Below are 43901 nucleotides of genomic sequence, written 5' to 3' on the forward strand. Positions count from 1 at the left end.
CTCCGTAAATGCCCCGCCGCCCCGGACATAGCCGCCGGGGGCGAAGTGGCCGTTCTCGTTGATGCGGACATCCCGCCCGTATGCCTCGTAGTCGATATAGTCAATCAGTTCCTCCGGCACCGGGATGGCCCCGAACTCCTGGAGATACAGCCGCCCCAGAGCCTCCTCGTCCTCTATGTCGGGGTAGAAGTCGTAGTTGTCCAAGTTGTATGTCAGGTTGATCAGATCTTTCACATCAGCGGTATGTTCGCCGCTGTCAATGACGGCTTCGAACTTCTCCCGTTCCGCTTCGCTCATTTCCGAGAGCAGGCAGGCCAGATGGTTGAGTTCATCCAGGTTCTCATACTCGGTGAGGTACTCATAGAGCCCCAGCACATCGCCGTCAAAACTGGTGATGAAGAACTCCTGATACCGAATCCCGTCCACGCCGATGTGCTTTAGGAGGGCCTGGACTTCCTCGGCGGTGGTGGGGAATTTCAATGTTTCGCCCACCAGTTCACCCTCGGCATACTTGCCGAGATTGGTAATGTACGCCTCAAAGAGCGAGGGCATCAGCGTTTCCCCTGGCCCTTGACGGTCAGGATGCCCTCCAGGGTGGTGGCGGTGATCCCCAGGCGCTGGGCCACGGCAATGTCGTTTTTCATCTCCTCGGTGACGATATGGCCGCAGACCACCAGCACCCGGGAGCGCCGGAGCAGGTCACGGCTCATGCCGATCCCGTCTTTATGTTCCTGGGGCACCGGATCATGGAGATACAGCGGCAGAAACAGCATGGGACAAATGGGAGCGTAGCCCGCCTCATAGACGGCTCGGCAATACCGGGCCGCCTGTTCCGTGTTTTCTGCCGCAGCCCCATGCCACGGGGCAGTAATATACGCAAGGGGTCGTTTCATCTTCAAAACCTCCATATTTATGTCGTTTGATGTTTGTGGGAGCGTTCAACCCACCCCCATCCCCGCCCATTCATGGGCGGGGTGTGGCTCTGGAGGATATACCCCCGCCGCGCCGGTGGAGATAGCACAGCCGGGGCGGGCCGTCAAGGGCAAGCCGCCGCGAGGCGGCGGGCGTTCCGCCCCTTGACTGCCCGGCCCCGCCCGTGCAAAGTGGACGGCGGCGACGGGGGATATATACCGCCAGAGCTCCGGGAGAGGTACGAAAAAAGCCCTGGGACAAAGTGTCCCGGAGCGATGTTACTTGTCCTGCCAGACCTCGGGATCGGCGGACACATCCGCCTCATGGCTGTTTGCCGCCTCCAGAATGTCATAGTAGGCCCAATAGCCCTTGGACACATCCGGGAACAGCACCAGCCCACGGGGATGGTCAGCAATATACTCCTGGTCAGCCTCACGCCCCAGCAGGCGGTTGACGATGGTAACGACCTCAGCACGGGTGATTGCATCGTCGGCGTGGAAGGTGCCGTCGCCATAGCCTACCACCCAGCCATACCGGGCGGCGTCCTCAATGTAGCCCGCAGCCCAATGGCCGGAAGATACATCCCAAAAGCCGCCGTACTCCTCCATGATAGCGGGATCGCCGTCGCCGTAGGCGTCAAAGAACCGCACCGCCATCGCCGTGAACTCGGCGCGGGTGATGGGCTCGTCTCCGTGGAACAGACCGTCAATGTAGCCCACGGCGATGCCGTAGCGGGCCAGATAGGACACATATCCGGCGTACCATGCGTCGGTGGATACATCCGGGAAGGTGTTTTTTGTGGGGGCGGTGATACGCTCCCCGTTGCGCTGGGCCAGCAGACGGGCAAAGATGGTGGCCGCCTCGCTCCGGGTCATATCCCGGTCCGGCCCAAAGGTGCCGTCGGTGTAGCCCACCACATAGGCCCTGTGGGTTTCCAGCTCCACTACCTCGGGAACCGTTAGCTTGCCGTCCTCGTCGGTTTCTCCGGTTGCCTTCTGGTTCAGGTCGCCTTTAACGGTGACGGTCAAACCCTCCTGGGGCTCACGCTTCTGGTCGGTGGCAGTGACGGTGATCCGGTTGTCCTCGTCCATGTCGGTGCCGTCCGGCAGGGTGACGGTGATGGTGCCGGTTTTTCCGATGGATACTCCGGCATCCTCGATGGGACGCCCTGTTTCGTGATCCTCCACCTTAACGGTCAGGGTCCAGCGGTCTCCGTCGGCGTCCTCCCAGCCCACGGTGCCCTTGCCGTCCTCATTGGTGGTATTAGAACCATCAGGGACAGTGAGCTGCCCGGCGGTGTCGGTCTTGCCGCTGCTGAAATTGTCGTTGTGGTCAGTGACGGAAATACTCATGTCCACCACGGGGGACTTGTCCTTGACAAGCTGAACCTGGATGGTGGTCTGGTCGGCATAGTCCAGCAGGCGGCCAGAGGGCAGCCGGATGGACAGGGACTCGTCCTCGTGGAGCGTAACCGTGGCCCCGGCAACGGGGTTTTTGGTGTCCGTGTCGCTGACCGTCACCAGATAGCCGCCCACAATGGCCTCGCCGTGGGTGTCCGTGGTGGCCTGGTTGTAGATTTTCTCGATGGGCTCCTCCTCCAGCTTTTCACCGCAGACCTCGCACTCTTTATGGCGGGAACCCTCGCTGTCGGTGGTGGGCTCCTGGTCGATGATCCAGTCGCCGGGCTTGTGTCCAGCGGCGTCGGTGTAGTCGCCCTTATAGGTGTCGCCGCAGCGGGGGCAGGTATAGGTAGTGTAGCCCATTTCCGTACAGGTCGGCTCAGTCACAACGGTTTCATAATCGTGGCCCAGCGCATTTTCGATCACAGCGCCGCACTTGGTACAGAGCTGGGGCGTGATGCAGGTGGCCGCCTCACCGGGCACATGGCCCGCCGCCGCGTCGCCCTCAAGCCGGTGATAGCCGCAGCGGACGCAGCGATACTCAATCACGCCCTCGCCGGTGCAAGTGGAGCCGGTGACTTCGGTGCCCTCGTCCCAGGAATGGCCCAGGGGGTCGGTGTAGTCAGTGACAAAGGAGCTGCCGCAGCCCTCGCAGATATGGACGGTCTTGCCGCCGCCCTCGCAGGTGGCTGGGGTGGTTTTGGCAACATAGTTGTGGGGTAGGGCCGCCGTGATGTCCTCAATGTGCCGCTCTCCGCAGACCGCACACTCCCGCAGGGTGTAGCCGGGGCTGGTGCAGGTGGCAGGGACAACGGTGGTGGAGAACTCATGCTCTCCCTTGGGGGTGGTGCTTTCTTTGACCTCCCCGCACCGCTCACAGATTTCCAGCACCTTGCCGGGGGTCTCACAGGTGGCATCCCGGATGACGATGCTTTGATAAGCATGGCCCAGGGCGGCCTCATAGTCCCGCTTTTCGATCTTGCCGCAGTCTACGCACAGATAACGGTCATAACCCAGGGTCAGGCAGGTGGGGTCTACTCTGTCCAGCAGGGTCCAGTTGTGATCCTCGCCGCAGGTGCCGTCACCTTCTGTCTCCTCGGTGCTTTCGTCCCGCAGATGGACATAGGCCACGCCGTCCTCTACCATGTCGGTGTTCTGGAATGTGTAGGTGATTTCATAGTACACCGCATAGTCTCCGGCCTCGGTGTAGTTGGGGGCGCTGGTCAGGGTGCAGCCGTCTGCCGCGTGGCCGTATCGGATGGCGGTGGTGACGCCAGCCTCGGAGAGATCGGACACGGTGACGGTGTGGGGCTGGCCGTCCACCACGCCGAAGTAGTCCGCAATCACGGCTTTTGCGGCGGTGTAGGCGGTTTCCGCATAGCCGCAGTCGGTGCAGGTGTCCATTTCCACAAAGCGGTCATGGGCCAACTCCGGGCGGATAGCCGTTTCCATGTGATGACGCTCCAGGGAGGAAGAATTCTCCTTGTAGGTGCCGTAACAGAACGCGCAGTATTCGCCGCTGGTGGTGATGATGCGATGGTAGGTGCTGTCCACCTGCTCAATGTTCTGCGTTTCCGGCAATTCCTCAAAGAAATCCGCCGCACAGTCATAGAGCCAATACACATTTTTGTTGCAGGCGTAACTGGTAGCGCCCATGTTGCTGTTGATGGTGCCGCAGACCTCGCAGACGGCCTTTGTCCAGTGGTAGCCGGTATAGGTGGCGTCCTGGCCGGGGGTACCGTCCAGAAGATCGCCCTTGCTCTCGCCGTCCAGACAGGTACCGTCCGAATACTTAACATTTCGGGTCAGCGCGGTTTCACCGTTACGGGTGTACTCAGGAACACGGAACACCTCAAAGGCGGTGGCCTTGTCGCAGACGCAGCAATTAAATGTTTCCCTCGTCACCACCGAGTTTGCGTCAAGTTCGTTGGTGCGGTTCAGAGCCTCCTGCCAATGCTCCGCCGGGTTATGGTAACTGTTCTGCTGGGCGGCAAAGGCCGAGGGGATCAGGGAGAGCATGACGGCTACGACCAGAAGGAGGGCCGTCAGCCTCCGGGGGAAATGATGATTGTTTTTCAAATTACACCTCCTAAATTTGTCGCAGAAATCAGAAAAGCCCCTGGGACACTTTGTCCCAAGGGCTTACTTCTCCAGTTCCGCCTTTTTCTCCGGCGGCTGCTTTTCCTTCCACTCGTCCAGCAGGGCCATGATCTGGTCCTTCATCTGACGGGGCGTGACCTCCTTGCCAAAATACTTGCTCAATTCTGCGGTGGAAAGAATCACTTTATCTACCTCCTTTTTCTCCTGGCATAAAATGCCGTCGATGGAGTCCGGGTTCAGTTTGCCCTCCTTGTCCAACTCCCGCAGTTTCTGTGCTTGGGAAAGGGACGGGGCGGATTGTTCCCCTTCGATGGAAACCGCGATGAACTGCTGGTTTTTGGGACGGATGAAGGAAATCTCCACGGCGGGTGTAAAAGACAGCCGCTTTTCATTCACCATCTTTTGCAGTTCCGGCACCAGCTCATTGAGCCGGATATACCGCTGCACCTGCTTGTAGTTGATACCGTTGCGGGCTCCCACCACCTCAGTGGACCGTTTTCCGGCGTCCTTATCATCCTCACCCAACTTGACGCCCTGGTGCTTGATGGCCTCAACCTGCTGTTTCAGGGCCCTGGCTTTTTCCATCGGGAGAATATGCTCCCTATGGCGCAGATTATCGTCTGTCATGGTGAGGATGGCCTCGTCATCCGTCATGTTGCGGACGATGCAGGGCATATTCCGATACCCGGCCAATTCGCTGGCCTTCTGGCGGCGGTGGCCCGCCACGATCTCATAACCGCCGCCCTCACGGGGACGGACCAGGGCGGGCTGGTTTACGCCGCCGGTCTTGACGCTCTCCACCAGGGCCTGCATCTCCGCGTCATCCCGCACCTCGAAGGGGTGGTCCTTAAAGGCGTGGAGTTCGGACAGGTCAAGATAGACGATCTCCTCCTTGACCGGGCGGGTGGCGTCCCTGGGCTCGGTGGGCTGTTCCAGCGTCGGTGGTTTGGGCTCCACGGTAGAGGTGGCCTTACTGCTACCCAGAGTGCTGGAATCCTTCTTTTTAGCCGGAGCCGAGAGCTCGGCCCCTTTGCCTTGGGACTTCTTGTCCCGAGGGGCCGTCTTGCCGGGAGCGGATTTGCTCTCCTTGGGCGGGCGGCCCCGGCGGGGCGTGGGTGCGTCCGGCTGCTTACCTCTGTCCGAGGCTGGGGCCTTTTCCGGTGGTTTGCCTTTTACTGTCCCGTCACGGGCGGCGGTGAAATTCACCACCTTTCCAGCGGGGGCGGGATCTCCCATGCCGGGGATCGTGACCTGTTGATCCGTTTTTCCCGGCTGGGGCTTGTCCTCTTTGGGCGGAGTGGGCTTGTCTTTGCCCTTGGGATTGTCTTGCTTGGACGGAGCAGGTTGCTCTGCCCCAGGAGTGGGAGCCTTTTCTGCCACAGGGGGCACCGCTGCCTTGGGCGCATCCTCTACCGCAGGAGTCTCCGGTTTGGATGGGGCGGGCTGTTCCGGCACAGCGGGATCAGCCTTCATGGGCTCCGTGTTCTCCGCCTTTGCGGGCTCGTTTACCTTCCCAGCATCCGGGATGTTCTTTTTGTCGTCAGCCAATGAAAAACCTCCTTTGTCGTGAAATGGAAAAAGCCAGCCTCGCGGCTGGCCGGTGGTGTTATCTCCTCCCTTCGGATTTTTCTATATGAAAACGCCGCCCATAGTCTTGTTAGGCGGAATTTACAATCTATTATTTTACATTCTGCGGGAGATATGGTATAATATCAATCGTCAGTACGAGCGGTCAGATCAGACTTCGTTTGGCTCGCGATCAAAAAAGCGGGCGGCGTCGTACCTACGGGTACAGATGCATTTTTTCCGGCAGAAGTGCCATCAGCACCCGTCCACCCCGACACGGTGACACAGTGACACACGGGCGCGGCGACACAGTAGTTGTCCGTGTAGCCAGTGTGTATGCGTGTCTCGTTGTGGCGGTGTATGGTGATGGGGTGTTGAGCTGAACAGTATAAAGCTGTTTGGGAAGTCGGATTTGTGCTGGTGTGAATAAGGATACAAGGCTGCAATATCTCCTTGTTATTGGCGGATGGGAAGTCCCCTCAGCATCTGGGGGCCAATAATAACAAGGAGGTGAATTCCGTGAAAAAGGCGGACAAGCCGTGTGTTGTTATCCATGTCCATGTCCATGGTGACAACAACAAGGTTTCCCTGAATGAGAATCGCTCTCATGTCCCTGCTGTCGCAATCAAAGTGATCATCGCTGCGTTGGTTGCGGTAGCCGTACTGGCTGTATTCTTCTGCTGCCCTGATCAACTTCCCGATTTTGTCCGTTCTATCGGCGAAGTGATCAACAGCTAGCACCAGCACATTTTAAGAATTGAGGTGTAATGCCTTTTGAAATATACCGATTGTCCGCTGTATGGAATTCAATCCAAAAAAATGTTGAAATATGTTCTACATATTAAAAATGGTGATTTATTGAGACAGGACTGCGTTGTTTCAATGATTAGTCCCTATATTGATAAAACTAAAAAACCTCGACTCATTGAGCCACCGCAGGCTGAATTGAAAACTGTGCAAAAACGAATGAAAACATTATTGGGAAAAATCCAAGTGCCCGATAATGTTTTTTCTGGTATTAAGGGGAGATCATATTCTGATAATGCGCGTCTCCATTTGGGCAGGAGTAAGCGAAACTTATACAAAATTGATTTGACCGCTTTTTTCCCCTCGATTAGTAGAGAAACAGTCTACCGTTTTTTCTTTGAAGATTTGTGCTGTTCTCCTGATGTTGCTGAGATATTGACGAATTTAACTACCATTGACCTTAAAAAGCTCAACCAAAGCAACCTGTTGGAAGTTTATGATTTCTTGGCTAACAAAGGGGTTAAATGCTATAACCATTTGATTTCCGGGGCACCAACAAGCCAAATCCTTTCATACTTGGTTAATCACAAAATGTTCGATGAATTGCAGTCTTTATCAGATAAAAACAATGTGACGATGACGATTTATGTAGATGATGTGGTATTTTCAAGCGAACATAAGATTTCATCAGAATTTAGACAATCTGTACTGTCCCTTATCAAAAAATATAATTACCAAGTATCTCGGAAAAAAGTTAAAGGATATTCCAAAACATATCCCAAATTAGTAACGGGGGTTATAATCAATAGCGAAGGTAAGGCTACAATCAAAAATGCACTTAGAAAAAAGATTGTGGTTGAATATGAGCACCTTCGCAATAATCCAACTGACACTAAGAGTCGCCAGCGGTTGCGAGGTTTGGTAACTGCTGCACGGCAAGTTGATAAATCAGCTTATCCTAATATCCGAAAATTTGCATTTGATAGCCCTACAAAAGAATAAAGCCACCTCTTGAAAATTTGGTGGCCTTATAATGTCGCTTTATAGGATAAAAACCTCTTGCTGACGGCTTGCAACCATTGATATGACTGGATTTTTCCAAGTCCTATAATTACACTCGGACCAAACAATGATAATCCGAACTACATTATTCAAGTGGGTAATGTGTTCGGATTTATCATTTCTATTGAGAATATTTTTTTAGGAAAAGCGACAGGAAATACTCCCTGTCGCTTTTAATTTACAATGTTTTTACAGTGTGTTGCTTTCGATTCCTCTCCCTCCTGCTTTTTATATGTCGAAAGCCGTCTCTATTTGACCTGCCCGGAGCGCCGTGGAAAGCGCCAGCTTTTTGACCTCTCCGCTGTCAAAAGCAACGATGGCAATATCTCCGCTGCGGCTTACCAGGGTCCCGGCGCCAAAGCTTCTGTGGCGCACCCTTGCGCCCGGGGTATACTCCGCCGAAAGCTGAGACGCCTGCTCCCTGGTCAGTTTGTTTCTTACTGCAATTTTTTTCGCCGGCATTTTCTCCTTTTCCTTGGGCGGGAAGATTTCAAGCGCAAATGTCGACTCCAAGCCCACTTTTCGGAAGGTAAAGATGTCCAGTTCCCGCCTGGCCCGGGTCATTCCCACATAGAACAGCCGCCGCTCCTCCTCGTAGGCCTCCAGCTCCTGGGGGGGTGCCCCCCGTTCCGGCAGAAATTTGGGCAGCATTCCATCCGCCACGTCCATCAGGATCACGCGATCATACTCCAGCCCCTTGCTGGAGTGGATGGTGGAGAGCACAAAGGGGCAGTCCTCTGTCCTGCCCGTCCCCGCCTGCACCAACTCCCGCAGTTCCTCCAGCCGGTCCAGAAGCCGTCCCGGCGTGGGTTCCTCTGCCCCGAGGGCTTCCAGAATTTCCGCTTTGTTCAGATCCCCGCCCCGCTCTTCCAGATAGCTGCCATAGCCCATGAAATGTACGATGCGGTAAACCGCCTTGTCTCCCGGCTCCTCCAGCATGTTGTTCATATGGGTCTGAAGCGAACGGCACTGCTTCCTGGTCCATGGCGAGGCTGCCGCCGAAGATGAAATGTAGTCCAGAATGGTCTCCCCTGCCCTGCCCGCTTGAACAGCCGCCTCCTGAGCCAGAGACCTGCTGATACCCGCTCCCAGCTTGTAGTAGATGTTCAGGAAGTACTCGGCGTTATCCGGCTCCTGCGCAAAGCGGATAATGTCCGTAATATCCCGCACCACACGATTGCTGAAAAACAGGCTCTCTACCTGGCGGCAGCGATATGGAATACCCGATCGCTCCAGAAGATCCATCAGCGGCAGAGCGCTGTCGTTATCCCGGTAGAGCACAGCCGTCTCCGTGCTGCAGTCCTCCGCCATTTTGCAGAGATAGCGGTATTGCTTCTGCCGGTCGTAGACGGAAATCTCCCGAAGCTCCGGCCCGTTCCCCTGAGTGGCCCGCATGTGCTTAGGATGCCGGTTTCGGTTCTTTTGGATGAACCGGTCCGCCGCCGCCACAATCTGCCCTGTGGAGCGGTAGTTCTGTTCCATATACAGCACTTTGGCATTGGGATAGGCCCGGTCAAACTCGGTAAGCGCCTGGGGGTAGGCCGCCCGGAAGCCGTAGATGCTCTGGTCCTCATCTCCCACCATGAACAGATTTCCGTTCTGTCCCGCCAACAGCCGGATGATGGTGTGCTGAATTTTAGAGGTATCCTGCGCTTCATCCACGCAGAAATACTGATACCGGTCCCGGACCGCGCCCAAAATACGGGGATACTGCCGCAGGATCTGGAGCGCATAGACCATTTGGTCGTCAAAGTCCATCAGCCGTCTCTCCCGCAGTGCCTTACAGTACGACTGATAAAACGCCGGGAAGTTCAGCCCTTCCGCCTCGATTTCGGACAGTTCTTCCCCCTTGAGCATTTGGTTCTTGACATAGGTAATGGCGGTCTGAAGGCCCTTTATAGTGCTCTCCGTGGCGAAGTCGTTGGTCTGGTTTCGGTAGAGCTCTCCCAGCAGGGCGCTCTTCTGTCCGCCGTCCTCCAGCAGGCGGAAGGCGGATCGGCCCATGACGCGCTCATAGTAGCGGATAATTCGGCTGCATATGCCGTTGATGGTGCGGAAGCTCAGCCGCTTTGCCGCCTCCTCTCCAAAATAGGAGGCAAAGCGCCGCTCCATATCCTTAGCGGCCGCCACAGTGTAGGTCATGGTAAGGATACTCTCAGGCCGGATGCCCTGCACGCAGCACATATAGCCCAGCCGCGTCACCAGAACAGTGGTCTTTCCGCTGCCGGGTACCGCCAGCAGCAGCACTGGCCCCTCCACCGCCTGCACCGCCGCCGCCTGCTGAGGGTCCAGGTGAATGGAAAATTTCTTTTTAAATTGGGAAAAATCCATTACATACTCCAATATCCAGCGCATCCCGCCCTGGCATGCGGCTGGTTTCTCTTTTCTTTCGGTACGCACCATTATAGCCTCAGGGAGAAAAACCGTCAACGGAAAGGACCCTTTGCCCGCCGCCCTTCAGCCCCGGCTGTAGCGTTGACATGCACTGAGGCATATGTTAGAATGCTACCATTCACTCTGCACTGCGCTCTGTCCCCAACCGGGACAACTACAAGTACAAACTGATCAGGCCGCGGATTTGAGCGAAAATCCATGGAGCCGGGCCGCATTTGCGGCAGCAGATGATCTTTTATGCATCTGTGGGACAGTTGTATGTTCCACGGGTGCATTTTTTATATTTCTGAGGCATGCACAGCTGATGGTTGCGATCAGATTCCAAATCGTCATTTTTCATTTGGAGGATTTTATGGTCAAACAAGCAAATGAAAGCCTGGCTGTGCACGTCTCTTTCGTAACAATACTGTGGAATTGCCTGCTTACAGCGTTCAAGCTGATAGCAGGCATTGCGGCCCATTCCGGCGCTATGATATCGGATGCCATCCACTCTGCCTCCGACGTTCTCAGTACCTTTGTGGTTATTGTGGGGGTAAAACTCTCAGGCAGGGAGTCAGACAGGGAGCACCCCTTTGGACATGAACGGTTTGAGTGTGTGGCCGCCTTGATTCTCGCGCTGCTGCTGGCTGTTACTGGTCTGGGAATCGGCTGGGCGGGTATTCAGAACATCATAGGCGGCAGCGCCGCACTGGCGGTCCCCGGCCAGTTGGCCCTGGCGGCGGCCGTCATCTCCATTGTAGTTAAAGAGGCTATGTACTGGTATACACGCGCTGCCGCCAGGAAGATTGATTCTTCCGCCCTGATGGCCGACGCCTGGCATCACCGCTCTGATGCTCTGTCCTCTGTGGGCAGCTTTTTGGGCATTCTGGGCGCCCGGCTGGGCCTTCTGGTGCTGGACCCCATTGCCAGCGTTGTCATCTGCCTGTTCATTCTCAAGGCCGCCTATGATATTTTCCGGGATGCCATCTCCAAAATGCTGGATACTGCTTGCTCCAATGAGGTGGAGGAGCAGATGCGGAATGTGGCGATGTCCCAGGATGGCGTACTGGGTGTGGACCGGCTTCAGACCCGCCTTTTTGGCGATCGCATCTATGTGGAGATTGATATTGCCGCTGACGGCAGTACTTCTCTGACCCAAGCCCACGAGGCGGCAACCAGAGTCCATGATGCTATTGAGCAACAGTTTCCCAAGGTCAAACACTGCATGGTTCACGTCAATCCCATGGAGGTCCGCTCTTTGGGATAAGACAGTTATAAACACCCGCCCAGGAGGACGCTATGTTCCACACACTTCTTGTAGGCCCCAGCGGCAGGGGCAGAGCAATTTGGATAAAGCGGCTTTTAGCAGAGTTGGACCCCACCCCCCTCTGGGGCTACCACACCCCAAAGGAGCAGCCGGACGCATCCGGCCGCTCCCAAATTCGACTCTGCCCTGTGGGCTGTTCCGCGGAACAGAACAGTCCGGTCCTGTTGGGCTGGTGCAAGGACAGACAGGCCACCGCCATCCCATACGCCTTTGAGGATTGCGCTGGTATTATTGAGCAGGCGGGTCTCCATGGGCTGCTCCTGTTAGATGAACTGGGAGCCATGGAGAGCCATTCCCCTCGTTTCTGCCGGGCGGTATTGGATGCCTTGGACCGGAACCTGCCAATTCTGGCCTGGGTTCGGGATTTGGATACGCCTTTTCTCTCTGCCGTACGCACCCACCCAAAGGCCAGATGCTTTTATCCGCCCCCTGTCTATGATCCGGCTCTGTTTGAGACGCTGTCTGCCTTTCTTACTGCACAGCTGAATGCAGGCCGCTGATCCCTTGGTTTTGAGAAAACAGATAAAAATCCGCCGGCAACAATGCGACGTCCGCAGAGACGCAGCCAGCATAACCGGATTCGAACCAGCAGGTGACGGCGGCGATTTTCACGCGTCTCTATCCTAAAAGGCCGCTGAGCATATGGGAAATAAAAAAGTCCGTATTCCTTACAGAATACGGACTTGGTCCGAGTGACTGGATTCGAACCAGCGGCCTCTTGAACCCCATTCAAGCGCGATACCAAACTTCGCCACACCCGGATATTCACTTTTTTCATATACAGAACGTCTCCGTTCACAAAAGAAGTTGACAGCAATTTATCTGTCAACTTCTTTTGTGAGTTTGGTCCGAGTGACTGGATTCGAACCAGCGGCCTCTTGAACCCCATTCAAGCGCGATACCAAACTTCGCCACACCCGGATATCTCATTCTGCTGTCGCTTCAGGCGACTTTGATATGATAGCACAGCTCCTCAGATTATGCAAGTGTTTTTTCGAAGTTTTTCAAAATTTTCTTTCTCCCCATCCCTCTTCTCTCTTCCCGGAGTCCATGCCCTTGCAGCTATCCTATACATTCCTTATTTCTTAACGAGTTCATATTAAAATACTTTTTACTGCCTGGTTCCAGGGCGTCTGTTTTCAGACCCCCTGGATTTTTGAAAATTCCGGATTTTCCTCTTGACATTTTCTTACCTCCGAATATAATAACATATGAACAATAGCTCATTTGTTTTTAGGAGGGATTCCATGGACGAGCAAAACACCATTGAGCGCTGCGACTATATCCATGCCCACGAGGACATTATTGCTAAGGTCAACGAGAATATGCCGGACGAAGAGATTCTCTACGATCTGGCTGAGCTTTTCAAGATCTTTGGCGACTCCACCCGCATCAAAATCCTCTATGTGCTCTTTGAGTCAGAGATGTGCGTATGCGACATCGCCCAGCTGCTCAACATGACCCAATCGGCTATCTCCCACCAGCTGCGGGCCCTGAAGCAGAGCAAGCTGGTCAAGTACCGCCGTGAGGGTAAAACCGTGTTCTACTCTCTGGCTGATGACCACGTCCGCTCTATTCTGGACCAGGGCATGGAACACGTGGCAGAGTAAATCCTCTTCCCCCACTGACTGCAGAATGCAAAATTCGGAAAGGAGTTTTTCTTATGAAGAAGCGCTATAAAATGGTAGATCTGGACTGTGCCAACTGTGCTGCCAAGATGGAGGACGCCATCCGTAAAATCGACGGCGTCAACGATGTTTCGGTCAGCTTTCTCGCCCAAAAGCTGACCATCGATGCCGACGAGAGCCGCCTGGACGACATTATGGCTCAGGTAGTCAAGACCTGCAAGCGGGTGGAGCCCGACTGCACCATTGTCCTCTGATTGATTATGGGTGGCGCCCGAATCCGCCCGGGGCCGGAGGCTCCGTCTCTTAGGAGGCATTATGAACAAGAAACAGAAACGAATGCTCCTGCGTATCCTGCTCAGTGCGGCTTTACTTCTGGCCGCGGTTCTCCTTCCTCTCAGCAATTTTCCCTTCCTGCGCCTGGCCGTATTCCTGATCCCCTACGGAGTGATCGGCTGGGACGTGCTGTGGCGGGCGATCCGCAACATTGCCCACGGACAAGTTTTTGATGAGAATTTTCTCATGGCCCTAGCCACAGTGGGCGCTTTCTTCACCGGCGAATTCCCAGAAGCCGTGTTCGTTATGCTCTTCTACCAGGTAGGCGAGCTGTTCCAGAGCTGCGCCGTGGATAAATCCCGCAAATCCATCTCTCAGCTGATGGATATCCGGCCCGACTACGCCAACGTGGAGCGGGACGGACAGCTGGTCCAGGCAGATCCGGAGGACGTAGCAGTTGGTGATGTCATCGTCATCAAGCCCGGCGAGCGAATTCCTCTGGACGGCGTGGTACTGGAGGGCTCCTCCACCATCAACACCTCCGCCCTCACCGGCGAGTCCCTCCCTCGGGACGCGGCGGCGGGCAGCGATGTCATCAGCGGCTGCGTCAATCTGACCGGCCTGCTGCGGGTGCAGGTCACCAAGGCCTTCGAGGAATCCACTGTTGCCAGAATCCTGGACCTGGTGGAGAACTCCAGCAGCAAGAAGGCCAAGGCAGAGCACTTCATCACCAAGTTTGCCCGCATCTATACCCCCGTGGTGGTGGTGGCTGCTGTGCTGCTTGCCCTCCTTCTCCCCTTCTTCATCCATGTCCCCTGGACAGAGAGCGTGCACCGGGCGCTCATCTTTCTGGTTATCTCCTGCCCCTGCGCACTGGTTATCTCGGTGCCCCTCTCCTTCTTTGGCGGCATCGGCGGCGCATCCCGGCAGGGTATTCTGGTCAAGGGCGGCAACTATCTGGAAGCCCTGGCCAACACAGAGACCGTGGTTTTTGATAAGACCGGCACCCTTACCCAGGGTGTGTTCAATGTCACCGCCATCCACCCTGACCAGTGCTCCGAGCGGCAGCTGCTGGAGTTAGCCGCCCTGGCTGAGTCCTACTCCGATCACCCCATCTCCCGTTCTCTCCGTGAGGCCTGGGGTATGGAGCTGGACCGGAATCGGGTATCCGACGTGGAGGAGCGTTCCGGCAAGGGCGTATGCGCCCAGGTAGACGGCGTTCCTGTGTGGGTGGGCAACGGCAAGCTGATGGACGAGATTGGCGTAACCTGGCACCCCTGTCACAAGGTGGGGACTACGGTCCATGTGGCTTCCCAAGGCACTTATCTGGGCCACATCGTCATTTCCGACCAGGTAAAGCCGGATGCCGCTCAGGCCATTAAGGACCTGAAGGCCGCCGGGGTAAGCCGAACCGTTATGCTCACCGGCGATACTGCCGCAGTGGGTGAGGCCGTGGCAGCTGAGCTGGGACTGGATGAGGTACATGCACAGCTGCTCCCAGCGGACAAGGTGGACCAGGTAGAGGCTCTGCTGAAGGAAAAGAGTTCCAAAGGCACTTTGGCCTTTGTGGGTGACGGCATCAACGACGCTCCTGTCCTCTCTCGGGCGGACGTGGGGATTGCCATGGGCGCTCTCGGCTCTGACGCCGCCATTGAGGCCGCCGACGTGGTGCTTATGGACGACAAGCCCTCCAAAATTGCGGTGGCCATCCGTATCGCCCGCAGAACCCGTCGCATTGTGCTCCAGAACATTGTCTTTGCCCTGGCTGTCAAGCTGCTGGTGCTCTTCCTGGGCGCTGCCGGAGATGCCACCATGTGGGCGGCAGTCTTTGCCGACGTGGGTGTATCGGTTATCGCCATCCTCAACGCCACGAGAGCCCTAAAAATAAAGTAACCTATAAAAAATTCCCCTTGATGCAGGAACATCAGGGGGAATTTTTTATGCCGAGAAAATGCCAAAAATCGGGAAACGGGCCCGCGGGAAGTGCGGTAGTGTAAGCACGGTGAATTGCACCGAGAAGGCTCCTTCACCGGCTGAAGGGAGCCTTTTATGCCGTCCTCATAACCAGGCTCTCCAGCTGTATCGGCGCATCGGTTATTCTCATTTTGTTCTGAATTTTTGTAATGCAAATCTATTGACAGAATTGACTATTTTTTGTATATTAAGTTCGATACTTTTGACATTCTGACAATCACATTCACGCTTTATCTACTCTTTTCTCATTTAGCCTGTCCGCAGAGGTTTATCAAGGGGAGCGCGCTCCCCTTGATCTGCACATGTGCAGATCGCATTTCCTTTTATTTCCACATTTCTGTGTGTTGTCCGTTTCTGCATTCCCCGGAAATCTGTTTTGTCCGTTATTTCACTAAGGAGGAGATCTAGTATGGCAAAAAATGAGCAAACAAGCGGCGCCTCAACAGAATACGCATTCAATAAGGTTCCTGAGTCGGCAAAGGTAACGGCTGGCAGTCTGTTCATGATTTGGGCTGGTTACGCCATCTCTCTGGCCGACTTTGTCTCGGGTACCACTATCGGCTACCAGATGAATTTCCGCGACGCGATTCTCTCTTGTCTCATTGCAAACCTGATTCTTGTATTTGTCGGTGTGTTTATGGGCCGCCTGGCCTATCGAACCGGCCTGACCACCTCCCTCATCTCCAGAAAGGCCTTCGGGAAAAAGGGTTCCATTTTCTTCTCTGCCATTCTCTGCTTTTCCGCGGTCAACTGGGTTGCCGTTAATGGCGATACTTTCGGCCAGTTGGTCAGTCAAGTTTTCACCTGGTGGCCCCTGCCTGTGGCAATTACTGCCGCGCTCTGCATCGTTCTGTGGGCTACCTCTGCTATCAAAGGCATCTCCGGTCTGAAAATTCTTGGCTGGGTGGGTGTCCCCTGCGCCTTGATCCTTGCCGCCTTCTTTGTGCTCTTTGTTCAATTGAAGGTAGGCCTCGGTTCTGTTATTACTTACCAGCCGCCTGAGGGGATGCGCCTTTCCTTTATGAGCGCTACCGCCTCCTTTATTGGCACCTGGATCTTCGGCTGCACCATTTCGCCGGATATCTGCCGTTTTGCCAAAAAGGAATCCACAATCCTGCCTGTTGGTTTCATCTCGCTAATGTTGGGGCAGTTTGGTCTGGAAGTCATCGGCATCATTACCGCACAGGCTACCAAGCAGGACAGCTTCACAAATGTCAGCGTTCAGCTTGGTCTGGGCGTGCTGGTTTTCTTCTGCTCTCTGTTTGCTCTTTGGACCACTCAGGCCAATAATATGTACAGCGCCGGCCTGGCCTTCCAAAACATCCTTGCGGACACGCCCGCTGAGGGAAAGGTAAAGAACAGCGTGATGGTCTCTATCATCGCTGTGGCCGCCGCCATCTTTGCCGCCTGCGGCGCTACCAATTTCCTTCTTCCCATTACCAACTTCCTCTCTGTGCTGGTGCCCCCCATTACCGGGTTGATGATGGGCGAATATTTGGTTGTCAAGCGCTCCAAGGAAAACAAAACCATTAACTGGATCGCCATTGTCTCCTGGATTGCCGGCGCCGTAGCAGCCAGGTTGCTTGGAGAGATCTTTATTACTGCCATTGTTGGTATTGTGGTCACCTTTGTGTGCTATGTGGTCCTCAGCAAGTTGTTGGACAACAAGGTAAACGCCGACGTAATGTGATGATCCAGACAGATTTCCGACGGAAAAAAGGTGGAAATGGGCAGTGCCCATTTCCACCTTTTTAAATTATTCCAGCCAGCGGATGGGACCCCAGCGCTTTTCGGCAGCTTGATAAAGGCGCCAGGCCAGCCAGGCGCAGAACAGGCCCACCAGGCACCCGGCGAGCACATCGGAAGGGAAATGGACCCCCACATACAGCCGTGAGAGCCCCATAAGCACAGCCAGCACTACAGCAGTCCGCCGCATCCAGCGTCTGGGCAGCGTCCTGAACCATACGCCGGCAGAGGCAAACGCCGCGCAGGTATGTCCCGACGGGAAGGAGTTCGGGTCATTCTCTATCACCAGGAAGTAAAGTCCCTTTACGGTCAGCCAAGGACGGGGCCGGGCTACCAGGTGCTTAATTGCAACATTGGTAAACAGCAGGCCCAGCAGCATGGCAATCAGGGACAGCAACCCTGCCCGGCGGGTCTTGCGGAAAAAGAGCATTGCCACAGAGAGCACGATCCAGATTATTCCCGCATTGCCCAGCTGGGTATAAAATGTCACCAGCGGGTTGAGCACCTCGCAGCGTACAAATTCCTGAATCCAGAGCAGAACGGCCCCGTCCAGGCTGAGCAGTATATCCAGCAACGATTTTCCTCCTTTTACATATGGGTGATAAAAAGGGCGGGGTCTCCCCCGCCCTGTCTTGTTTTATGTCAGGCCGCCGGCTCCACGGTCTCGCAGGTCTGAATAATGCCGTTGACCAGTTCAAAGGTCTTGGTCTTGACAATGTGAGTCTTGCCGATGCGGACCTCCTGAGTGCCAACCGCCTGGGTAATGGGGTTGGTGATGGTGGCCCGGATGGTGAAGTTGACGCTGACATAACCGGGCTGCGCGCTGGCCACCACAGTGCCGTCCTCCTTCTCCACCGGGATGAGATAGGGCTCAGAGGAGACATCCAGCACATATGCATCCAGCATAGAGCCGTCCGCCATCAGCTGAGCGCCCTCGCCGCCGGCCTCTACCTGGGCTTTCACCGCCTCATAGACCGACTCCTGGACCAGAGGAACCTTGACTGTGTACTCAATCTGGGTGGTGCTGTTATCGCCGGGAATTCCCGCGTCCTTGCCCAGGAACTTCAGGGCCACCACAGCGGCCACAGCCACAATCAGAACCAGCACAATCAGATCGATAACATTGATCTTACCAAACAGCCGGCCCTTTTCATCCACGATTTTTCCTTTTTTTTCATTCATTCTGAGAAACCTCCGTGTGCGCTGTCAATGGAACTTGTAAATTGACATCATTATGGTACAATACAAGAGATACCGCGGATATTATCCTCTCATCCGCAGAGCAAATGTTCCCGTGCATAGCCGGCAGCAGGGGCCATACACAGGCTCAATGACGCTTCGCGGCTATTGTATCATATCCCAGCCTAAGATAACAAGTCTTTTTTGGAGGCTCCAACCATATGAAAGTTATCACGCTCATTTCCGGCGGCGACAGCGGCGGCGCTAAAACCCATGTCCATATGCTTCTTCAAAACTTGTCCCGCACTCCCGGCGTAACCGTTACCATGGTCTGCTTCATGGAGGGTCCCTTCTCACAAGAGGCCCGGGAGCTGGGCATTCCCACCGTAGTGCTGCCCGGCAAGAATATCTTCCGCACCTTCCACACCTTAAAAAAGATGATTCTGGACGGCGGCTACGATATCATCCACTGCCACGGCGCCCGGGGCAACATGATGGGCGCGCTGCTCCGCAGATCCACCGGCCTGCCGGTGGTCACCACCGTCCACTCCGACTGGCGTCTGGACTATATGGGCCGGCCCATCTCCCGCATCACCTACGGCACCATCAACGCCATCGCCCTGCGGCTTCTGGACTACCGCATCGGCGTGTCTGACGCCATGACCAACCTGCTTATCTCCCGGGGCTTCGACCCGGACAAGCTCTTCACCATCTACAACGGCATTGACTTCACCCCCCGCATCCCCTCCATGACCCGCAGCGAGTATCTGAAGAGTGTAGGCGCAAACTGGCCGGAGGACTGCGTCATTGCCGGTATCGCCGCCCGGCTTAACCCGGTCAAGGATATCCCCACTCTAATCCGCGGCTTTGCCCGGGCCAGGCAGTCTTGCCCCAAGCTGCGGCTGCTCATCGCCGGCGACGGCGAGCAGATGGGCGAACTCAAGGCCCTGGCCGCCGACCTGGGAGTAGCAGAGGATGTGTGCTTTGCCGGATGGGTGTCCGATGTGGACAGCTTCTACGGCGCTCTGGATATCAACACCCTCACCTCCCTGTCCGAGACCTTCCCCTACTCCCTCACTGAGGGAGCCCGGGCCGGTCTGCCCACTGTGGCCAGCCGAGTGGGCGGCGTGCCCTACCTTATTGATCACGGCGTCAACGGCCTGCTCTTTGAGGCGGGAGACTATGAAACCCTGGCCAGGCACCTCTCTACCCTGGCTTCCGACGAGACCCTGCGCACCCATATGGGCCAGCGGCTCTATCAGAAGGGAAAGCGCGACTACTCCCTGGAGAGCACCCTTCAGCGTCAGCTGGAGATCTACTCCGTCATTCTCCGGCGGAAGGCCCGGAACCACGGCAAGCGGGACGGCGCGCTGGTGTGCGGCGCCTACGGCCGGGGCAACGCAGGCGATGACGCCATCCTGGAGGCTATTGTCACCGAGCTGCGGCAGATTGACCCCGACCTGCCGGTGTGGGTTCTGTCCCGCAAACCATCGGAGACCCGGCTGACCTATCGGGTCAACTCTATCTACACCTTCGCCTTCCCCAAGTTTCTCTGGCGGATGCATAAGACCAGGCTCTACATCAACGGCGGCGGCTCTCTCATGCAGGACGTGACCAGCCACCGCTCTCTGTGGTTCTATCTTTTCACCATCTCCGCCGGCAAAATTCTGGGCAACAAGGTGATGATGTATGGCTGCGGCATCGGCCCTATCCACTCACCCTCCAACCGGAAACGGGCCGCCAAAGTGCTCCAGAAGCGGGTGGATGCCATCACCCTGCGGGACACGCACTCTAAAACCGAGCTGGAGGCTATGGGAGTCACCAACCCCAAGGTTATCCTTTCGGCCGACCCCACGGTCATCCTTCCTGCCGCAAGCCCTGAGGTCATCGACGGCGTGCTTGAGAACGAAGGGCTGGACCCTTCCGGCAAGTATTTTGGCTTTACCCTTCGTCCCTGGCCTGGCTTTGACGCAAAGGCGGCTATTTTCGGCCGGGCGGCTGACTACGTGTGGGAGAAGTACGGCATGACGCCTGTATTTCTGCCCATTGAGCGGCGGCTGGACGTAGGCGCCGCCCAGAAGGCCGCTGCGTATATCAAAAAAGCTCCCTACCACATTCTCCACACCACCGGCAGCAGCGACCACACCATCGGTCTCTTTGCCCGGATGCAGGCGGTTGTATCCATGCGGCTCCATGCGCTGGTGTTCTCCGCAGGACAGGGCGTGCCGCTGGTGGGCGTAGTGTACGACCCCAAGATCAGCTCCTTCCTCTCCTACATCGGGCAAGACCTGTACACAGATCTGTCCGACTTGACCTATGAGGGCCTGTGCGCCCACATTGACGCCGCCTGCGCCCGGATCGGGGACACAGCGTTCTTAGCCGGCGGCGTGGACCGGCTGCGGAAAGTAGAGCGCCGCAACAGCGAGACTGCAGCGGAGCTTCTTGGCAAATAGTCCTTTTCTCTCGCCTTTCCCGATATACTTCTTATATTACTCCTCGGGAGGTTTCTCGGTTGAAGCAATATATCTGTCTCTCCCCCTCTCCTTGGCAAACGGTTCCTACCCGGACCCAGCAGCTGATGACCCGGCTGCGGGACGCGGAAATTCTGTTCTTTGAGCCCCCCTCTCCCAAAGGCAGAGGGGGACGGGATGGCGGCCGTAAGGTGCGGCCCGGTTTGACAGTGTACTCTCTGCCCCCTGTTTTCCAGGTCGATGAGCGCCACGGCTTTCTCTTCTCCCGGGGCGTAAACAAGGTCACCCGTTTTATCACCGCCAAAATGGACCGCCACCGGTTCCGGGAGCCCATTTTATGGGCCACCTGCCCGGACCAGGTCCACCTGTTGGACACGCTGCCCTTCCGTGGGCTCGTGTACGACTGCGACCGGTACTGGTCCGGCTTCCCGCTGGAGTGGGAGAGTGACCTGGCGCTGGCTGCCGACGTTATCTTCGCCGCCTCACGGGGGCTCATCGACCACCTGTCTCCCTGCAATGACAATATTGCCCTAATTCCCAACGGGGTCAACTTTCCTATGTTCGCCCGCCAGGAAGCCGAGTTTCCCAGCGACTTGGTCCAAATCCCCCGGCCTATTCTGGGCTGGTCAGGCACTATTCGGCGCGGCCTGGACCTCGCTCCCCTGCTGCGCGCTGCATCTGAACTCCCTCAGTGCTCCTTTGTGCTGGTAGGCCGGGCAGAGGGCAGCCCTCAGCTGAGAAGGCTGTCCGCCCTGCCCAACGTGCACCTGCTGGGCCCCAAAGCGCCGGTGGATTTGCCCGACTACCTGTGCCGGTTCGACGTATGCCTAAACCTGCTGTCCGCCCGGGAGCAGCCCACCGACATCATCCCAAGCCGAATCTACGAGTACCTGTCCACCGGAAACCCCATTGTCTCCATGGTGGGCAGCGGGCAGATTGAGCATTTCCCCGACGTAATTTACGGCGCTCACACTGCCCGGGAGTTTGTGCAGCTCTGCGCCAGCGCCCTGACCGAAGTGGGCTCCTGGACCAGAATCCGGCGCCGGGATTACGGCGCCGCAGCAGCCTGGAGCGTCCGAGCCAATGAGGTGTGCCGCATTTTGGACGCCATTGGCCTGTGCTGAGCGAACCATTTCTTTGTTCTCTGTCAAAATTGGTCAATTGTCCATTGTATCCATTTGTCCTTTCTTGTCTAAGCCTACGAAATTAGTTTTTATCCCTTGTAAAGCAGGACACAATACGATATATTGTATGTATTCTTGGTACTATGAGGGGTGCTTGCGTTGCTGAACGGAGGACATATTGCCTGCCTGACCGCCATTCTCAACGGCCCCAATGCACCCAGACCAGACTGCTGAATTCTATCAGGTCATCCAGAACAAAGGATGACCTGATTTATTTTTCGCAGTGCTGAAATTTTTTGTATCATGGAGGTCGTTATGAGCAAGAAAGTTGCAGTTATTATGGGTTCTGACTCCGACCTGGAGACCATGCGTCCCTGCGTGAAGCGGCTCAAGAGCTTCGGCATTCCCTGCGAGGTGCGGGTTATCTCCGCCCATCGCACCCCCGCTGCCGCCGAGGACTTTGCCTCCCACGCCGCAGAGAATGGGTTCGGCGTCATCATTGCCGCCGCAGGCAAGGCCGCCCACCTGGCCGGCGTCCTGGCCGCCTACACCACCCTGCCCGTCATCGGCGTGCCCATCAAGACCTCCATGATGGGCGGTCTGGACAGTCTGCTGTCCATGGTCCAGATGCCCAAGGGTATCCCTGTCGCCTGTGTAGCCGTAGACGGCGCCGACAATGCCGCTATTCTGGCCGCCCAGATGCTGGCCCTCTCCGATGTCACCCTGGCTTCCGCTTTGAAGGACTTTAAGGCCGCCATGGCTGATGAAGTGGCCGAAAAGGACCGCAAGCTCCAGGCCGAGACCTTTTGAATTCTCCTTCCCCATCATATAAAATAAATCAATTCAGATAGACAGGAGCGGTTTTACATGAGTTACGAAAAGCGTGAGCAGCTGTACGAAGGCAAGGCCAAGAAGGTCTATGCTACCGACGATCCCCAGGTGGTCATCGTGTCCTACAAGGACGACGCCACCGCCTTCAACGGCTTGAAAAAGGGCACCATTACCGGAAAGGGCGCCATTAACAACCGCATGACCAACAACCTGATGCGCCGCCTGGAGGCCAAGGGTGTGCCCACCCACTATGTGGAGGAGCTGAGCGACCGGGAGACCGCCGTGAAGAAAGTGTCCATCGTCCCCCTGGAGGTCATTATCCGCAACATCTCTGCCGGCTCCTTCGCCAAGCGCTACGGCGTGGAGGAAGGTATTGTGTTCGACCAGCCCACTATTGAGTTCTCCTACAAGAATGACGATCTGGGCGACCCCCTGCTCAACAGCTACCACGCTCTGGCCCTCAAGCTGGCCACTCAGGACGAGATCGACCTTATCAAGAAGTATGCCTTTGCCGTCAATGATCTGCTGAAGGGCTTCATGAAGGAGATCGGCATCGACCTGGTGGACTTTAAGCTGGAATTCGGCAAGACAGCCGACGGCACCATCGTGCTGGCCGACGAAATCTCTCCGGATACCTGCCGCCTCTGGGATGAAAAGACCCACGAGAAGCTGGACAAGGACCGTTTCCGCCGGGATATGGGCGGCGCTGAAGAGGCCTACGAAGAGGTCATGCGCCGGCTGATGGGGGAGCAGTAATCCATGGGCGGTTTTTTTGGTACCATCTCAAAGCATGACTGCGTGATGGATCTGTTCTTCGGCACTGACTACCACTCCCACCTGGGCACCAAGCGGGGCGGCATGGCAGTCTATGACGCCAAGGACGGCTTCCAGCGCCAGATCCACAATATTGAAAACACTCCTTTCCGCACCAAGTTCGACAAGGATATTGCCGACTTCCACGGCTGCTCCGGCATTGGCTGCATCAGCGACACCGACCCCCAGCCCCTGCTGGTGCGCTCCCACCTGGGCCTGTACGCCATTACCACCGTGGGCATCATCAACAATGCCGACAAGCTGATCGAGCGCTACTTCTCCGACCACGGCCACCAGTTCATGGCCATGAGCTCAGGCAAGGTCAACTCCACCGAGCTGGTGGCCGCCCTCATCAACCAGAAGGACGACCTGGTCTCCGGCATCCGTCACGCCCAGGAGGAGATCGACGGCTCCTGCACCATGCTGCTCCTCACCCCCGACGCCATCATCGCCGCCCGGGACGCCATGGGCCGCCTGCCTGTGCTCATCGGCCAGAGCGACAGCGGCTGCTGTGTGTCCTTTGAGTCCTTTGCCTACCACAAGCTGGGCTATCACGACGCCTATGAGCTGGGCCCCGGGGAGATCGTGCAGGTCACAGCCGACGGCTGGACCACCCTGGCTCCCGCCGGAGACAAGATGAAGATCTGCGCCTTCCTCTGGACCTACTATGGCTACCCCAACTCCAACTATGAGGGCGTCAACGTGGAGGTCATGCGCTACCGCAACGGAGAGATCATGGCCCGGGACGAAATCCAGAAGGGCAAGCTGCCCAAGGTGGACTATGTGGCCGGCGTGCCCGACTCCGGCGTGCCCCACGCCATCGGCTTCGCCAACCGCAGCGGCAAGCCTTTTGCCCGCCCCTTTGTCAAGTACACCCCCACCTGGCCCCGGTCCTTCATGCCTGCTAACCAGGAGGCCCGCAATCAGGTGGCCAAGATGAAGCAGATTCCTGTCCCCGAGCTTATTGAGGGCAAGAAGCTTCTCTTTGTGGACGACTCCATTGTCCGGGGCACCCAGCTGCGGGAGACCGTGGAATTCCTGTATGAGTCGGGCGCTGAAGAGGTCCACATGCGCTCGGCCTGTCCCCCCATTATGTACGGCTGTAAATATCTTAACTTCTCCCGCAGCAACTCCGACATGGAGCTCATTGCCCGCCGCACCATCCAGGAGCTGGAGGGAGATGAGGGCCAGCAGCATCTGGAGGAGTACGCCGATTCCTCTACCGAGCGGGGCCAGTGCATGCTTAAGTCCATCTGCGAGAAGCTGGGCTTTGATTCTCTGGGTTATCAGTCCCTGGATGGCCTGCTGGAAGCCATCGGCATCGACCGGGACAAGATCTGCACCTACTGCTGGAACGGCAAGGAGTAAGCCACGCCCCTTCTACTACAAATTTTGATTGGAGGTTCCCCCATTGAAGAACTCCCATTCTGAGTCCTACGCCGCTGCCGGTGTGGACGTCACTGCCGGCTACGAGGCGGTCAAGCGCATCAAGCCCATGGTAGAGTCCACCTACATTCCCGGCGTTATGGGTACCCTGGGCGGCTTCGGCGGCATGTTTGCCCCCGATATGACCGGCATGAAGAAGCCTGTCCTGGTGTCCGGCACCGACGGCGTGGGCACCAAGCTGAAGATCGCCTTTCTTATGGACAAGCACGACACCGTGGGCATTGACTGCGTGGCCATGTGCGTCAATGACATCATCTGCGGCGGCGCCGCCCCCCTGTTCTTCCTGGACTACATCGCCTGCGGCAAGAACGACCCCTCCCGCATCGCGGAGATTGTCTCCGGCATCACTGAGGGCTGCCGTCAGGCCGAGTGCGCCCTGGTGGGCGGCGAGACCGCCGAGATGCCCGGCTTCTACCCCGCCGAGGAGTACGACCTGGCCGGCTTCTCTGTGGGCATTGTGGACGAGGAGAAGATCATCGACGGCAAGGCCCTCGCCGAGGGCGACGTGCTCGTCGGCTTGGCCTCCTCCGGTGTCCACTCCAACGGCTTCTCCCTGGTCCGCAAGGTCTTTGACGTGACCGCTGAAAACCTGAAGGAGTACCACGACAGCCTGGGCACCACCCTGGGCGAGGCCCTGCTGGCCCCCACCCGCATCTATGTAAAGGCCGTCAAAGCCCTGCTGAAGGCAGGTGTGGATATTCACGCCGTCAGCCACATCACCGGCGGCGGCTTCTACGAGAACGTGCCCCGCATGATGACAGACGGCCTCACCGCTGCCATCCACACCGGCAGCTTCCCCTGCCCGCCCATCTTCCGGCTCATTCAGGAGAAGGGCAACATCCCCACCCGGGATATGTATAATACCTTCAATATGGGTATCGGCATGATCCTTGCCGTCCCCGCTCCCCAGGCCGGTCAGGCTCTGGATGTCCTGTCTGCCGCGGGCGAGACCGCCTACCAGATCGGCCAGGTCATCCCCGGAAGCGACGGCGTCGTGCTGGACTGACGCCCCCTCTCAGGGCGGCCCGCAGCTGTCCTTCCGGCGGCCCGGGCCGCCCTGTCTCTTTTCTCTGTGACTGCGTTCTGTGAAGGAATTTTACTTTTCAGATTTTGCAGCACAGACTCTACTACATTGGGGAGGTAACTCTCATGCCGAAAAACATTGTCGTCCTGGTCTCCGGCGGCGGCACCAACCTCCAGGCTCTCATTGACGCCCAAAGCCGCGGTGAGATCAAAAACGGTGCCATTACCGCCGTTATCTCCTCCCGCCCCGACGCCTACGCCCTGGAGCGGGCCAAGGCGGCCGGTATTCCGGGCTATGTGGTGGCCCGAAAGGATTTCCCGGGAAACCGGGAGATGACCCAGGCCCTGGTGGCCAAGCTCCGGGCGCTGAAAGCGGACCTGGTGGTGCTGGCCGGCTTTATGCACATCCTCACCGAGGAGATGGTCCAGGCCTATCCCAACGCCATTCTCAACGTCCATCCCGCCCTTATCCCCTCTTTCTGCGGGAAGGGGGCCTACGGCCTCCATGTCCATGAGATGGCCCTGGCCTACGGCGTAAAGGTCACTGGCGCCACCGTCCACTTTGTCAACGAAGAGGCGGACGGCGGCCCCATTGTGCTCCAAAAGGCGGTGGAGATCCGAGAGGGCGACACCCCTGAGGTACTCCAGCGCCGGGTCATGGAAGAGGCTGAGTGGAAGCTTCTTCCCCTGGCCGTATCCCTTTTCTGCCAGGGACGGCTCTCCGTGGAGGGCCGGTGCGTACGCACTCTTCCCCAGGCGTAACATCCCCGCGTTTGATATTTTTTAAAGGGAGATTATAACAATGCTTGATCTGTTTCAGCTTCTCAGCTCCAATTCCTACCCCGGCCGCGGCATTGTCCTGGGCCGCAGCGCCGACAACAAAAAGGCCGTGATTGCCTATTTCATCATGGGCCGCAGCGAGAACTCCCGCAACCGGGTCTTTGAAGCCACCGAAGACGGCATCCGCACCCGGGCCTACGACGAGTCCAAGATGACCGATCCCTCCCTCATCATCTATCACCCTGTCCGGGTGGTGGACGGCACTACCATCGTCACCAACGGCGACCAGACCGACACTATCGCCAACGCCTACCGCCGCGGCGAGGGCTTTGTCCGCGCCCTGCGCACCCGTGAGTTTGAGCCCGACTGTCCCAACTATACCCCCCGCATCTCCGGCGCAGTCCGGCCCGACGGCAGCTACCGGCTGTCCATCCTCAAGAGTGCCGGCGGCGATCCCGCCTGCTGTCAGCGGTTCTTCTTTGAGTACGACGCCCCCATCGCCGGCCAGGCTCACTTCATCAGCACCTATCAGGGCGACGGCTCCCCCCTGCCCTCCTTTGAGGGCGAGCCCCGCACCGTGGCTCTGGATGCCCCCGACGCCAACACCCTGGCCGCCCGCCTGTGGGAGAGCCTGAACGCGGAGAATAAGGTGTCCCTCTTTGTCTCCTATCTGGACCTGGAGACCGGCAAGGCGGACAGCGTTATCGTCAACAAGCATCAGTAAGGAGGAGCGAACATGAAGGAACTGGAACTGAAATACGGCTGCAACCCCAACCAGAAGCCCGCCCGCATCTTTATGGAATCCGGCGAGCTGCCCGTCCAGGTGCTCAACGGCAAACCCGGCTACATCAACTTTCTGGATGCCTTTAACTCCTGGCAGCTGGTTAAGGAACTGAAGGCCGCCACCGGCCTGCCTGCCGCCGCCTCCTTCAAGCACGTCTCCCCCGCCGGCGCCGCCGTGGGCACTGAGCTGACCGACGTGGAGCGGAAGATCTACTTTGCCGAAGGCATGGAGCTCTCCCCCATCGCCTCCGCCTATGTCCGGGCCCGGGGCGCCGACCGCCTGTGCTCCTACGGCGACTGGGCCGCCCTCTCCGACGTGTGCGACGCCCAGACCGCCCGCTACCTGGCCCTGGAGGTGTCCGACGGCGTCATTGCCCCCGGCTACACCGACGAGGCCCTTGCCATCCTCAAAACCAAGCGCAAGGGCAACTACAACGTGGTGCAGATGGACCCGGACTATGTGCCCAAGGCCATTGAACGCAAGGATGTGTACGGCATCACCTTCGAGCAGGGGCGCAACAACTTTGAGATCAACGCCGCCCTGCTGGACAACATCGTCACCCAGAACAAAAACCTGCCCGAGAACGCCAAGCGGGATCTGATTCTGGCCCTGATCACCCTGAAGTACACCCAGTCCAACTCGGTGTGCTACACCAAGGACGGCCAGGCCATTGGCGTGGGTGCCGGCCAGCAGAGCCGCATCCACTGCACCCGCCTGGCGGGCAATAAGGCGGACATCTGGCTCCTGCGGCAGCACCCCAAAGTGCTGGGCCTCCAGTTTGTGGACGGCATCCGCCGCCCCGACCGGGACAACGCCATCGACGTGTACATCTCCGACGAGTATGAGGACGTGCTGGCCGAGGGCGTGTGGCAGAACACCTTCAAGGTCAAGCCCGAGGTACTCACCGCAGAGGAAAAGAAGGAGTGGATTGCCCGTCAGACTGGCGTCAGCGTGGGCTCCGACGCCTTCTTCCCCTTCGGCGACAACGTGGAGCGGGCCCGGAAGTCCGGCGTGTCCTATATTGCCCAGCCCGGCGGCTCCATCCGGGACGACAACGTCATCCAGACCTGCGACAAGTACGGCATTGTGATGGCCTTCACCGGCATGCGTCTGTTCCACCACTAAGGCGCATCCGTAAAACCAGTCCCCGGCAGGGACTCCAAACATGAACAAGAAACGAGGTAAATCACAATGAAAGTTCTCGTCGTAGGCGGCGGCGGACGGGAGCACGCCATCGTGTGGGCTCTGTCCAAGAGCCATAAGGTTGAGCAGATTTTCTGTGCCCCCGGCAACGGCGGCATCGCTGCCCTTGCCGAGTGCATCCCCATCAAGGCCACCGACGTGGAGGTCATGGTGGCCTGGGCCGTGTCTCACGCCATCGACTTTGCAGTGGTGGCCCCCGATGACCCCCTGGCTTTGGGCATGGTGGATGCCATGGAGGCGGCAGGCATTCCTGCCTTCGGTCCCCGGGCCAACGCGGCAATCATCGAGGCCTCCAAGGTCTTTTCCAAGAATCTGATGGCCAAGTACCACATCCCTACCGCCAAATATAACACCTTTACGGATATGGAAGCCGCGCTCTCCTACGTCCGCGGGCAGGGCGCACCCATCGTGGTCAAGGCAGACGGCCTGGCCCTGGGCAAGGGCGTGATTGTGGCCCAGACTGTGGCCGAGGCGGAGGACGCCGTCCGCTCCATGATGGCGGACAAGCGCTTCGGCGAGGCGGGAACCCGCCTGGTCATCGAGGAGTGCATGACCGGCCCCGAAGTGACAGTGCTGGCCTTCTGTGACGGCGAGCATGTGGTCCCCATGCCCTCCTCCCAGGACCATAAGCGGGCTTTTGACGGCAACCAGGGGCCCAACACCGGCGGTATGGGCGCCATCTCCCCCTCCCCCAACTATACCCCCGAAGTGGCGGAGCGCTGCATGAAGGAGATCTTTCTCCCCACTGTGGCCGCACTGAAGGCGGAGGGCCGCCCCTTCCGCGGCGTGCTCTACTTCGGGCTTATGCTCACCCCCGACGGCCCCAAGGTGGTGGAGTACAACGCCCGGTTTGGCGATCCGGAGTGTCAGGCTGTCCTCTCCCTGCTGGAGAGCGACCTGCTGGATATCATGCTGGCCTGCCGCGAAGGTACCCTGGATCAGCTGGACATTCGCTGGAAGGATGCCGCCGCCTGCTGTCTGGTGCTGGCCTCAGGAGGATATCCCGGGAAATACCAGAGCGGTTATCCTATCTCCGGCCTGGAGAAGGCGGGTGAGACTGCCATGGTTTTCCACGCCGGCACCCGTCTGGCCGAAGACGGGCAGATTCTCACCTCTGGCGGCCGGGTACTTGGCGTCACCGCCACCGGCAGCACTCTGAATGATGCCATTGACAGTGCATACAATGCCGCCAAGTACATCTCCTTTACAGATATGCAGTTCCGCACCGACATCGGCCGGGTGTAAATCCAATCGATACAGCTTATGCAAAAGAGCGGCTTTGGCCGCTCTTTTGCACTGCATCCGCCAGCCGCAACCGGCGGTTGTCAAATGTTTTACTGTTCTTGGTGGTCTTTTTCCCCGCCGTATGCTATCATGTCACCACCATCAAGAGGAGGAATCATCTATGTTTGAAGAGCAGCTCTATCAGCTCCGCAGAGAGCGAGGCATCTCCCAGGAGGAACTGGCCAATGTCGTGGGTGTCTCCCGCCAGGCGGTGCAGAAATGGGAATCTGGAGCTTCTCAGCCCAATATGGACAACCTGATTGCCATCAGCGAATACTTCGGCGTCACACTGGACTACCTGCTCAAGGGTCCAGCTCCCGGCTGGGAAACGACGGCAGGCCCCCCCCGAAGAAACATCCCAAGTGGTCTGTATTCCCTACGGCTTCCACTATGAATACAAGAGCAGCACCACGCTGTTTGGTTTGCCCCTGGTCCACATCAACCTTGGCCGGGCAGGACTGCACCGGGCAAAAGGCATTCTGGCCATTGGCAACGTAGCCACCGGACTGGTATCCATCGGCCTCATCTCCGCAGGATTGCTCTCCTTCGGCTGCCTGAGCCTGGGCCTGCTGGCTATGGGCGCACTGGCCTTGGGAGTTGCGGCGCTGGGCGGCATCGCCTTGGGAGCCGGGATTGCCGCTGGCGGCTTGGCTGCGGGCTGGCTGGCCATCGGCGGCCTGGCCAAAGGAATTTACGCCTTAGGCGGCCTAGCCTTTGCCGAGAAGGTGGCCGCCGGAGGCGCAGCCTTCGGACACATTGCCATTGGGGACGCAGTTCAGGGTGCGGTGACCTTTTCAAACCACGGCGGCGCGGCGCTTCCAGCCGCCGCCATCCGCAGTGCCATTCTTCAGGCTTTCCCTGCCATTCCCAGCTGGCTGCTCACCCTGTTTTCTTCTCTCTAATGTGCGTCTCCATATACAAAAAGCGTGCAGCTGCTGGCTGCACGCTTTTTCTTTTCAGTTCAGGTAGTCCCCCACGGGACACTGATTGTACTGCTTGATAATCCTGAGCATAACCGAGCCGTCGCTCTGGGGCGTCTCCTCCACGATTTTGTACTTCGTCCCGCTCCGGTTCAGCCCCTGCTTGTAGTGCTCCACCTCATCCTGCACTCTTCTCTGGGCAAGCCCCTGCTCCAAGTCCTCTTTCAGCATGAAATGCAGGGTCTGGCAGATACACGCCGCCTTTACCCGCTTCATCCGCGGCACCTCCTTTTAAAAATAGAAAAAACAAAATACGTGCAGCATTCAACCGGATTTACGCAGTGAATGCCACACGTTGCAACATTATTGTACAAAATCCGCCCCGCTTTTTCAAAGGCAGTTTTTCACAAATCAGAACGCTGTTTTTTGTAAGAACTCCGACCTCTTTTCGTAAGAAAATCGAAATTCCGCCGTCAAAAATCCGGGCGGTTTTTCCTGTATCATAACGTTACAGAAAGAAGGCGTTATGATGAAGAAAAAGACCATTGCCATACTCTTCGGCGGCTGTTCCACAGAGTATCCTGTGTCCCTCCAGTCCGCTCACGCGGTCATTACCCATCTGGACCGGGCCAAATACAATCTGGTCCTGCTGGGCATCACCCGGGATGGGCGCTGGCTGTACTATGACGGACCTGCGGACGACATTCCCGCTGATACCTGGCACCAAAACACGGCCCACTGCACCCCCGCCCTCATCTCCCCCGACCGGGAGACCCACGGACTGCTGCTCCTGGCGGCGGCCGGACCGACGGTCATCCGGCTGGACGCCGCCTTCCCAGTGCTCCACGGCAAAAACGGCGAGGACGGCACAGTCCAGGGACTGCTGGAGCTGGCTGGTATCCCCGTGGTGGGCTGCGGGAGCCTGGGTTCCGCCCTGTGCATGGACAAAGATGTGGCCCACCGTTTAGCGGCCTCTGCCGGGCTGGCGGTGCCCCGCTCCGCCCTGTTTCATGCCTGGGAGAACCCCGGCCTTCTCTCCGATCTGACTGCCGGACTGAGCCTTCCCCTGTTTGTCAAGCCGGCCCGGTCTGGCTCCTCCTTCGGCATCACCAGAGTCACCGATCGGACGGCGCTGCCGCAGGCTGTGGCTACCGCCCTGGAGCATGACGACAAGGTGATCATTGAGGAGAGCATCCCAGGGTTCGAAGTCGGCTGTGCCGTGCTGGGCACCGAAACCCTGACCGTAGGCCGGGTGGACGAAATTGAGCTGACCAAGGGCTTTTTTGACTATACGGAAAAATACCAGCTCCTCACCTCTAAAATTCACATGCCCGCCCGTATTTCCCCCAAGGACGAGGCACGGGTCCAGGAGGCCGCTGTCACAGCCTACCGGGCCCTGTGCTGTACCGGCTGTGCCCGGGTGGACTTTTTCTTCACGCCGGAGGGAACAATCGTATTCAATGAGATCAATACCATTCCCGGTTTTACCTCCCACAGCCGCTACCCGGCCATGATGGCAGGGGTAGGGCTGGATTTCTCCGCCCTGGTAAACCGTCTGGTGGAACAGGCGGTGGGCACATGAGCCCGGCAGAGATGGTGCGCACCGGCCCGCTGGTGCTGGTCAATCAGTTTCATCCCCTGGAGCGGGAGCCCGACGCCGCGTCCCTCCTTCCCCCCGACAACCGCCGCCCCAACATCCTGCTGGAAGCCCGGGCCGGAACGGTGCTCAACCGCTTTCTCTCCGATCTGGGCTGCACAGGGGAGATTGTGCCGGTCAGCGGATACCGCAGCCGGGCAGAGCAGGAGGCCATCTTCTCCGACTCCCTCCGGAACAGCGGCGAGGACTTTACCCGGGCCTATGTGGCGCTGCCGGGGTGCAGCGAGCACCAGACCGGCCTGGCCATCGACCTGGGGGAGAACCGGCCCGACCTGGACTTTATCCGCCCTCAATTCCCCGACACCGGCGTGTTCCGCACCTTCCGCCGCCGGGCCTCGGAGTACGGCTTCATTCTCCGCTATCCAGAGAATAAAACTGCCGTCACCGGCATCCAGTTTGAGCCCTGGCACTTCCGCTATGTGGGCTGGCCCCATTCCAGGCTGATGGAGGAGGCGGGACTGGTGTTGGAGGAGTATATCCGCTTGCTGAATGACTACCCGGAGTCCGGAGCCCACCTGCACTTTCATGACCGGGACCGCTCCTTTGAACTGTATACCGTGTCCCAGGAAAATCTGGAGGCGCTGCCAAAACGCCTGCCCGGAGACACCCCATGTCAGTGGTCGGGCAACAACAGCGGCGGCGTAGTGGTTACCATCTGGAGGGATGTGCCGTGAGCGCCCCCCAGGAAAAAACGGCCCAGTATGGCGGACTGGACCTGTTTCGCATCCTTGCTGCACTGCTGGTGGTGGCCGTCCACACCGGCCCGCTGCTCACTGTCAGTGCCCAGGCCAATTATCTCATCACCGACATTCTGGCCCGGCTGGCTGTTCCCTTCTTTCTGGCGGTCAGCGGCTTCTTCCTGGCCCCCGGGATAGAAAAGGACTGGCACAGTCTGCGGCATTTCTTCCATAAAGTTTTATTGCTTTACGGAATTTCCATCCTGCTCTACCTGCCCCTCATGGTCCGCAACGGCTACTTCAGCGGCTGTACACCCCTCTCTCTGGCCGCTGACCTGATATTCAACGGCCCCTTCTACCACTTATGGTACTTCCCCGCCGCCGTGCTGGGCACTATTATTATATTCCTTTTGCTCCGGCGGCTGGGAGTGCGGGGCTCGCTGGCCATCTGCAGTCTGCTCTATCTGGTGGGCCTGCTGGGTGACAGCTATTACGGCCTCTCCGCCGCACTTCCGCCTCTGAACACTTTCTATAATCTGCTTTTCTCCTGCTTTGACTATACCAGAAATGGGCTCTTTCTCTCTCCCCTTTTCCTTCTCTTGGGGGTGCTCCTGCGGAAACATTCGCCCCGTCTTGCTGCCGGCCAGTACAGCGCACTGCTCTGCGGAGGATTCATCCTGCTTGTGGCAGAGGGAGAACTAGTCGCCCAGTTCGGTCTGCCCCGGCACGACAGCATGTACCTGACCCTGCCCCTGTGTATCTGGCCCCTGATGCGACTTCTCTGCTCTATAAAGTGCAAGAGCTTTCCGGCTGTTCGAACCGCGTCCACAGTGGTCTATGTAATCCACCCCCTCTGCATTGTGGCGGTGCGGGGCGGCGCCAAGGCTCTGGGCATTCTCTCCCCAGACGGTTTTCTGCTGGGCAGCAGTCTGCTCCACTATCTGGCCGTAGCCGCCGTCTCCCTGCTGGCGGCGCTCCCCTTTGCCCTCTGGCGGCAGCGCCAGAGACATGTACAGAATACCCCGAACCGTCTGAGGGCATGGGCAGAGATTGACCGCTCCGCCCTGGTCCACAACATCGGTCGGCTGACCGAGCTGCTCCCTGCCGGCTGTGAGCTGATGGCGGTAGTAAAAGCCAACGCCTACGGCCATGGAGATACGCTCACTGCCCGGGTCTGCATGGAAAATGGTGTGAAAGCCTTCGCTGTGGCCACTCTGGAAGAGGGCATCCGGCTCCGCCGGACAGGAATCAGAGGTGAAATCCTGATTCTGGGCTGGACACCGCCGGAACTGGCCCAACTGCTGTCCCGCTGGCATCTGACCCAGACAGTCGTCGGCCCCGAGTACGCACAGGAGCTGAATCATTCGGGCTGCAAGGTGAAGGTCCACCTGGCGGTGGATACTGGCATGCACCGGCTGGGGCTCGCCTGGGACGACGGGGACGGCCTGCTGGCTGTCTGCCGGCTGAGACGGCTCCGCGTCACAGGGATGTTTACCCACCTGGCCTTTTCCGAATCCCTGGAGCTCGATGCCGCCCGGCGCACCCAGGCACAGCTGGAGCGCTTTTACCAGGCGGCGGAGCTGGTCGCCCAATCCGGGTATGGGCCGGTAGCCCTCCATGCCCTGAGCAGCTACGGCCTGCTCAACTGTCCGCCCCAGGCCGGCATGGCCTACGCCCGGCCCGGTATTGCTCTCTACGGCGTGCTGAGCCGTCCGGACGACCAGGTGGGCACTTCGCCCGGCCTGCGGCCGGTGCTCTCCCTGCGGGCAAAGATTGCTCGGATACACAGCCTGGAGCCCGGTGACTGCGCCGGATACGACGGCGCCTTTGCCCCTTCCGCTTCCGCCCGGGTCGCAGCCGTCACCATCGGATACGCCGACGGATACCCCCGCAGCCTGTCCAACGGCAGGGGCCGCGTGCTTATCCGTGGCAAGTTTGCCCCTGTGGCGGGACTCATCTGCATGGATCAGCTGCTGGTAGACGTAACCGGCATCCCAGAGGCCCAGGAAGGCGACACCGTCACCCTCATCGGCCAGGACGGCGAACAGATTCTCACTGCCGAAGAGGTCGCCCGGGACGCCGGTACCATCACCAACGAGCTGCTCTCCCGGCTGGGAGAGCGGGTTACCCGGGTCATGATTTCATAGAAAAACGCCCTCTGCCAGGCAGAGGGCGTTCAGCCTGTCGAAAAAATTTTTTCGACAGGCTGCTGCACTTTTTCAAACGTTGAAAAAGTGGTTTGATTGCACACAAAAGACAACCCCGACGGCTTTCTTTTACACTATCTTTCCCTCCGAAACCTTGCGTCCCAGAGCTTATCGACAGCCTCTCTTATCTCCCAATATATTGCCGCAGGCACTGCTCCACCGCCTGGGCGGAGGCATCGCAGCGGATAAGCCGGAAGCCGCCGTCCCGGAGATAGACAGCCACAGTCCCGCCGGTCCGCCAGACAGCCCGCACCTGTTTCCATGGCGTCAGGTCACAGACTGCGCCGTAACAGTACTTCAGGCCTTCCGGGGAGAGCCGGACCGTCTGCCGCCCCGCCAGGAGGTAAGAACAGGTCCCCTGCTCCAGCTCTCGCTCCACCCGGATGCGGACAAAGGTCCGGAATAACGGCAGCCAGACTGTGCTCAGGGCCAGCCCCGCCGCCAGCGGGACGATGAGGGCGGACACCGACGGCACGTTCACCAGCTCCGGCCATTTCACCATATGGGGCACCCGGAGGGCGGCCAGCAGCAGGAAAAGAGCGCCGCATACCGCCATCAGAACTGTGGTCGGCCGCCAGTAGATCAGGCTCCTGGCCCGGTGCAGGTTGACCTGTTCCAGAGCCTGAGCCAGGGTCTCCCGGTCCCAGATATAGGTCAGGGTCAGCGGCTGGGCCGCGTCCCTTCCGTCTTGCGGCATGGCCGCCATGGTCTTACCCTCTCCCCCGTCTGCCCTGGTTGGGCCTGGCGTTCTTCTTGGTCTTGGGCTTGGCCCAGCCCGCCTTACGGGCGGGCGTGGGGCTGTTGTGCTCCACCCGCTTGCCCGCCTGCTTCAGCTTCTCCTCCGGCCGCTTCCGGGGCTTACCGCCCTTGCCCTTATTATCCCGCTCCGGTCCTTTGGAACGGCTCTGGCCGCCCTGGGGGCCGTTGGGCCGCACCAGACAGTGTTTTCCAAAGCCGATGAGATCCTCACGATGGGTCCGGTGGAGAGCTTCCAGCACCAGAGGCCGCTTCTCCGGACGCTTCCACTGCATGAGAGCCCGCTGCATGGCCTTATCGTGGGGGTTGGTGGGCACAAAGACCGGCTGCATGGTGCGGGGGTCGATGCCGGTGTAGTACATACAGGTAGACAGAGTTCCGGGCGTGGGATAGAAGTCCTGGACCTGCTCGGGCTGGCGGCCCGACTTGTTGAGCCACTCGGCCAGCTTCACCGCGTCCTCCAGGGTGCAGCCCGGATGGGAGGACATGAGGTAGGGCACCAGATACTGCTCCTTACCGTACTTCTGGTTGAGCCGCTCATACTTCTGGCGGAATTTCTCATAGACCTCGATATGGGGCTTGCCCATGTAGTCCAGCACCGAGTTGACGCAGTGCTCCGGCGCCACTTTCAGCTGGCCGGAGACATGGTACTTCACCAGGTCGGCAAAGAACTCGCCGCTTTTATCCTTCATCATGTAGTCGAAGCGAATACCGGACCGGATAAAGATCTTCTTTATGCCGGGGATCTCCCGCAGCTTCCGCAAAAGCATGAGGTAGTCGGTGTGGTCCGCGTCCAGGTTGGGGCAGGCCTCCGGAGACAGACAGGCCCGGTTCTTGCACAGACCGGCCTTCATCTGCTTCTTGCAGGCAGGGCGGCGGAAATTGGCAGTGGGGCCGCCCACGTCGTGGATATACCCTTTGAATCCGGGGTGATGGGTCAGCGCGGTCACCTCCCGGATGACGCTCTCATGGCTCCGGGCGGAGATGATGCGTCCCTGGTGGAAGGCCAGAGAGCAGAAATTGCAGGCGCCAAAGCAGCCCCGGTTGTGGGCCACCGAGAACCGGACCTCCTCAATGGCAGGCACGCCGCCCATGCTGTCGTACATGGGATGGGGTTCCCGGACGTAGGGCAGTTCGGCCACCAGGTCCAGTTCCTCGGTGGTGAGGGGCATAGCAGGCGGGTTGACCACCAGCAGATCCCGGCCGTGGCGCTGGAGAATGGCGCGGCCCACGATGGGGTCGTGCTCTCTGTACTCTGTCATATTGGCCTCGGCATAGGCCCGCTTGTCTCCTGCCACCGTCTCAAAGGACGCCACCTCCACCATGGGATAGGCACAGGCGGAGGGGTTGTCTGCCAGAAAGGCGGTACCCCGCACGTCGGTGATCTCCCCAATGGGTGTACCGGAGGCCAGACGGGCGGCAATCTCCTTGGTAGCGGTCTCCCCCATGCCGTAGACCAGCAGGTCAGCCTGGCTGTCCAGCAGAACAGAGCGGCGCACCTTGTCATCCCAGTAGTCATAATGGGCGAAGCGGCGGAGAGAGGCCTCCAGACCGCCGATGACCACCGGGATGTCCCCAAAGGCCTCCCGCACCTTATTGGCGTACACCACCACCGCGTGGTCCGGCCGCAGTCCCGCCTTATTTCCCGGGGAATAGGCGTCGTCCTGGCGGCGGCGCTTGGCTACCGTGTAGTGGGCCACCATGGAGTCGATATTACCGCTGGAGATGAGGACAGCCAGTCTTGGCCGGCCAAGCACTGTAAAGCTCTCTTCCTTGCGCCAGTCCGGCTGGGACAGAATGGCCACCCGGTAGCCCTCATGCTCCAGCAGGCGGGAGATAATGGCTGGGCCAAAGGAGGGGTGGTCTACATAGGCATCTCCGGTGATCACCAGGAAGTCATAGGAATCCCAGCCCCGCTCCGCCATATCCTGTTTGGAAACCGGCAGGAACTGCCGTGCATCAATACTCATGGTTCTCTCCTGTAAAGTAAAATATCATTACACTTTCAACACAGAAGCCATACGGACAAATGCCCGTATGGCTTCGCCCCTGGTTCAGATTTTCTGGGGCTCGTATCCGATGTACTTCTCCATCAGATCCAGCGGGACACGGGTACCTTGGGCCTGGCCGATCTTGTGGAAGCCGTAGCGTTGGTAAAACCTCTGGGCCACATAATTGTCCGGTGCACAGCGCAGGCGCAGTTTATCCCGGCCCAGAGGGCGATACACCGACACCGCCTCGCCCAACAGCTGGATGCCCAGCCCCTGTCTGCGGCGGTTGGGCAGCATATAGCAGAACGGGATGTAGCCCACCCCCAGCTCCTTGTCCCGTTCTGTGGCCATCTGGATAATCCCGGCCATCTCCTCTCCCAGGTAGGCGGCGGTCACCGCCCGGCTGTCCCGCCGGCACTGCTCCAGCGCCTCCCGGACAAAGCCTTCCCCGTCAAAGTGGGTCAGAGATCCGTGGATGTCCACCCACGCCTCTTTGCGGGCCTGGTAGTAGATCTCGCTGTCGCGTTCCATATCCAGGGGCTCAAACCACAGGTTGGGCTCAACTGCATTGCCCTCCCGGTGACGCCACCAGGTCTGATGGGCCAGAGTGGAGATCTCCTCAGACAGATGGCTGTTGTCATTCTCAAATACCAGCCGTGCCTTCCCGTCCTCCACCTCCACACAAGTGACGGCGGTATTGTCCGCGTGACCCAGGGTGCGGATCTCCCGGGGGTCCATGCCCCGGATGATGCCCTGGAGCTGACGGATGACCGTACCGTGGGAAAACACCGCCACTGTCTGGCCCGGATGGGCTCTGGCGATGTCAAGCACCGCGCTGTACACACGCCCTCCTGCCTGGGCAAAGCTCTCCCCGCCCGGCGCCTGAAAGTCAGGGGATGCAGTGCTGAACTGTCTCATCCGTACGCCATCCCGGCGCAGGATCTCACCCCAGGGCCGGTCCTCCCAGTCTCCCAGGTTGATCTCCCTCAGCGCCGGAAGAGTGTGCAGCTCCAGGCCGTGAGTCTCATAGATGGCCCGCGCAGTGGTCATTGTACGAAACAGGTCGCTGGAATATACCGCGTCAATATGGACCTGGGCAAAGCGGTGAGACAGAGCGGCAATCTGCCGGTAGCCCCGCTGGGTAATCAGGCTGTTGTACCAGCCGTGCGCCCGGCGGTACAGGTTGCCCTCCGCCTCGGCATGGCGGACAATATAAATTCGGGTCATGGGACCACTCCCGTCTTCTGGATTAAGTGCTTTACCAGGGCCGCACGGCTCCGGTCAGCTGGGAGACCTGGCACAGACCCTGCTCCGCAGCGATTTGGGCCAGCTCATCCACGGTTTTGACCGGCGCATAGGGATCGGCAAAGCAGGCCGCGCCCACGGACACTGCTGTGGCGCCTGCCAGCATCATCTCCGCCGCGTCCCGGCCGTTGGACACGCCGCCCATGCCCAGCACGGGCACCTTTACGGCGTTTGCCACCTCCCAGACCATACGCACTGCCACCGGGAACACCGCCGGGCCGGACAGGCCGCCGGTGTTCATCTTCAAAATGGGCCGTCTGGTCTTCAGATCAATCCGCATACCCCGGATGGTGTTGATGAGAGAGATGGCATCGGCGCCCGCCCCCTCCACCGCACGGGCAATCTCGGTAATGTCAGTCACGTTGGGGGACAGCTTCACCATCACAGGGACAGTGGAATGACGTTTTGCCTCCTCCGTCACCTCGGCGGCCAGCTCAGGCCGGGTGCCATAGGCCAGACCGCCCGCTTTTACGTTGGGGCAGGAGATGTTGACCTCAATCATATCCACGCCGGCGGCGGACAGCTTCTCGCACATGACGCCGTACTCCTCGGGGGTGTTGCCCGAGATGTTGGCAATAATGCGGATGTCGATGTCCCTGAGCCGGGGCAGCTCATGGGCGATGAAGGCGTCCACGCCCGGGTTCTGAAGGCCCACGGAGTTGAGCATGCCCATGGGGGTCTCGGCGATGCGGGGAGCCGGATTGCCCTCCCGGCGCTGGGGGGTCAAGCCCTTGACGCAGATGCCGCCCAGGCGGCTGATGTCGTAGAGCTGGCCATACTCCCGTCCAAAGCCGAAGGTGCCCGATGCCACCACAACGGGGTTTTTCATCGTCATGCCCGCCAGGGTCACCGACATGTCCAGACCGTCAATGGGCTGGGCAGGCGTCCAGGGCTCGTCCGTCTCCGGCCGTTCCGCCGGACACCGGCCGGCGAACTGCTCCGCTTTGGGCAGCCAGGTGCGGTTATACTCAGGCATTCCAGTCCACCTCCTCCGCGGGGAAAATGGGGCCGTCCTTGCAGACGTGCTTCATGGTTCCGTCGGCCATGGGGGTGGCGCAGCCCAGGCAGGCGCCCACGCCGCAGGCCATCCGCTCCTCCATGGACACCTGACAGGGCACACCGAACTCCTTCGCCACATTCCAGACAGAGCGCAGCATGGGCTTGGGGCCGCAGGCCAGAACGGCTGTAAAGTCTCTATCCTTCTCAAGTACCTGGCGGACCAGAGCGTCCACAAAGCCGTGATGTCCCATGGTGCCGTCGTCAGTTGCCACCAGCACCTGGGCGCACTCCTGCCTGAAACAGTCCAGCAGGATGGCCCGCTGGGCGGTGCGGAAGCCCAGGATGGCGGTGGAGCGGCCCATGGTGTACTGGGCGCAGCCCCGCATGGGGGGCACGCCGATTCCACCGCCCACCAGCAGGTAGCGTCCCTCCGGCTTCATGGTGAAGCCGTTGCCCAGGAAGCCCAGCACGTCCAGATATTCCCCGCACGCCCGCTGGGCCAGCCAGTCGGTACCGGTGCCCCGCCGCTCAAAAACGATGGCCACGGTGTCCTCCGGTTCCCCTTCCATGCAGGCGCACACCGAGATGGGGCGGCGGAGGAAGCTGCCCTCACCGCACTTGATGTGCACGAACTGGCCGGGGGCCTTGCAGGTGTCCCGCACTATGGAGCCCGCCTCCAGCACCATATAGACCGTGTCCTGGTTCAGCCAGACCTTCTGGACAATTTTACACTTTGTCTCTACCTTCATGGGCGTCCACCTCAGCCCATCTTCACATAGGCGCCGATGGCATCCCGCATGGCCTCGGCGGCGGCCCGGGCAGCATCCTGAAAGTCGCGGCCGTCGCCGCCGGTCTTCTGCCAGGCGCACATAATGGACCGGGAGGCGTTGACAATGGCGCCGCAGCCCTTCTTGTCAAAGGCGTACTGCACGTCCTCGGCAGTACCGCCCTGAGCGCCGTATCCAGGCACCAGGAAGAAGGTGTGGGGCATCCGGGCCCGCAGGTCCTTCAGCTCCTCAGGCCAGGTAGCGCCGGTGACCGCGCCCACAGGGGTATAGCCATACTTGCCCTCCAGGCCCTGGCCCAGTTTCTCTACCATATCGCCCATGCGCTGATAAATCAGGCTGTCGCCGGCGGTCACATTCTGCAGCTCACCGGAGCCGGGATTGGAGGTCTTGACCAATACGAACATGCTTTTGTCATTGGCCTTGCAGGCGTCCAGGAAGGGCTTAAGCGTGTCAGAACCCATGTAGCCGTTGAGGGTGACGCAGTCGGCGTCAAAAACCTTATAAGTATCCTCTCCCACCTTGGTGCCGGCCAGCCACCCGTCAGCATAGGCCTGGGCGGTGGAGCCGATGTCGCCCCGCTTGATGTCCGCGATGACAAAAAGGCCCTTTTCGTGGGCGTAGTCGATGGTGCGCTCCATAACCTCCATGCCCCGCCAGCCCAGGCGCTCATAGTAGGCGGCCTGGGGCTTCACGGCGGGCACCACGTCGCACAGGGCGTCAATCAGGCCCCGGTTAAACTGCCACACTGCTTCAGCTGCACCGGCCAGGCCAGTGCCGTAGTTCTTGTAGGCCTCCTTCAGGATGTGAGCGGGAATCTGCTCCGGCTTGGGGTCCAGACCAGCCACAGTGGGGTTGTGCTTCTCAAGAATCTTCTCCTGCAAAACGTCAAAAGACATGTTCTTTTCCTCCTGCTCTCTATCTGTCTCAGCCCTGGGGCTGATCCTGGTATACAATCTTGCCGCCGACTATGGTATATTTGACCTTTCCTCTCAGAACCCTGCCGGCAAAGGGGGTATTGCGGCCCTTTGAATAGAACTTTTCCGGGTCCACGGTCCACTTTTCCTCCGGGTCAAAAATTACAAGGTCTCCGTCTCCTCCGATGGCCAGACGGCCCTTATGGGGAATGCGCAGAATGCAGGCCGGGTTCATGGTCATCTTCCGCAGAATATCGGACAGGCCCATCTCTCCCGTGTGGTACAGTGCGGTCAGCGTAACGCCCAGGGCGGTCTCCAGGCCCACCATGCCGCTGGGGGCCTCGGTGAGAGGTCTGGACTTCTCCTCGGCAGAGTGGGGCGCATGGTCGGTGGCGATGGCATCGATGGTGCCGTCCTTCAGGCCCTCGATGATACCCTCCACATCCGCCTTGGTTCGCAGGGGCGGGTTGACCCGGGCCATGGTGCCCTTGGTCAGGATCTCGTCCTCAGTGAGGGTAAAGTACTGGGGGCAGGTCTCACAGGTAATCTGCACCCCCTTGCGCTTGTACCGCCGGACAATGGCCACGGACTTGGCGGTAGAAATATGGCAGATATGAACTGCCGCGCCGGTCTCCTCCGCCAGCATGGCGTCCCGCATAACTTGCAGTTCCTCGGCAATGGCGGGCCGTCCGTCCAGTCGGAGCTGGCGGGAGATGCGCCCCTCATTCACCGCCCGGTTGCCCACCATATCCGCGTCCTCACAATGGGAGAGGACGGTCAAATGGTGCCGGTGAGCCAGGATCAGGGCATCCCGCAGCAGGTTCGCATTCTGGACGGGCACGCCGTCATCCGACAGCGCCACAGCTCCCGCCTCCCGGAGGGCGGCGGCGTCAGTGAGTTCTTGCCCCTTCTGTCCCCTGGACACCGCGCCAATGGGGTACACCCGCACCAGTCCGGCCTCTTCTGCCTTCTGGCGGATAAAAGCCACCTGTTCCGGGCTATCGGTGACAGGGCGGGTGTTGGCCATGGGAGCGATGCCCGTAAAGCCGCCGGCTGCCGCCGCCCGGCAGCCCGTCTCGATGGTCTCCTTGTACTCAAAGCCAGGCTCGCGCAGGTGGACATGCATGTCGATCAGTCCGGCGCACACCACCATGCCCCGCGCGTCAACTACCTGGGCGTCCGGCTCCCGGATATCACTGCCGATGACGGCGATTTTTCCGTCCTCAATCAATACGTCCATCACTCCGCCGATGCCCCCTACGGGGTCAACCAGCTTTCCCTGACGGATCAGCAGCTTCAAAATACCACTCCTTTCCGCGCCCGGCGGGCTTCTCTCCCCACCTGTGCGCACCAAAAAAGGGACAAGGTCTTCCCCGCCCCTCTGCCTTACGAACCTATGTGCTTCCGGTCACTCCGATAACCGGGGCAAGCATATTTTTCCATATTTTGTGTCTCAGCCAGCTGCTGCCTTCTTGCGGCTGGTCAGACAGATATATTATAGCATTGAATCACATTATTTAGCAACGCATTTTTCCGTTTTTCCGGGAACAATAGACGTGAAGCAGAAAGACCTGCTAACAAAAGTCAAGTAGAAATTTCAGGTTTTGGAGGCAGCGAAAAAGGCAACACAAAATCAAGCCG

At 58.8% G+C, this 43901-nt stretch carries 39 protein-coding genes, 2 tRNA genes and 1 riboswitch; of the genes, 23 read left to right on the plus strand and 18 right to left on the minus strand.

Features of this window, described 5'->3' with window-relative positions; all coding sequences use genetic code 11:
- The 4 genes from Q0K06_RS06785 to Q0K06_RS06800 all read right to left on the minus strand — a co-directional run.
- A partial coding sequence (locus Q0K06_RS06785) for an antirestriction protein ArdA (protein WP_294550322.1) occupies positions 1-552 on the minus strand: 552 nt, incomplete at its 3' end.
- Positions 552-893 carry a hypothetical protein gene (locus Q0K06_RS06790; protein ID WP_294550325.1) on the minus strand — a complete coding sequence of 114 codons (342 nt, stop codon included), beginning with the start codon at positions 891-893 and terminating at the stop codon, positions 552-554. The genes Q0K06_RS06785 and Q0K06_RS06790, both read right to left, overlap by 1 nt.
- Before the next feature lie 297 nt (positions 894-1190).
- The gene (locus Q0K06_RS06795) at positions 1191-4391 is read right to left on the minus strand and encodes an S-layer homology domain-containing protein (protein WP_294550328.1); all 3201 of its coding nucleotides are present in this window, start codon (positions 4389-4391) and stop codon (positions 1191-1193) included.
- A gap of 63 nt (positions 4392-4454) precedes the next feature.
- Complete coding sequence (locus tag Q0K06_RS06800) at positions 4455-5960, minus strand: ParB/RepB/Spo0J family partition protein (RefSeq protein ID WP_365924963.1); 1506 nt, start codon at positions 5958-5960, stop codon at positions 4455-4457.
- A 537-nt stretch (positions 5961-6497) separates the two neighbouring features.
- Here Q0K06_RS06800 and Q0K06_RS06805 point away from each other — a divergent pair.
- On the plus strand, positions 6498-6716 hold the full coding sequence (locus Q0K06_RS06805) for a hypothetical protein (RefSeq protein ID WP_294550331.1): 219 nt from the start codon (positions 6498-6500) through the stop codon (positions 6714-6716).
- 36 nt (positions 6717-6752) lie between these two features.
- Positions 6753-7727 (plus strand): reverse transcriptase family protein, encoded by a 975-nt coding sequence (locus Q0K06_RS06810; RefSeq protein ID WP_294550334.1) that lies wholly within the window; start codon positions 6753-6755, stop codon positions 7725-7727.
- 288 nt (positions 7728-8015) lie between these two features.
- Here Q0K06_RS06810 and Q0K06_RS06815 read toward each other — a convergent pair whose 3' ends face one another.
- Positions 8016-10118 (minus strand): ATP-dependent helicase, encoded by a 2103-nt coding sequence (locus tag Q0K06_RS06815; RefSeq protein ID WP_294550337.1) that lies wholly within the window; start codon positions 10116-10118, stop codon positions 8016-8018.
- A 220-nt stretch (positions 10119-10338) separates the two neighbouring features.
- Positions 10339-10437, plus strand: a riboswitch (NiCo riboswitch).
- 96 nt (positions 10438-10533) lie between these two features.
- On the opposite strand from Q0K06_RS06815, the gene Q0K06_RS06820 reads away from it, so the two are divergent.
- Positions 10534-11427: a cation diffusion facilitator family transporter gene (locus tag Q0K06_RS06820; RefSeq protein ID WP_294550340.1), complete on the plus strand. Its 894-nt coding sequence runs from the start codon at positions 10534-10536 to the stop codon at positions 11425-11427.
- 32 nt (positions 11428-11459) lie between these two features.
- Complete coding sequence (locus Q0K06_RS13920; protein WP_365924969.1) at positions 11460-11987, plus strand: nucleoside-triphosphatase; 528 nt, start codon at positions 11460-11462, stop codon at positions 11985-11987.
- On the opposite strand, the gene Q0K06_RS06825 is transcribed toward Q0K06_RS13920, so the two are convergent.
- From Q0K06_RS06825 to Q0K06_RS06835, 3 genes are all read right to left on the minus strand, one after another.
- Positions 11959-12099 carry a hypothetical protein gene (locus tag Q0K06_RS06825; protein WP_294550343.1) on the minus strand — a complete coding sequence of 47 codons (141 nt, stop codon included), beginning with the start codon at positions 12097-12099 and terminating at the stop codon, positions 11959-11961. The two genes, Q0K06_RS13920 and Q0K06_RS06825, sit on opposite strands and share 29 nt — an antisense overlap.
- Before the next feature lie 72 nt (positions 12100-12171).
- Positions 12172-12248, minus strand: a tRNA-Pro gene (locus tag Q0K06_RS06830).
- 83 nt (positions 12249-12331) lie between these two features.
- Positions 12332-12408: transfer RNA gene (locus tag Q0K06_RS06835), tRNA-Pro, on the minus strand.
- Positions 12409-12734: 326 nt separating this feature from the next.
- Between Q0K06_RS06835 and Q0K06_RS06840 the strand changes: the two genes are divergently transcribed.
- The 4 genes from Q0K06_RS06840 (at position 12735) to Q0K06_RS06855 (ending at position 17052) form a co-directional block, all read left to right on the plus strand.
- Positions 12735-13097 carry a metalloregulator ArsR/SmtB family transcription factor gene (locus Q0K06_RS06840; protein ID WP_294550346.1) on the plus strand — a complete coding sequence of 121 codons (363 nt, stop codon included), beginning with the start codon at positions 12735-12737 and terminating at the stop codon, positions 13095-13097.
- A gap of 53 nt (positions 13098-13150) precedes the next feature.
- Complete coding sequence (locus tag Q0K06_RS06845) at positions 13151-13369, plus strand: cation transporter (protein WP_294550349.1); 219 nt, start codon at positions 13151-13153, stop codon at positions 13367-13369.
- Positions 13370-13430: 61 nt separating this feature from the next.
- On the plus strand, positions 13431-15281 hold the full coding sequence (locus Q0K06_RS06850) for a heavy metal translocating P-type ATPase (protein ID WP_294550352.1): 1851 nt from the start codon (positions 13431-13433) through the stop codon (positions 15279-15281).
- A gap of 490 nt (positions 15282-15771) precedes the next feature.
- The gene (locus tag Q0K06_RS06855) at positions 15772-17052 is read left to right on the plus strand and encodes a cytosine permease (protein ID WP_294550355.1); all 1281 of its coding nucleotides are present in this window, start codon (positions 15772-15774) and stop codon (positions 17050-17052) included.
- Between the two features lie 66 nt (positions 17053-17118).
- On the opposite strand, the gene Q0K06_RS06860 is transcribed toward Q0K06_RS06855, so the two are convergent.
- Positions 17119-17682, minus strand: a complete 564-nt coding sequence (locus Q0K06_RS06860; RefSeq protein WP_294550358.1) for a phosphatase PAP2 family protein — start codon at positions 17680-17682, stop codon at positions 17119-17121.
- Between the two features lie 68 nt (positions 17683-17750).
- Positions 17751-18290 (minus strand): DUF4330 domain-containing protein, encoded by a 540-nt coding sequence (locus tag Q0K06_RS06865; RefSeq protein ID WP_294550362.1) that lies wholly within the window; start codon positions 18288-18290, stop codon positions 17751-17753.
- A 218-nt stretch (positions 18291-18508) separates the two neighbouring features.
- Between Q0K06_RS06865 and csaB the strand changes: the two genes are divergently transcribed.
- From csaB to Q0K06_RS06925, 12 genes are all read left to right on the plus strand, one after another.
- Positions 18509-20740, plus strand: coding sequence for a polysaccharide pyruvyl transferase CsaB (csaB, locus tag Q0K06_RS06870; protein WP_294550365.1), 2232 nt, complete (start codon positions 18509-18511; stop codon positions 20738-20740).
- Between the two features lie 59 nt (positions 20741-20799).
- Positions 20800-21882 carry a glycosyltransferase gene (locus Q0K06_RS06875; RefSeq protein WP_294550368.1) on the plus strand — a complete coding sequence of 361 codons (1083 nt, stop codon included), beginning with the start codon at positions 20800-20802 and terminating at the stop codon, positions 21880-21882.
- A gap of 315 nt (positions 21883-22197) precedes the next feature.
- Entirely contained in the window at positions 22198-22692 is a 495-nt protein-coding gene (purE, locus tag Q0K06_RS06880) for a 5-(carboxyamino)imidazole ribonucleotide mutase (RefSeq protein WP_294550371.1), read from the plus strand.
- A gap of 57 nt (positions 22693-22749) precedes the next feature.
- Positions 22750-23469, plus strand: a complete 720-nt coding sequence (gene purC / locus Q0K06_RS06885; protein WP_294550373.1) for a phosphoribosylaminoimidazolesuccinocarboxamide synthase — start codon at positions 22750-22752, stop codon at positions 23467-23469.
- Positions 23470-23472: 3 nt separating this feature from the next.
- On the plus strand, positions 23473-24894 hold the full coding sequence (locus tag Q0K06_RS06890) for an amidophosphoribosyltransferase (RefSeq protein WP_294550375.1): 1422 nt from the start codon (positions 23473-23475) through the stop codon (positions 24892-24894).
- A 43-nt stretch (positions 24895-24937) separates the two neighbouring features.
- Positions 24938-25978 carry a phosphoribosylformylglycinamidine cyclo-ligase gene (gene purM / locus Q0K06_RS06895; protein ID WP_294550378.1) on the plus strand — a complete coding sequence of 347 codons (1041 nt, stop codon included), beginning with the start codon at positions 24938-24940 and terminating at the stop codon, positions 25976-25978.
- Between the two features lie 143 nt (positions 25979-26121).
- Positions 26122-26757 carry a phosphoribosylglycinamide formyltransferase gene (purN, locus tag Q0K06_RS06900; protein WP_294550380.1) on the plus strand — a complete coding sequence of 212 codons (636 nt, stop codon included), beginning with the start codon at positions 26122-26124 and terminating at the stop codon, positions 26755-26757.
- Positions 26758-26791: 34 nt separating this feature from the next.
- Positions 26792-27499, plus strand: coding sequence for an IMP cyclohydrolase (locus tag Q0K06_RS06905; protein WP_294550416.1), 708 nt, complete (start codon positions 26792-26794; stop codon positions 27497-27499).
- 12 nt (positions 27500-27511) lie between these two features.
- Positions 27512-28684 (plus strand): phosphoribosylaminoimidazolecarboxamide formyltransferase, encoded by a 1173-nt coding sequence (locus tag Q0K06_RS06910; protein ID WP_294550384.1) that lies wholly within the window; start codon positions 27512-27514, stop codon positions 28682-28684.
- A 66-nt stretch (positions 28685-28750) separates the two neighbouring features.
- The gene (gene purD, locus Q0K06_RS06915; RefSeq protein ID WP_294550387.1) at positions 28751-30007 is read left to right on the plus strand and encodes a phosphoribosylamine--glycine ligase; all 1257 of its coding nucleotides are present in this window, start codon (positions 28751-28753) and stop codon (positions 30005-30007) included.
- A gap of 160 nt (positions 30008-30167) precedes the next feature.
- Positions 30168-30440, plus strand: a complete 273-nt coding sequence (locus Q0K06_RS06920; RefSeq protein WP_294550391.1) for a helix-turn-helix transcriptional regulator — start codon at positions 30168-30170, stop codon at positions 30438-30440.
- Complete coding sequence (locus Q0K06_RS06925; RefSeq protein ID WP_294550393.1) at positions 30409-30948, plus strand: hypothetical protein; 540 nt, start codon at positions 30409-30411, stop codon at positions 30946-30948. Before Q0K06_RS06920 ends, Q0K06_RS06925 begins: the two co-directional genes overlap by 32 nt.
- 54 nt (positions 30949-31002) lie before the next feature.
- Here Q0K06_RS06925 and Q0K06_RS06930 read toward each other — a convergent pair whose 3' ends face one another.
- Entirely contained in the window at positions 31003-31242 is a 240-nt protein-coding gene (locus Q0K06_RS06930; RefSeq protein ID WP_294550395.1) for a hypothetical protein, read from the minus strand.
- Positions 31243-31495: 253 nt separating this feature from the next.
- Between Q0K06_RS06930 and vanG the strand changes: the two genes are divergently transcribed.
- The 3 genes from vanG to vanT are packed head-to-tail and all read left to right on the plus strand — an operon-like array spanning position 31496 to position 35447.
- Positions 31496-32548 carry a D-alanine--D-serine ligase VanG gene (gene vanG / locus Q0K06_RS06935; protein WP_294550418.1) on the plus strand — a complete coding sequence of 351 codons (1053 nt, stop codon included), beginning with the start codon at positions 31496-31498 and terminating at the stop codon, positions 32546-32548.
- Entirely contained in the window at positions 32545-33297 is a 753-nt protein-coding gene (locus Q0K06_RS06940; protein WP_294550397.1) for a D-alanyl-D-alanine carboxypeptidase family protein, read from the plus strand. The genes vanG and Q0K06_RS06940 overlap by 4 nt, the downstream gene beginning before the upstream one ends.
- Entirely contained in the window at positions 33294-35447 is a 2154-nt protein-coding gene (gene vanT / locus Q0K06_RS06945; protein WP_294550399.1) for a serine racemase VanT catalytic subunit, read from the plus strand. The genes Q0K06_RS06940 and vanT overlap by 4 nt, the downstream gene beginning before the upstream one ends.
- Positions 35448-35631: 184 nt before the next feature.
- Here vanT and Q0K06_RS06950 read toward each other — a convergent pair whose 3' ends face one another.
- The 7 genes from Q0K06_RS06950 to Q0K06_RS06980 form a co-directional block, all read right to left on the minus strand.
- Positions 35632-36213 carry a hypothetical protein gene (locus Q0K06_RS06950; RefSeq protein WP_294550401.1) on the minus strand — a complete coding sequence of 194 codons (582 nt, stop codon included), beginning with the start codon at positions 36211-36213 and terminating at the stop codon, positions 35632-35634.
- 4 nt (positions 36214-36217) lie between these two features.
- Complete coding sequence (locus tag Q0K06_RS06955) at positions 36218-38233, minus strand: YgiQ family radical SAM protein (protein WP_294550403.1); 2016 nt, start codon at positions 38231-38233, stop codon at positions 36218-36220.
- An 84-nt stretch (positions 38234-38317) separates the two neighbouring features.
- On the minus strand, positions 38318-39481 hold the full coding sequence (locus Q0K06_RS06960; protein ID WP_294550405.1) for a bifunctional histidine phosphatase family protein/GNAT family N-acetyltransferase: 1164 nt from the start codon (positions 39479-39481) through the stop codon (positions 38318-38320).
- Between the two features lie 31 nt (positions 39482-39512).
- A complete protein-coding gene (locus Q0K06_RS06965; RefSeq protein WP_294550421.1) occupies positions 39513-40415 on the minus strand; it encodes a dihydroorotate dehydrogenase in 903 nt (300 codons plus the stop codon).
- 112 nt (positions 40416-40527) lie between these two features.
- Entirely contained in the window at positions 40528-41307 is a 780-nt protein-coding gene (locus tag Q0K06_RS06970) for a dihydroorotate dehydrogenase electron transfer subunit (RefSeq protein ID WP_294550408.1), read from the minus strand.
- 11 nt (positions 41308-41318) lie between these two features.
- On the minus strand, positions 41319-42242 hold the full coding sequence (gene pyrF, locus Q0K06_RS06975) for an orotidine-5'-phosphate decarboxylase (protein WP_294550410.1): 924 nt from the start codon (positions 42240-42242) through the stop codon (positions 41319-41321).
- Between the two features lie 28 nt (positions 42243-42270).
- Positions 42271-43560: a dihydroorotase gene (locus Q0K06_RS06980; protein ID WP_294550412.1), complete on the minus strand. Its 1290-nt coding sequence runs from the start codon at positions 43558-43560 to the stop codon at positions 42271-42273.
- Positions 43561-43901: the final 341 nt, after the last annotated feature.

Source organism: uncultured Pseudoflavonifractor sp. (genome assembly GCF_944387805.1).
In the GTDB taxonomy this organism is placed as follows: Bacteria; Bacillota; Clostridia; order Oscillospirales; family Oscillospiraceae; genus Pseudoflavonifractor.

Excerpts from the sequence above, each read along its gene's own strand:
- Q0K06_RS06790 (WP_294550325.1), bottom strand. The coding sequence starts at position 893 with ATGAAACGACCCCTTGCGTATATTACTGCCCCGTGGCATGGGGCTGCG.
- Q0K06_RS06815 (WP_294550337.1), bottom strand. The coding sequence starts at position 10,118 with ATGGATTTTTCCCAATTTAAAAAGAAATTTTCCATTCACCTGGACCCT.
- Q0K06_RS06820 (WP_294550340.1), top strand. The coding sequence starts at position 10,534 with ATGGTCAAACAAGCAAATGAAAGCCTGGCTGTGCACGTCTCTTTCGTA.
- Q0K06_RS13920 (WP_365924969.1), top strand. The coding sequence starts at position 11,460 with ATGTTCCACACACTTCTTGTAGGCCCCAGCGGCAGGGGCAGAGCAATT.
- Q0K06_RS06840 (WP_294550346.1), top strand. The coding sequence starts at position 12,735 with ATGGACGAGCAAAACACCATTGAGCGCTGCGACTATATCCATGCCCAC.
- Q0K06_RS06845 (WP_294550349.1), top strand. The coding sequence starts at position 13,151 with ATGAAGAAGCGCTATAAAATGGTAGATCTGGACTGTGCCAACTGTGCT.
- Q0K06_RS06850 (WP_294550352.1), top strand. The coding sequence starts at position 13,431 with ATGAACAAGAAACAGAAACGAATGCTCCTGCGTATCCTGCTCAGTGCG.
- Q0K06_RS06855 (WP_294550355.1), top strand. The coding sequence starts at position 15,772 with ATGGCAAAAAATGAGCAAACAAGCGGCGCCTCAACAGAATACGCATTC.
- Q0K06_RS06865 (WP_294550362.1), bottom strand. The coding sequence starts at position 18,290 with ATGAATGAAAAAAAAGGAAAAATCGTGGATGAAAAGGGCCGGCTGTTT.
- csaB (WP_294550365.1), top strand. The coding sequence starts at position 18,509 with ATGAAAGTTATCACGCTCATTTCCGGCGGCGACAGCGGCGGCGCTAAA.
- purE (WP_294550371.1), top strand. The coding sequence starts at position 22,198 with ATGAGCAAGAAAGTTGCAGTTATTATGGGTTCTGACTCCGACCTGGAG.
- purC (WP_294550373.1), top strand. The coding sequence starts at position 22,750 with ATGAGTTACGAAAAGCGTGAGCAGCTGTACGAAGGCAAGGCCAAGAAG.
- Q0K06_RS06890 (WP_294550375.1), top strand. The coding sequence starts at position 23,473 with ATGGGCGGTTTTTTTGGTACCATCTCAAAGCATGACTGCGTGATGGAT.
- purN (WP_294550380.1), top strand. The coding sequence starts at position 26,122 with ATGCCGAAAAACATTGTCGTCCTGGTCTCCGGCGGCGGCACCAACCTC.
- Q0K06_RS06910 (WP_294550384.1), top strand. The coding sequence starts at position 27,512 with ATGAAGGAACTGGAACTGAAATACGGCTGCAACCCCAACCAGAAGCCC.
- purD (WP_294550387.1), top strand. The coding sequence starts at position 28,751 with ATGAAAGTTCTCGTCGTAGGCGGCGGCGGACGGGAGCACGCCATCGTG.
- Q0K06_RS06920 (WP_294550391.1), top strand. The coding sequence starts at position 30,168 with ATGTTTGAAGAGCAGCTCTATCAGCTCCGCAGAGAGCGAGGCATCTCC.
- Q0K06_RS06930 (WP_294550395.1), bottom strand. The coding sequence starts at position 31,242 with ATGAAGCGGGTAAAGGCGGCGTGTATCTGCCAGACCCTGCATTTCATG.
- vanG (WP_294550418.1), top strand. The coding sequence starts at position 31,496 with ATGAAGAAAAAGACCATTGCCATACTCTTCGGCGGCTGTTCCACAGAG.
- Q0K06_RS06940 (WP_294550397.1), top strand. The coding sequence starts at position 32,545 with ATGAGCCCGGCAGAGATGGTGCGCACCGGCCCGCTGGTGCTGGTCAAT.
- Q0K06_RS06950 (WP_294550401.1), bottom strand. The coding sequence starts at position 36,213 with ATGGCGGCCATGCCGCAAGACGGAAGGGACGCGGCCCAGCCGCTGACC.
- Q0K06_RS06955 (WP_294550403.1), bottom strand. The coding sequence starts at position 38,233 with ATGAGTATTGATGCACGGCAGTTCCTGCCGGTTTCCAAACAGGATATG.
- Q0K06_RS06960 (WP_294550405.1), bottom strand. The coding sequence starts at position 39,481 with ATGACCCGAATTTATATTGTCCGCCATGCCGAGGCGGAGGGCAACCTG.
- Q0K06_RS06965 (WP_294550421.1), bottom strand. The coding sequence starts at position 40,415 with ATGTCGGTGACCCTGGCGGGCATGACGATGAAAAACCCCGTTGTGGTG.
- Q0K06_RS06970 (WP_294550408.1), bottom strand. The coding sequence starts at position 41,307 with ATGAAGGTAGAGACAAAGTGTAAAATTGTCCAGAAGGTCTGGCTGAAC.
- pyrF (WP_294550410.1), bottom strand. The coding sequence starts at position 42,242 with ATGTCTTTTGACGTTTTGCAGGAGAAGATTCTTGAGAAGCACAACCCC.